Genomic DNA, 57,671 nt, shown 5'->3' on the forward strand with positions numbered 1-57,671 from the left:
TGGCGCCGTCGTCACCACCGACGCGCTGCACGCCGTCCGCGAGCACGCCACATGGCTGGCCGAGGTCAAGAACGCCGATTACATCGTGATCGTCAAGGGGAACCAGAAGTATCTGCACCGCCAGCTCAGGCGTCTTCCCTGGCGCGATGTGCCGCTGGCCGACAAGACCCGAGACCACGCCCATGGCCGCGATGAGATCCGCCGCTTGAAGGTCTGCACCGTCGGCGGCCTGCTGTTCCCGCACGCCGCCCAGGCCGTGCAGGTCGAGCGACGCCGCACCGATGCGGTGACCGGCAAGACCACCATCACCACTGTGTACGCGGTCACCAGCCTGACCGCCGAGCACGCCCGCCCTGCTCACCTCGCCGCGTACATCCGCGGCCGCCCCGACCACGCCCTTCAGCCACTCGGTCTCACGAGTTGAGAACGCGTGAGCCCTGGCCATCACCCAACGACTTTGAAATTGCCCTGCTCTGGGAGTACGCCTCCCCCAACATCGGATGGCCCGAGAAGCGACTGGCGTCGTACTCGCCTTCCTGGGACCAATTCTGGCGACTGCTCCGCGAGAGCCCGCGCCATGCCGCGGTGACCGACCCGCGCCAGGCCCTCCGGGCGCGCGCCAACATCCGCCAGGGCAGCATCTTCGACCTGCCGCAGGAGGAATGGGACGTCGGCACGATGTTCTTCGTCGCCGAGTCGATCTCGTCCCAGGTCGCCGAGTTCCGCGCGGTGACCCGCGGCTTCCTGCGGGCGCTCCGTTCACGGAGCTCGACGTGGAGCGGCGGCTCGCCGGGGTGCCGCTGTCGCACGTGTCGATCGAGCTCGGGCACCTCTACGCCGAGGACTTCGAGCGCGGTCCGGCCTACCTCCGCGACCAGTTCGAGCGGGTCCGGCCGTGGGTCGAGACGCTGCGGTCGCTGTACGAGCGGCGCCACCCCGGCCGCCGCCCCCGGATCAGCACCTGCTTCCTCATCGACGACTACTTCACCCGCTTCGGTGAGCCCGCCGAGGTGATCGGTGACCTGACGGCCGCCGCCGCCGACTGCGACCTGCGCATCGACTATCTGGCGCGCGAGTCCGGGTGCGCGGTCGCCGGAGAGGTGCCGCTGGCCGAGATCGTCGAACGGCGGCTCGTGCCGGCCCCTCCGCCGGGCACCGACGGCTCCCGTCCGCCCCTGCACGAGGTGGGCTGGTTGTGCAACGGCGAGCGCTCGACGGCCGCCTCCGCCGACGAGGCGATGCGCAGGCCCGCGCCCTGGGGGCCGCCGCGTGAGAACACCGCCCGGCAGCACTCGATCTTCGTGGACGTGGAGCTCTGGAGCGAGCCGCCCGGCGGTCGCAGGCTCTGGTCGTGCGCGTTCCTGGCCTCGGTCTGGCAGCTGCTTCGGCTCGGCCTCCTCCGGTACGACGGCGCGGCGGTCGCCACACCGGTGACCTGGGAGGGAGACCTGCCCGCCGACTGGGAGGAGGTGCCGCCGATCCTCCAGCTGAATCCGGCCGCCCGGCCGTTCAGCGCCTACCGGACCATGTCCGTGCTCGACCCCCGCTTCCTGCCGGTCGAGGGGGCGGTCCGCACCATCCTCGATCAGGTGGCCGTCGACGACGAGGTGCTGCGGCAGATCGCCGACCGCGGCTCCGCCGAATCCATCGAGCTGCCCCCGGCCGTGGTGGACAGGATCGCCTATGTCTTCGCCGGTGGGTTCTGACACCCGCGCGGCCGCCGGGGCCCGTCCCGGCGGCCGCCGCACCGCCCCCGGCCAGGGCGGGATCGTGATGGGCGTGGTCCGCACCGGGCTGCTGCTCACCTCCGCCGCGGCGGCCCGCGCCGACGTTCGCGCGGCACTGGCGATCCTCCCCGGTGAGCGGGTCCGCATCTCCGAGCGCCCGATCCCGCACGCGGTCTCGCCGGACGTCCTCGCCGGCGTCGACTGCGAGCTGGCGACCCGGTCCAGGCGCGGGGTGCGGGCCGTCGGCACGGTGCGGGCGCGGGCGTCGATCACCGGCGGCCGAGTGCTCCAGGGATCGGCGTTCACCCAGGCCGCGGCCGGCTCGGGCGAGCACCGGCAGCCGTGGTCGCATCACCTTTCCCGGCCCGGTTCGGTCGAGACGATCGGGAAGGCCGACTGGGCCGACGTGGCCGCGGGCTTCCTCGCCCCGGCCCTGGGCGCCCGGGGCATCGCCCTCGGCCCCCTCTGCGACCAGGTTCTGGACACGGTGCAGCGGTCCGGCCGGTTCGACCGCCGGCCGCCGTTCCGCGCCGCCCGCACGACGCTGCGGTGGGTCCTGGAGCCGGTGGATGCCGACCGCGGCGAACGCGTCGAGTTCGCGGTCGGCGACGGGACGGACCGGCTGGTCCGTCTCGCGCTGAGGTCGCCCGACCCGGCTGCGGTCGCCGGATGGTGCGAGGACCTGGCGCTGCACGACTGGCTGCTGACCACGGTGACAGAGATGATCTCGCGCGGCCGCCTCGGCGAAGGAGCGCACGCCCAGGTGATCGACCGGATACGGCCGGCGGTCGACCACCTCCTGCACCTGTGGATGCCGGGCGTCCGGGTGGACCACTCGCTCATGCCGCTATGGACGGATCTCGACCAGAAGGTCAGATTCCAGCAGCAATGGCAGAACTCGATCGATCGCATTCGCGATCAACTCGCGCTGCACACCCTGACCCTCCTCGGCTCGAAGGCCGACTTGTGAGGGTCCTCCCGCGGTGCGGGATCCGGGACGTCGGGGTGGACTCAGGGGCGAATCAGGGCGGTTCCGGATGTCGCGTCGGCGCCAGGGTGGGCATCATCGAGGCATGGACATGAACAAGGGCACCACCGAACGGCGGCTCCGCCGCACCCGCGACGGGCGCATGCTCGCGGGCGTCTGCTCCGGCGCCGCCGAGTTCCTCGGCGTCGACGCCAACATCGTCCGGCTCGTCCTCGCCGTCTTCACGATCTTCGGCGGCGCGGGCGTGGCCCTCTACGTGATCGCCTGGCTGCTGATCCCCGAGGAGGGCGCCGCGACGTCCATCGCCGAGGACCTGTTCAAGAAGGCCCAGGACAACCCGAACGTCCAGGACGCCGTCCAGCGCACCAAGGACGCCGTCAACAAGAACCGCACGCACGCCTGAGCGGCCCCGGAGCCGAGCGCGGGGCTCAGGGGGCGGGGGCGGAGCGGCGGATGCCGGGGAGGTCCTCGTCGCGGGACGGGGCCACCTCCACGGAGTCGACCGGGTCGGTCATGCCGGAGATGACGCCGCCGCGGATCCGGTTCCAGGACAGCGACAGCATCGCCGCGACCGACAGCCCGAGGACGCCCGCGAGCGCCACCACCGTCTGCGGGCCGAGGACCTGCGTCGCGGCCCCGGCGGCGAGGATGCCGAGGCCCTGTCCGGCGAGGATGCCGGACTGGGCGAGGCCGAACGCCTGGCCGCGCCCGGACGCCGGCACCGCCGCGACGAACGCCGCGTTCGCCGCCAGCTGGTACGCGCTGCCCATCCCGGACAGCGCCCACAGCGCCACCACCCCCCACAGCGGCGGGTGGACGCCCGCGCCGACCAGCGGCAGGCACGCGGCCATCGACATCCATCCCATGACCCGCAGCCGGTTCATCGGGCGGACGAACCGGCTGAACAGGAACGCTCCGAACACCATCCCGGTCGGCATCGCCGACATCAGCAGCCCCACCGTCACCGCGCTGCCGCCGAACGTCGCCGCGTACGGCGCCGCCAGGCCCTCCGGGACGACGTAGAACGCGCACAGCCACGCGAACAGCACCAGCGACCGCAGGACCGGGTCGCCGAACACGAGCCGCGCCCCGTCCCGCGTCCCGCGCCACAGCCCGAGCGACTCCCGCTCGCGCTCCTTCGGCGCGGCGCGCGGCCGCAGCCCGCCCACCAGGATCACCGCGGACAGGCCGAACGTCAGCGCGTCGATGGCGAGCGCCTCGCGGGACCCGACCGCCAGCACGATCGCGCCTCCGGCCAGGGACCCGAGCATCTGCGTGCCCTGATGGGTCATGTTGTTGATCGCCGACCCGGCCACGTACCGGTCGCCCTCCAGCACGTCCGGCAGCACCGCCGCGCGCGCGGCGGTGAACGGGGCGCCCAGCAGCACGGTCGCGAACACCAGCAGGCACAGCCCCGCGAACGGCAGCTCGACCAGCGCCATCACCGCCATCAGGCACGCCCGCAGCACATCGCAGACGATCATCACGGTGCGGCGCGGGAACAGGTCGGCCAACCCCGACAGCACCGGCCCGCCCACGATCGGCGGCAGATACGTCAGCGCGTAGGTGACGGCCGTCAGCAGCGCCGAGTCCGTGCGGTGGAACACCAGCACGGCCAGCGCGACCTGCGCCAGCTGGTCCCCGATGAACGACAGCGCCTGTGCCAGCCAGAGGGCACGGAACTCACCTACCGCGAACACCTCGCGGTAGGTGGCCTGCTCCTCCGCCGGACGCCGATGCCGGCCGGTCTGCCTTCCCGCCACGCACGCTCCAGTTGGCTCGTCCAGGGGTGGACGACCCTCCTATTAACTCACGCTGCGTGGCAGTTATGTGACCTACCGTGCCCAAATATTGAAACCTGTCGCCGCCGGTCGTCAGTACCCCAGGTCGTGGAGCCGGCGGTCATCGATCCCGAAATGGTGCGCGATCTCGTGGATCACCGTGATCCGCACCTCTTCCACCACCTGCTCCTCGGTGTCGCAGATCCGCAGGATCTCCCGGCGGTAGATGGAGATGTGATCGGGCAGGACGGCCCCGTACCAGTCGCCGCGCTCCGTGAGGGGTACGCCTTGGTAAAGGCCCAGCAGGCCGCGCTCGGGTGCGTCATCCTCGACCACGACGACGACGTTGCGCATCTGGGCGGCCAGCTCGGCCGGGACGGTGTCGAGGGCCTCGCCGACCAGGTCCTCGAACGCCTCCCGCGACATCTCGATCACAGTGCCATTCTGCTCGACAGAAGGAGGATCGTTGCCGTTCCGGCCGACCGCCCTCGCCGCCCGGATCACCGCCCTCGCCGCCCGCCTGCCTCGCGCCGCGTCCGCCGCCCGTAAGACGCGCGCCGGCGCGGTCCGCGCGCGCGCCGCCGGCGTCCGCGCCGCCCGCAGCCGCTGGACGCGCGTCGCCCTCACCATCGCCATCGGCCTCGCCGGCGGCTACGTCGGCCTCCTCGTCGGCGGCCGCACCGTCACACCCGTCGGCCCCGCGAACGTCCAGCTCGTCCTGCACCCGTCCCTGCACGGCGGCACCACCCTCGAACTGCCGCCGCTCGGCGCCGTCCACCTCGACACCCACGCCGGCCCCGTCTCCGTCGAGGCCCACCTCACCGACGTCCGGCCCGACCAGGCGCAGAAGCTGATCGAGGACGACTCGCAGCTCGACCGCGTCACCGACCAGATCGCCGACCAGATCCGGCACGGCGTGACCGTCCTGCTGATCCGCGCGGTCGTGCTCGCGCTGGTCTTCGCGTTCCTCGCCGGGCTGATCCTGTTCCGGTCCTGGCGGCGCGCCGTCGCCGCGCTCGGCGCGTCCGCCGCCGGCGTGGTCGCCGTCGCCCTGGTCGCCTGGACGACCTTCAACCCCGACTCCATCGGCGAGCCCCGCTACACCGGCCTGCTCGCCAACGCCCCGCAGGTCGTCGGCGACGCCGAGACCGTGTTCACCCGCTTCTCCACCTACCGCGCCAACCTCGCCCGCCTCGTCGGCAACGCCTCCAAGCTCTACGCCGCGACCTCGGCGCTGCCGACCTACGAGCCGGACCCGTCCACCATCCGCGTGGTGGACGTCTCCGACATCCACCTGAACCCCACCGCGTGGAACGTCATCAAGTCCGTCAGCACCCAGTTCCACGCCACCTTCATCATCGACACCGGCGACCTCATGGACCACGGCAGCAAGCCCGAGGACAAGTTCGCCGACTCGATCTCCGGCCTGAAGATCCCGTACGTCTACATCCGCGGCAACCACGACTCGAAGGGCACCCAGCGGGCCGTCGCCCGGCAGAAGAACGCGATCGTCCTGGACGACCGGACGCGCGAGGTCGGCGGCCTGAGCGTCTACGGCGTCGGCGACCCCCGCTTCACCCCCGACAAGAGCACCCGCGACGACTTCGTCGGCGCCGACCAGGTCCGCGCCGAGGGCCAGGTCCTCGCCGACCGGCTCAGCAAGTCCGGCACCAGGCCCGACGTCGTCCTCACCCACGACCCCGCCGAAGGCCAGGCGTTCTCCGGCCTCACCCCCCTGATCCTCTCCGGCCACCTGCACGCCCGCGAGACGAAGCTCCTCCCCACCGGCACCCGCCTGTTCGTCCAGGGCTCCACCGGCGGCGCCGGCCTGCGCGGCCTCGAACACGAGCAGCCGACTCCCATCGAGCTGTCCGTCCTCTACTTCAACCGCGCCTCGCACCGCCTCCAGGGCTGGGACGACCTGCAGCTCGGCGGCCTCGGCCTCACCTCCGCCAAGATCGAGCGCCACCTCGAGCCCGACCCGGGCCGCGCCATCCGGCCGCAGCCCCCGGCCACCGCCCCGCCCGCGTCCCCGACCTCCCCGTTCCCGTCGAGGTTCCCGTCCGACTGGCCGTCCCGCAGCCCGTCCCCCACCACGTCGCCGACGTCGTCGCCGTCCCCCACCCGCGAACGCGGGTAACCGTTTGCGCGCCGCCCCGCCCCGTCCTCTACACTTGACCGGGTCGAGTGGCAACCATCTCTGCCACCACCGGGCCCCCTTCGTCTAGCGGCCTAGGACGCCGCCCTTTCAAGGCGGTAGCGCCGGTTCGAATCCGGTAGGGGGTACCACGCGCATGGCTGCAAGATCACCATCCGGCCCATCGCCGTCCCCCCTGATCGCCGCATTCGCGGCCCGTAGTTGCGTGTCCGCCGTTTCGGGCGTGATCGTGACCTGAACCTCGACCTGGTTGCCCTGCTTGTCATGCCGCATCTGGACGGCGAACGCGTCCAACAAACGCCGCAGCGTCGGCTCCGGTAGCAGGTCGAGGTCGACTGTCCCGGTCGGGCAGTGGTCCAGCAGCTCGGGACACGGCGCCACCGGCGTCGCGTCCCGTAGTTCGCGCAGCGTGGTCTGTTTGGCCTCCAGGTCCGCGCCGAGGCGTGTGGTGCGTTCGTTGATGGAGTTGACGAAGACGGGCGTGGGGTCGTCGGCGGCCTCCAAAGAGTCGAGGACGCGTTCCTTGCGGCGCTTCAACTCCGCGATCTGTCGCTCGACCGTCACCAGGCGTTCCCGGTGTTCGTGGAGATGGGTGTCATCGATCCGGGCGAGCAGAGTGCGCAGGCGTTCACGGCGGTGGGGTCCGAAGACCTCCCGGTTGAAGAACTCGGTCAGGCCCGCCATGAGCGGCTCCTCCCGAACCCAGATGCTCGCCGGGTGCCCTTCCGGACGGTAGGCACGAGCGGGACGGCAGATGTAGTAGATCCGGCCCCGGCTTTCCTTACCGAACATCCGTCGCCCGCACAGTCCGCAGGTCATGTAGGAGCGGAGCGCGTAGGAGCGACGGGTATCGGTGTGCGCGGTGTTGGGCCCCGGGCGGCTGCGTGAACCCTCCCGGTCACGGGCGACCTTCTGGGCGTCAGTGAAGGTTTCGACGCTCACCAGGTCAGGATGGGTGGGTGCGCTGGACCAGATCCACGCCTCGGGAGGGTTGTTTCGGCCCCCGGCCGAGGTGGTGGCCTTGCGGTTCCACACCATGTAGCCGGTGTACTTGGGATTGGTCAGCACCTCCCGGATCGAGGAATAGGTCCACTTGCCCACACTGCGGTGCTTCGCGGTGGCGACCGGCGGCGGGTACCGATCCAGATCGCAGTTGAGCCGGTCGGCGATGGCCTGATAGCCGAGACGCTCAGTGACGCGGGTCTCGAAAATTGTCTGCACGACCGGGCCGCGCGCCGGGTCGGGAACCAGGACATGCTTGGTGGCTCCCTGCTCACGGCGGGCGGCGACCGGGTGAGGGACCTTGTGCGCCAGATATCCGTACGGAGGCCGTCCGACGTTGAAGCCTTGCTCGGTGTGGACTTCGAACCCGCCCCAGGCCTTCTCCAGCATCTCCAGGACGTACCACTCGGCCACGCCCTGCTTCACCCGTCGCGTGAGCACCTGGGAGGAGCGTTTCCCGTTCAGGGTGATCGGTTCGTCGGACGCCCACAGCGGGATCCCGACCTTCTCCAGGGTGTTCTCGATCTGGGTGCCGACGTAGGTTCGCCGCGCGATCCGGTCGACCGACTCGCAGATCACCGCGTCGAACCGCCGATCGGCCCGGGCCGCTTCCGACAGCAGGTCTTGAATGCCGCCATCGCGCGGAACCGGAATGTCGAACCGCTCGTGCCCGCGTCCGAACCCGCGGGCGGCGAGGTCCTTGCGTCCGGACTCGATGTCGTAGAAGTGCGCGACGATCACGGCGCGTCCCGGAAGGGATGTGTGCAGGGCGGTCTGGCTGTTGGCGAGTTGGCGTGGAAGCGACAGTGTCGGGTCCTGTTTGTCTTCGGTCGAGGTCCGGCCCGCGAACGCGACCTTGAGCGGACCGTCCAGCCGAAATCCTCCGCCAGGTCCGGTCAGTCCTGCGGATCGGCCGCTGTGGATTCCCCGGGTGAAGACGTCGAGCGGGATCGGGCTGTGTGTCTGGTCCGCCATTGCAGTACCTCCTTGATCGCCAGTGCCTGGGCCCGAGTGATTTGCTTCTGGACCGGCGGAGGCGCAATGAGCATCCGCCAGACCAACTCGGGGGCCACACCCGCTTCTCGGGTGCGCCTGCCCGAACCGCTCACCGGTGCCCCCGTCGCCGGGTGGTGGTGACGGTGGGGTAGGCGGTCGGCCGGTTCGGATAGGACGGCACACCTTCACCGTGAAGATCAAGCCCAGCTACCTCGTTCGGTGAAGCCACCGTCCGGGTTCGGGCCTGGAACACCAGCAGGTCCTCATGGGCCGTGGCCAAGGCTGGGATGCCGTTGTCGCGGAGGCGGCGGGCTTCGATCATCTGGAAGAACGAGGCGCGGGTGACGATCCGTCCGTCGCGGAGTCCGCACAGCAGGGCGGCGAACCTGTCGACCAGGATCAGGCCGTTGTCTTCGGCGGTGGTGATGACCTGGCCCGGCAGGTCGACGAGTTCGCCAGCGACGCGGAAGGGGCGGACGGTGACCGCGATGACTCCGCCGGGGCGCAGGAGGGCTGCACATCCGGCGAGGATCTGCCCGAACCCGGTGACGAGTTCGGCGGTCGGACGGTGGGCGAGGTTGCGGCGGTCGGTGGAGTAGCGGTTGTGGGACTTGTCGATCTTTCTGCCGCCGTTGTCTCGACCGGTTCGCACCTGCCCATGGGTGGTCGCTCCGTAGGGAGGCGAGGTCACCACGAGTGCGGCAGTGTCCGTCCGCTCGGCGAGAGCGGTGGCGATGTTGCGAGCGTCGCCGTGCACGACCTGCCCGGTGCCGGTCGCTCCTTGGGTGCGGGCGTGGCGGAGGTTTCCGGCGGCCATCTCCGCGAAGCGCGCCTCGTACTCCATGCCGGCGGCGTCGCGTCCCTGGTGGACGGCTTCGACCAGGGTGGTGCCGATGCCGCACATCGGGTCGACAATCAGGTCGCCGGGCTCGGTGTAGGTGGCGATGACCTGGGCGGCGATCGCGGGAAGCATCTTGGCCGGGTGCGCCATCGACTCGGGCGTGTAACGGCCCTTGCGCTGGAGACGCGAGGGCCGCTGGCCGGTGAGCAGCACGGAGGTGAACACACGGCTATTCACGCCGGTGTTCATGTTCACGCCCGTGTTCATGCCGGTGTTCATGTTCGTGTTCATCGGGCGCCTCCCTGACCGTTGCCGGGCCGAGTCAGCAGGCAGACGTCGGCGTGGACACGTGCGGCCGGTGGCAGGGCACGAGAGCGGATGTCGCGGAGTTGGCCGAGGTCGCCGGGGCCAGCCTGGACGAGAAGGGTGTCTCCTTCAACCGGGACGCGCACGGCGATGACGTGCTGGCTGTAGCGGAACCCGGCGGTGCGCGCCTGCCGGATGATCGCCGGTGCCGGGTCGACGAGGCGTCCCTGGTGGTGGCGGGCGGTGGTGACGACCGCCAGATGTCCGCCCGGCCGGAGCAGGCGGAACGCGGCGGGCAGGAACGAGCGGGCTTGGAAGGCGCTGTCGGTCAGCACGTCGGACAGGCAGGCCGGGCACCCGCGACGGGCTTGACCGGTTCTCGTCCCGGTGTCGGTCGCGGTGGCGCCGGGCGTCGGCGGTGCCGCGATCACCAGGGAGACCTGGCCGAGGTGGTCGGCGATACCGCGGTGCATCTGGTCGGCGCGGCAAGGACGCATCTTCACCCGTTCGAGGTGTTCGAGCGGCAGTACGGCGCGGAGTTGGGTGCCGATGTGGCGGGCGAGAGGGAAGTGCGGGACGCAGGCGATGGCCCGCCGGTCGAGGTGCGCGGCGGCATGGAGGGTGGCGTTGTTGGCGGTGAACGCCTCGGCGACCAGGTCTCCCTCCTGGGTCGTGCTGGTGATGAGGTGGCGGGCCAGCGCGGTGCTGATGCTCGCGCGGTGCCGGTCGCAGGTACGGACCCGTGCGGCGCGGTGCACCGGTCCTTGACGCTGTTGGCCGTCGTGACGGAAGGGCTGGTCGGTGGTGTCGTCGGGGCAGAGCCAGACGGTCAGTGGCAGGAACTGCCGCGCGGGAATCGCCGGTGTCGGCTTGGGCTGGTCGGTGTTGGTCATGCTGGGTGACCCGTGATGGTCGCCCGGTCCCCTGTCACTAAGTAAGAGACCCGTCGCGTGCGGACCTTGGACAACCGGCGCCTCCGGCGAACCACTGGACGGGGTCGCAGCCGACGAGGTGCACCGCCGCCTGGATCGGCCGACGGTCTCCCGTGAACGCGATAGATGGAAAAGGGAAAGCCCCTGAACACTCGCCGGCGTGTGAACAGGCCGCAGAGAGGTCGAGGACCAAAAGGGAGCGATCCGGGCAGTGGAGGGGTACCGCAAGAGGGCGGCGAAGGGTTTTGATCTTCCTTTCCCCGTTCACACGCCGGCCTGGCGTCCATGCAGGTCAGAGGCGTTTCGCGCACTTGTCGATCTTTGACCGGGCGAATCCACCTCTCCTGTACTCACGGTCCGCGCATCGCGTCCATGCAGGTCACAGTGATTTTCAGCGGATCATGAACAGATTGGGTGCCGGTTCGGCTGTGCGTCCACGCCGAGGGACGGCCGAGAAGTGTCCATGATCTGTCCATGGCGTCTGTGGAGATGTCGGTGTCCGATCCGGAACCGATCACTCGGGGGTCTTCATGCACACTGCCAGCCTCTTCACCGCCGCCGCCGCCCGGCCGACCAGCGGCCCGGCCCTTGGCAAGGCGTCGCGTTCACGCGGCCGCGCAGACATCGCCGACCGCCAGTGCGACCGCCGCACCGCGCTGGAGACCGCGCACGCGCTGAACGCCGCGGAGCGCAGCTTCGCCGCGCTGGTGCAGGGGCCGGCGCCGTTGACGGTGGACGGCGCCGCGCTCGGGCACGGGCTGCCCGCCCGCCCGATCGATCTGCTGGAACTGCGGGCGATCCTGCTGCACCCGGCGACGCCCTGCGACACCCGCGACCATGTGTGGAGGGACCTGGTCACGCGGGCCCGCCGCCACGGCGCCGACTGGATCATCGGATGCGTGGGCGTCGCACTGCCGGGGTTGAAGGCGGTCGTACGTGACCGGCTCGTCTACCTGGACAGCGACTCCGAGGTCGGTACCGCGCGGATCGCCGGGGACCTGGTGACCGCGTTCTTCCACGCGCTGCTGCGCGCGGATCTGAACCGGCCGAAGGTCGCGCAGCGGCTGGTGTCGCAGTCAGCCCAGAACGTGGTGCGCACCTACCGGCCCAAGGTGCGGACGGTGCCGGTCGACCCGTACACCATGGCCGAACTGGACCCGTCGGCCGCCTCGGCCGGCGGGCACCCGGAGATGCTGCTGGACTCGGCGGTGCGCCAGGGCGTCATCACGGCGCCCGACGCCGAGATCATCGCCGTGACCCGGCTGGAGAAGGTGCCCCCAGCGGAGCTGGCCGAACGCCTGGGCACCTCCTACGAGGCACTGATGAAGCGCCGTCGCCGCGCCGAGATGCGGCTGGTCGAGGCGGTGAAGGACAACGGGCTGCGCGACGACATCGAGTACCTGATGTCCACAACCGGGGTCTGAGGGGTCCCTTCCTTGTTGAGAGGAACCGCAGGGGCGAGGACGGGTCGCGGGCCGGATGTTCACCCGGTCCCCACGTCCGACCATCCGCCGAGTGCCCTTGAAGGAGGACACCCGCACGGCCCGACCCCGTCTTCGCCCCGCGGTTTCCCTCACCACCCGCAGCGCGCCGTTCCCGCGCCTGCTGCGTCCCGCATCGTGCTCGCGCTTGGAGGGCTCTGGTGAGCATCCGCCCCTTGTCCGATCTCGTTCCGTCCCGCTTGCCGCGTTGTCGGCTCCGTGTGAGCCGGGCGCGTCTGGTCGTCGCCGTCCTGACCGGTTGCGCCGGTTTGCTGCTGTCGTGCTCGGTGGTCGTGGTCACGGTCACCGCGGTCGCGCAGGCCAGTGCCGAACCGGCCGTGCTGGCCGGCAACGCGCGGCTCGATCAGGTGATCGGCAATCTCCGTAATGTCATCGTCGGGTTGCTGGTCGCGCTGGCCACGCTGTTCGCCACGATCGGCGGTGTCCGCTACCTGCTGGCCGGGGGTGATCCCAGCGAGGCCGAGGCGGGGAAACGGACCCTGCGCAACGCGGCGATCGGATACGGGATCGCGGCTCTCGCTCCGGTCTTGGTGCAGATCCTCCAGTACATCGTCGGGTCCTGAGCGTGCGCGCCTTCCCAGTGAAGGGCTCGCGCTGGCTGGTCCTGCTCGGTGTCATGGCACTCGCCGGGGTCTGCGTGCTGAGCGTGGCGTCACGCGCCGACGCGGCGGAGCCTCCGCCGAGCCCGTCGCCCGCACCGGCGCCCAGCACCACCCCGCCTGCGACGCCGTCCGTAGTCCCGAGCGAGACGCCGTCCATCTCGCCGAGTGGCACCGACACCGGCGACGGCGACGGGACTTCGACCGGAGGGGACGGCAAGGACGAGTGCGGCTGGATCGATGTCGGTTGCAAGACCAAGCAGGCCATCACCGGCTGGTTTCAGGCCCTGGCCAGCGGGGCTCTGAAGCCGGTGATGGGCACGCTGGCGGCGACGCAGTTCTCCACGCCCGAGATCGGGTCGGGGCCGATGAAGCGGGCCGAGCAGATCTGGGGCACGTCGCTGGCGATCGCCGACACCTGCTTCGTGCTGCTGGTGACGCTCGCCGGCGTGCTGCTGATGGCCGGTCAGAGCGTCGCGGGCGAGACCTCGCCCGGCCCGGTCATCAGGCGCCTGGTACTGGCGTTCCTCGCGATGAACACCAGCCTGATCTGGATCGGCTACGGCATCCAGTTCGCCAACGGCCTCGCCTCGGCGATCCTGATGAACGGCACCGACAAGATCGACCCGGACCAGGCCGGACGAGTGCTGGCCGAGGGCATCGAGGCGTCCATCAACACCGGCGGCGCCTTCTACACGATCGTCTCCCTGATCATCGTGGTCCTGGCGACGATCCTGCTGTTCGGCTACGTGATGCGCCTGGCGATCACCATGGTCCTGGTCGGCCTGGCACCGGTCGCGCTGATGTTCCACGCCCTCGCGCTGACCGAGGGCCTTGCGCGGCTCTGGTGGCGCGGGATCTCCGGCACGTTGGCGATCCAGGTCTGCCAATCGTTCGTGTTCATCACCGCTGTGCAGTTGCTGTTGTCGCAGCACGGTGACAACAACCACTTCTTCATCGGTGTCCCGACCGAGCGGGCCGAACTGATCGACCTGCTGCTGGTCATCGCACTCCTGTACATGCTGATCCGCATCCCGCGGTGGGTCGCCCGGACGGTGTGGCAGCCCGCGCAGCCGCGCATGCTCCGCCAACTCGTCCGGACGCTGCTGGTCTACAAGGTGTTCGGCGCCGTCAACAAAGCCGCCGGCCAAGTCCTTCGGAGCGGGAAGTCCACGCGGACCGCGGCGGGGAGCACGAGTGGTGGCCGCCGTCCGGGGCCCGGCGGTGGAGAACATCGGCGCCCCGGCCCGCACGGTGGACCCCATGGCGGTCCGAACGGCCCGCGCGGGGGTCCCGGTCCCCAACCGGATCGCGGTAGCGCCCAGGGCGGCCGTCCCGACGAACGGCCCGGCCCCGACCGCCCGCACCGGCGCCGCCCCGGCGCCAACCCGGCGCCCCGCACCGCCCCGCACACGGCAGGACGTACGGGCACCGGCACGCCGCATAGGCCCGGCCATGACACGGCGCCAGGGACGAACCCCCCGCGCCGCCCGTCCGGGATACCCGGCCCCGCCCGGACACCCGGCGGCGGCCCCGCCCGGCCACGACCGCCCGTCCCGCCGCAGCCACCCGCACGCCCCTACCGACGCACCGACCGTCCCCGCCGCCCGGCGCCGCGCGCGTTCGTGCGTCTTGATCCGCCACGCCAACGCCGTCACGGCAGGAGAAACCGTTGAACGACGACTACGAGCCGCTGTCGGCCCGCATCCCCGCCGACATCGAGCAACCCGACAAGATCATGTACGGGCTCACCGGCCGCCAGCTCGCCATCCTCGGCACCACCGCCCTGGTGACGGTCACGGTCTTCACGGCCGCCGCGCCCGTCCTGCCCGTCCCGATCGTCGCGGGACTCTGCTTTCCGCTGGTGGCGGCCGGATGCTCGATGGCGCTCGGCCGCCGCGACGGCATGGGCCTGGACCGGTTCGCGCTCGCCGCCCTCGACCACCTGCGCCGCCGCCGAACCCTGGTCGCCGCACCCGAAGGCGTGGCGCCACCTCCGGCGTGGTGCCGGGTACGCGGCACGCTGCCCGGGCCGCTGCGGTTCCCGGTCCGCGCCATCCGCCAAGACGGCGTCATGGACCTGGACGGCGGCGCAACCGCCGCACTCGTCCGGGCGGGAACCATCTCGCTGGGGCTGCGCACCGCCGCCGAACAGACCGCCCTGGTCGGGTTCTTCGGACGGTGGCTCAACTCCCTGGAATCCCCAGTGCAAATCGTCGTCCAGGCCCGCCCCGTCGACCTCTCCGAACTCACCGACCGGGTAAGCGAGGCAGCCGCCGACCTTCCGCATCCGGCGTTGCGGCGAGCCGCCGAAGGCCACGCCGCCTACCTCGACGAGCTGGGCGCCTCCCGGAACCTGCTGACGCGCGAAGTGCTCATCGTCCTGCGCGACCAGCCCATGCACGCCACACCAGGCGCCGGACGAAGGGGCCGGGGGCGGGCACGCGAGGCCGGCGCCGCGATCGTCGCACGCCGCGCCATCGACACCGTCCGCACCCTGACCGGCTTCGGGCTCAGCGCCCAGGCCATGGACGCAGACGAATGCGTCCGCGTGCTTTCCGAAGCGCTCTCGCCCAGCGAGACACGCCCCGTCCCGTCCGCCGACCTCGACCAGCCCATCACCGTCCACGACACGACCGAGGAGCCTCAGCCATGACGCGATTCCACCGCCGCCCCCACCACAATTCGACCGACCCGACCGACCTGGTCGCCGGGCTCCGCATGGGCGCCCAAGGATTCTGCGGCGAAATCGCCGCGGTCGATCTGCTGATCGCCCACCGCTTCTGGCTCACCCGCGACGACTTCCTCGAACGCTTCATCCACACCGGGCCCGTTCCGTTGGACAGCGTCGAGCCCGCCTTGGCGTGGGTGAGGTGGACCGCCGCCGCCACCGCCTTCGATTCGGGACGGCTGGCGTGCTCGTCCGGGGAGGCCGCCGTCCTGGATATCGCCATCGCCCTGGCGACCGGCCGCCGGTTCCCCACCTCCGCACTGAGCAGTCTCGACCGCGACAACTTCGCCAAGGTCCTCACCGCGATCGTCCGCGCGGGCGGCCACAAGAACGTCCAAGTGGAGATCCGATGACCACAACGCATCGTTCACCACTTCGCGCGGTCTTCTCGCTGATGGCCGGCGCCGCGCCGACTTCCGCCCAAGACGGCGACGCCCAGGAAGCCACCACCGATCTGGGTAACCTGCTCGCGCCGTCCGCGCTGCGCATCAACGCCTCGTCCTTGGAACTACCCGAGGGCAATTGCGCCTCGTTCGCGATCGCCGGATACCCGCGCGAGGTCGGTGCCGGCTGGCTGGAGCCGCTGCTCACCTATCCCGGCCGCCTCGACGTCTCGCTTCACATCGAGCCGATCCCGCCGATCGTGGCCGCGCAACGCCTGCGTCGACAGCTCGCGCGGCTAGAGTCCAGCGCACGCGCGAACGCCGAGGCCGGCCGGCTGGCCGACTTCAACGTCGAGGCCGCCGCCGACGACGCCGCCGAGTTGGCCGCCTCACTCGCCAGAGGGCACGGCCGCCTCTTCCGCGTCGGGCTCTACCTCACCGTCCACGCCCTCGACGCCGAGGAACTGGACGCCGAGGTTCAGCAGGTGCGGGCGCTGGCCGGGTCGCTGCTGCTCGATGCCCAGCCCACGACGTTCCGCGCCTTGCAGGGCTGGACGACCACACTTCCGCTCGGCGTCGATGCAATCCGGCAGCGCCGGACCTTCGACACCCAGGCGTTGGCCGCCTCGTTCCCGTTCGCCTCACCCGACCTCAACGCCCCCGCCGGATCCACCGGCGTGCTCTACGGGGTGAACGTCGCCAGCTCCGGCGTGGTCGTCTGGGACCGGTTCGCCCAGGACAACCACAACTCCGTCGTCCTAGCCCGATCAGGGGCCGGCAAGAGCTACTTCACCAAGCTCGAGGCCCTGCGCCTGCTCTATCACGGGGTCGAGGTGTCGGTAATCGACCCCGAAGACGAGTACCGAGCCCTGGCCGAGACCACCGGCGGCACCCACCTCGCCCTCGGCGCGAAAGGGGTCGCGTTCAACCCATTCGACCTGCCCACCGACCAGGGCGACGACACACTGATCCGCCGCGCGCTGTTCACCCAGACCCTCGTCGCCGCCATGCTCGGCGAACCGCTGAAGCCGTCCGCGCGGCCCGTCCTGGACCGCGCGGTACTGGCCGCCTACGCAGCCAAGGACATCAACAGCGACCCGACCACCTGGACACGCCCCGCGCCGCTGCTGGCCGACCTCGTCGAACAACTCGCCATCAGCTCCCACCCGGACGGCGTGGAGATCGCCGACCGCCTCGCTCCCTACGTCGCGGGGTCCTACAAGGAACTGTTCGCGCAGGCGACGACGACCCGGCCCGACGGGCATCTGGTGGTGTTCTCACTGCGCGACCTGCCCGAAGAGGTCAAGTCGGTCGGGGTGCTGCTGGCGCTGGACGCGATCTGGCGCAAGGTCGCCAACCCCGCCGACCGCAAGCCCCGTCTCGTCATCGTCGACGAGGCATGGATGCTGATGAACCAAGCCGAAGGCGCCCGCTTCCTCTACCGGCTCGCCAAGTCCGCACGCAAGCACTGGGCCGGGCTGACCGTCGTCACCCAGGACGCCGCCGACCTCCTCGCATCCGACCTTGGCCGCGCCGTCGTCGCCAACTCCGCGACCCAGATCCTGCTCCGCCAGGCACCCCAGGCCATCACCGCCGTCGGCGACGCGTTCGGCCTGTCCGACGGCGAGCGCGCATATCTCCTGTCCGCGGAACGCGGCGAGGGCCTCCTCTGCGGGGGAAACGCCGGCGACCGGGCAGCCTTCGCCGCCATCTCCTCACCCGAAGAACACCAGGTCATCACGACGAACCCCGCCGAACTGCTCGACCACCACGACGGAGAGGACGACCCGCTGTGACCATGCTCCAGGACGTCCCGCACTGGACCCGCATCTTCGACCAAGCCGGACAGATCCCCGCGCTCGTCGCACACTACGGCCCGGCCACCGCTTTTGCCGCAGGATCGGCCACCGTCGCTGTTCAGGCAATGTCGGCGCTGGTGCGGCGCTGGCAGAACCGGCGGTTCGGCCACGACGCACGCCTGATCACGGTATCGGTGCCGCCGCAGGTCGACCCGGCCAGCGCGCCTGCCTGGTGGGCCCACCAGGCAGGCTTGCTCGCCCCCGCGTGGAAACGCTGGCTCTTCGGCCAGCCGCACCTTGCGTTCGAATACGTCGCCGACGCCTCCGGAGTCCACTTCCAGATCTGGGTGCCCGGGACGGTACCGCCCGGCATGGTCGAGGAGACGATCCGAGCCGCCTGGCCGGGCGGCACCACCACAACCCAACCGGCCGCACCTCCCATCCCCTTGGGCGCGGCAACAGCCGGGGGCCGTCTCGCGCTGTCTCGAGTGGACTCACACCCGCTCAAGACCGACCACCACACCGACCCGATCCGCTCTCTCCTCGGCGCGATGTCGGGGCTCTGTGCAGACCAGTACGCCGCCGTCCAGATCCTTGCCCGCCCGGTCACCGGCCGTCGTCTCGCCCGTGCCCACCGCGTCGCCTCCCAACTCAAGGGCGGGAACCCGGCCTCGTCACGGGGGTTCTTCTTCGACCTGCTCACGCCCGGTCTACGCACCGGCGGCCCGCAATCTGGCACCGTCCAGGCCAGTTCGCACCCCGAGCGCGCCGAGCAGGTCCGCGCGATCCTGGCCAAGGCGACGCAACCGCGCTTCGAGGTCGACATCCGGTACGCCGTGGGATCGTCCAACACCGAACACGCGAGAAAATGGCTGCGCGGACGCGCTCACGCCATCGCCTCAATCGCCGCGCTCTACGCCTCCGGCCACCAGCACCTCCGCCGCCGCAGACTCCACCACCCCGCCGCAGCCTTGGACGATCGGCAGCTCGGACGCGGCTACCTGCTCGGCGCCGCCGAGTTGGCCGTGCTCGCGCACCTGCCACTGGACGCCGACGCCCCCGCCATCACCCGCGCAGGCGCCCGACCGGTGCCGCCCTCACCCGACGTCCCCACCGGCCCCGACGCCGTCAACGGCCCCGCACGGCTGCTGGGTGACGCCGACGCCGGTCACCGGCGCCCGGTCGCGGTCCCGGTCGTCGGCGGGCGCCAGCACCTGCATGTCCTGGGCCAGACCGGCGTCGGGAAATCAACCCTGCTCGCCTCGCTGGTGCTGGCCGACGCCCGCGACGGTCGAGGCGCCCTGGTCATCGATCCCAAAGGTGATCTCATCGCCGACGTCTTGGACCGGCTCCCGGCTCGGATGGCGGGCCGGACGGTGGTGTTCGACCCCTCCGACCCAGCGCCGCCGCCCTCGGTCGGCATCTTGTCCGGCCCCGACCCGGCGTTCGCCGTCGACTCGGTCGTCTCCATCTTCCATCGCTGTTTCCGCTCCTCCTGGGGCCCGCGGCTGGACGACCTGCTGCGTTCGGCCTGCCTGAGCCTCATGCACGCCCACGGCCCCCGCGCCACCCTCGCCCAAATTCCGCAACTGCTCACCGACACAGCCTTCCGCGCCCGCGTCGTCAGCCGTCTGAAAGACGACCTGTTGCAAGGGTTCTGGGCCGGCTACGACGAGCTGTCACCCGCGGGCAGGGCGGCCGCGATCGGGCCCGTGATGAACAAGCTCCGCGCCGTCCTGCTCCGCCCGTTCGTCCACCAAGCACTCTCCGCCACCGGTTCCACCGTCGACCTGGCCCGCCACCTCGACCACGGCGGCCTCGTCCTTGCACGCCTACCCAAAGGCGTCCTCGGCGAGGACGCCGCCCGCCTCCTGGGATCCCTCCTGCTCGCCCACACCTGGCAAGGGATCACCCGCCGCGCCGATCTACCCGAGCACGAACGTCCGGACTCGGCCGCCTACATCGACGAATGCCACAACTTCCTCAACTTGCCCGGCTCGGTCTCCGACATCCTCGCCGAGGCCCGCGGCTACCGGCTCTCACTCGTCCTGGCCCACCAACACCTCTCGCAGTTGCCCAAGGACCTGCGCGACGCCGTCTCCGCCGACGCCCGCAACAAGATCTACTTCGCCACCTCACCCGAAGACGCCGCAGACCTCGCCCGACACGCCGGCCCCGTCCTGTCCGCACACGACCTCGCCCACCTCGGCGCCTACCAAGCCGCCGCACGCCTCGTCACCGCCGGCCAGCCAACCGGGGCTTTCACCTTCCGCACCCGCCCACTCCGCGACCCGATCCCCGGCCGCGCCGACCACATCCGCGCCGCATCACGCCGACGCTTCACACCACGCACCCTCGCCACCAAACCCGCCACCGCAACGGCGGAGGCTCTCGACCCGCGCGCCCAACACCTCACCACCCAGGAGGACCAGCCGCAGTGAAGCAGGCCATCCGCCACCGCCGAGCACCCGCCACACCCCGACGCGCCGCACCCGACTTGTTCCTCGAACTGCGCGGCCGCCTCACCGACCGCGACCGCGCCATCCTGAATCTCGTCTGGGAACACCGCGTCCTGACCACGCACCAGATAGCCGCGATCTTCTTCACCACACCCGGCAAGGCCCGCGACCGCCTCCTGCAACTGTTCCGTCTCCAAGCCCTCGAACGCTTCCAGCCCTGGGTCCCCGTCGGCGCCGCGCCCTACCACTGGGTCCTCGGCCCGCTCGGCGCGCAATGCCTCGCCGCCTTCAACGACACCACCGTCGCCGCGCTCGGCTACCGCCGCGCCACCGCCCTGCAGATCAGCCACTCCCGCCATCTGGCCCACCAGGTCGGCGTCAACGAATTCTTCACCCAACTCCACACCCACGCCCGCCGCGCTTCCGGCGCCCACCTCGACACGTGGTGGCCCGAACGCCGCTGCACCCAACTGTGGGGCGACCTCGTCCGCCCCGACGCCTACGGCCGCTGGACCGAGACCGGCCCCCCACACCAGGAGCTGACGACGGTCGACTTCTTCCTCGAACACGACACCGGCAGCGTCACCCTCGCCAAGGTCGCCGCCAAAATCAACGGCTACAACGCCCTCGCCGAGGCAACCGGCATCACCACACCCGTCCTGTTCTGGCTCCCCAGCACCCGCCGCGAAACCAACCTCCGCGCACTACTGGGAACACCACCGGTCCCCGTCGCCACCGCCGTCCACACACCCGCCAACGGCCCCGCCGGGACCGTGTGGCTACCGGCCGGACAGGACGGTCCCCGCCGCCGCTTGGCCGACCTGGCGACCACACCAGCGCCCGCATCCGAGGCCCGTACCGACAGCACGGAGGACGCCGGTTGCCGATAGTCGCGTTCCTGGTCGCCCTCGGCGTCCTGGTGGTCGTCCTCATCGGCGCCGTCACCGGCTCGACGCCCCAACCCGATGCCTGCGAGTCACAGGTCGCCGGCCCGCCGGTCGCCGGCATTCCCGCCACCTACCTCGCCCTCTACCGCAAGGCCGGAGCCGACTACGGCATCCCGTGGGAGATCCTCGCCGCCGTCGGAGCCGTCGAGTCCGACCATGGCCGCTCCCACGGGGCCGGCATCCACTCCGGCGAGAACAGCGCGGGCGCCGGAGGTCCCATGCAGTTCCTATCCGGCACATGGAAAACGTACGGCGTCGACGGCAACCACGACCGCAGAAAGAACCGCTACGACCCCGCAGACGCCATCCCCGCCACCGCCAACTACCTCCGCCACAACGGCGCACCACCCAAGATGCGCGCCGCCCTGTTCACCTACAACCACAGCAACGCCTACGTCGACGACGTCCTCAACCGCGCCCACGCCTACAAGCTCGCATCCACCACCAGCGCATCACCCGCGCCGATCCCGGCCGCCCAGTGCGCCGAGTCAGCCGCGATCATCGCCCCCAACGCCACCATCGCAAAGATCATCGCCTTCGCCATGGCTCAACGCGGCAAGCCCTACGTCTTCGGCGCCGCCGGGCCCAACGCATGGGACTGCTCCAGCCTCGTCCAAGCCGCCTACGCAGCCGCCGGGCTCACCATCCCACGCACCACCTTCGCCCAGTGGCCCTTCGGCGTCCAGATCCCCAACGACAATGCCCAGCCCGGTGACCTGGTCTTCTTCAACTCCGGCCCCGGCACCTCCACCACCACACCAGGCCATGTCGGCCTCGTCATCGGACACGGCCAAATGATCGCCGCCCGCTGCTCCACCTGCCACCCGGCCATCGGCGTCGAGACCTACCACCGCCCCGACTGGATCGGCACCACCCGGCCCCTCCTCCGCGTGACAAGCACCTCCAACCGAGACCAGCCCCTCCCTGGCAATGGCCACCAGCCCTGAAGCAGCCACGTCATCGGGCGCCCGGCTCGAGAGAGCCCGAGTCCGGGCGGGACGGCCGCCACCTTCCCAGCCGGCCTTCTCGTGGGCCCGGCCGTCGCCCCAGACGATCTTGCCGCCGCGCCGAAAAGGTTCCACTGCCGGGGGAACACAGCGGCGAGGTCACGGCGACCTTGCCCTTGACGCACGAGGGGGCGGTCAATGACGCCCCGGTTCCGTCCAGGACCGGACCACCCGCACGCAGGGACATCCCGTCCCCGCACCGCCTAGCCGAAGGAGCACAATCCCATGGCGCACACCGACCGCCTTCACGACACCCAGAAGACACCAACCGCGCCCGACCACCTCGCCCGGGAGGTCGCACGGCTGGTTGCTCCGCTGGCCCAGGCCAGTCTGATCAGCCCGGAGGACGCCGAGGTCACCCTCGACCTGCACCTCGAACAGATCGGCATCCTGCCCTTCCGCCCAGGCCTGACGCCCGACTACCGGGCCTGGGCCGGAAGCCTCACCTGGGCCGCACTCATCCTCTACCCCCGCACGCCGTACCCCGTGCACTTCCCGGTTGCTGAGGAGAACCTCGCCCGCGACGCCGCCAACGCCAAGGCGTACGTCTTCCACGCGTCGCTCTTCACCATCCAGGCATGGCACGACCGCGGCACCTTCCAACTCGTCGACCACAACGGCCCAGACGACCCAGGCGTCTTCTGGATCAACCTCGCTGGCACGTCCGTACGCGAAGACCTCGAGCCCTACCGCATCGCTCTCACCGACATGACCAGCTGAACAGGAAGAGAAGGCACCCGGAACACCGGGCGGGGAACCACCAAGTCCCCACCCCGGAACTCTTCGCGTCACCTGAACGCGCACGGGGCCGCGCCGCGCACGGGGCCGCGCCGCGCACGGGGCCGCGCCGCGCACGGGGCCGGGTGGCGTTCCGCCTACCCGGCCCCTATCGCGTGTGACGCGCTGTGCGCTGTCCTGCCGGGTCTACCAGCGGCGTTCGATGCCGCCGCCCATGAGACGGCACGCGCGCTCGTCGTCGGCGCTCAGAATGACGACCGGCAGTTCGGCGACGCCGGTCTGTTTGGCCTTGTGGATCCGGTGCCATCCGTCGATCACGATCGGCGTCCCCACGTCAGGAAGCGGGACGGCCAGCAGCGGACGGGACAGATCCACTGTCCGCGCGTAATCCGGGTCGATGCGTATCAGCGGGCCGAGCGCGCCGATCTGGTGGACGTTCGCACGCGTGACCGGGTGGCGGGCGGCCGCCCGTGCGGCGCGCGCGACGTCCCATGCCCATCCGAGTAGGACGAACACCTGGTCGTAGGGGTCGTGTTCCGTGTCGTGCGAGGTCGTGCCGGTCGCCTCACCGGACATGTAACGTCTCCTTCGTCATGACTGCCTGATCGCGTTGGGTGGGGTCGTGAGACCCCGTGTCATGACGGGGCGGACGGGCTGCTTCCCGTCCGCCCCGCCCCTACGTCACGCGTCCGCGTGCCCCGTGTCGCCGGTGTCCGTGCCGGTCGGGGTGGCCGCCTGGAAGCGACGCGGACGCTCACACGTCAGGACCGCCTCACCCCGCGCGACGAGGGTGTCGAGGGCATTGGCCACAGCGCCGGACGACCGGTCGAGCACCTTCGCGATCTCACCGGGCGTGAATTCCAGGTCGGGAAACGCGTTCAGGTGCCCGGCGACCAGGGGCCGCAGCGGCGTCGGTGCGCCCCGGTCAACGGTCGCGCGCGGCGCCCGCGTCCCCGTGCCCGTCCGACCGGTGGTGCGGGTGGTCCGGCGGACGCTACCGGCGTAGCGCGCGATGTCCTCCATGCCGCGCGTGACCTGCTGGTCGTCGTCCGCCGCGATCGCGGCCAGGGTGGTGGTGACCGTGCTCAGCAGGTCGGTCAGGATCACCCGCGCGGTTTCGCGCTGCTCGGCCTTGCGCAGCTCGGCGTCGACCCGCGCGCGCCGTTCGGCCTCCTCTTCCTGAGCCTTGCGCAGGGACTCGGCCGCCGCCGCCCGCCGGTCCGCCTCCTCCGCCAGGACCTGCATCGCGGTGGCCAGGGTGTCCGGTGAGATGACGCCCGCCCCCGTGCCGGTGTCCGTGCCGGTGGTGGCTTCCGGCGCGGTCGGGGCGCCGGTGGCCGTGTCGTCCGCCGGGGCGGCCGGGGTGGCGTCGTCGGTCCCGGTGTCGGCCGTGGGCGCCGTGGGGGCGACCGGCGCCCACACGTCCGGCGTGCGGCCCCGCCCAGTGCCCTCACCGGGCGCCCGGACGGCGCGCCCGGCCTCCTCAAACGCCGTCAGCGCTTTGGTCACGGTCGCGCGGCTGGTCCCGGACGCCTCGGCCAGCGCCGACACCGTCGCCCCGCCCGGCGCGGCGTTCAGCGCGTCCCACACCGCCCCGGCCGCCCCAGCCGGACGCCCGTCCGCCGTGCCGTCCGCCGTCGCGATGGTGGCCGTGTCAGCGGTCGCGGTGGTGACCGTGTCAGCGGTCGCGGTGGTGTTGGTGTTCGCCATTGTTTCTGCCTCCTGAATGGCGGCCGGTACGGCGGGACTTTCCCGCCCGGCATCGTCCGCCATGACGACCATTTCTCGATGCGACGGCGAATGCAACACGGAGCGCCGACGAATTGTGTCGCCCGAACGGCTGGAGAGGCTTACCTCAGTAAATCAAAATTTAATGACCGGGCCGACGTCCGGGAGACGCAATAGGAGGTCGGCGCGAACCTTCATGAGCCATGCCATCGAACTCGCGCGTTCCGGCCTCGCTTTGAGACGCAGGGAAGGTGCGGCCCGCTCGTCACATCACCTTCATCACATCAGCCAGCAAGCATCCCGGCCCTGCACATATGCCGGTATGGCAGGTGACACGGTTTGCATATTCAGATCCTTTCCGGAGGCGAGCACGAATGCATTCCTCGCGAGCAGCCGCACTCCTTACCTCTTCCTCTTGAGGAGGAATCCGGGTGCGCCGCCACCCCACCCGAAGACGCGCTGACCTGCGTCAACACCTCCCGAAGGCGGGGGCGTTCATAGGTGACCCCCCGCTTACTCCCCCGATCGCGCCCCCGGCCGCCCCGGCTACAACAGCTCCCGAACGCGGCAAGGCCCCGTCCGCACCTGGTGAAGCTGCGGACGAGGCCTGCGCCTGCCCCTACCCTGAGGTTGGGACCAGCCTGCTACGGACAGGCTGGTCCCGCCCTACGCGACTGACGTGGCCAGCGGCGGGTCCTCGTACGGCTTGACGATGCAGATCAGGTCAGCCCAGACGGTGTGTCCCTCGAGCGGGCTTCCGTGGACGCCGAGCATCGCGGCCATCTGCGAGACCGCCCGCAGGCCGCGCCCGCCCTCGCTCTCGACGGGTCCGTTGAGCGGGTCGTGCCGTACTGTCGGGTAGCCGCCACCGCCGAGGTCGCTGACACCGACGTAGGCCAGGCCGCCGAGCACCAGCTCGACGGTGAACCGGCCGCCGTGCTGTCCCGAGCGTGTGTGCCGCACCGCGTTGGTGGCCAGCTCAGTCACCACGAAGCCAACCTCCGCGGCGATCGAGGTCTCGGCGAACAGGAACATGGCGAACTGACGCGCCAGCGGGATCTGGTCGGCCCGTCCCGGGAAGACACGCCGCCACGACATGGACGCGCCCATCACCGAGGCCGCGGGTTCGAGATTGAATCTAACCATTCCTTGAATCCTCCCGACCGGCCGCCCCGTCGCCGCATTCCCATTAGCGCCGAATCAGCGTGGCGAACCGGCCACCATCAAGGAACACCTCGCACCCCATTGTCAAGTCCCGAAACTGACACATCAGATGCAGACGCACTTCTAGGCGAAATATGCACCCTCTCGAATCGGGCTTGGTTAAGCCAGATAGAGACCCCTGGTTCAGGAGACGAGAATACTCACCAACAACGCTTCTTCCTTATGGTGACGGCATTCCCTCCACTGACCGGCAGGCGCAGCTGGTCTCCCCGGTAACTGTCACGGCGCGGTCCACATCTCATGGGCCTGATGCGCCGGCGTGCCCCGATGCCAGCCGTGGCGGTAGCCGTGGCGCCCGAGGTATGGGCTGGTGAGGATGTGGTGAACTTCCGTCCACTGCATCAACTTCTGCCACGTGACGGCAGACAGTGGGGTCGGTGAAGCGGCGAGGGCGTGGTTGTAGACCGTGAGGGCGGCGGCGATCGTCGCTGGCAGGAGAGGGCCGTGGGTCATGGCGAGGCTGACGACAAGCTTGGCAAGGTCGTATCCGAACGGTGCGAGGGTGAGGCAGTCGTAGTCGACCATGGTGATCTGGCGGCCCATGACCATGAGGTTGCGGAGGTTGGCGTCGGTGTAGATGGCGGCGGGGGCGCCGGCGGCCGATTCGATGGCCTGGATGGCTTGTTTGGCTGTCAGAGCGGGCGCGGGAACGCTGCCGTTCTCAAGTAGGGTGCGGACGCGGTCTCGCCGTGGGGTGATGAAGTCCGGAATGGAGAGGCCGGCGCTGGCGATGAAGGGTTTATCGAGGCTGGCTTGATGCAGTGTGTTGTGGTGCACTGCCTGGTGGAAGTGGCCCATGGCTTCGGCGATGAGGGGGAGCTCGCGCGGGTGAGCGTCGCGACCCTCGACATAGTCAAACGACAGTTCGAAGGGCGCACTCCGGCGAAGTTTGGGGAGCCGCAGAGGTGTGCTGAGGGAGGCCATCTGCTCGGTGAGCCAGCGGTGGTGTGCGGCGGCCATTTGGCAGGTTCGAGGGTCGGTGTAGGTCTTGGTCCATGTGCTGGTCATGAGGGCCGCCGTTGGGCGAGGACGTAGGTGATGGTGGATGTGGTGGTCGTGGGTCCGTCGCCGTACTGGCGCTTGAGTGCGGCTGCTAGTGCGGCGCCGTCGAGGTGTCCGAGTTGGTACTTGGGGACGGTGGTGAGGTAGTCGGCCAGGTGATCGGCGTCGCGGAAGCGGAAGGCGTGGAGGTCGTGGCGGACCTTGATCACGTTCATCGAGGCAGCGGCGAGCGCGGGAAGGTCTGCGCCGCTGGCAGACGCGTACAAGCTCGGGCGGCGGGTGGCGCCGGGATCCAGGCCGGAGCGGGCGAGGAGTTGGTCGAGTTCGCGGTAGCTGTCGGCGGACTTGGTGATCAGCAGTGCGATGCCGGCTGGTTTGAGAGTGCGGGCGATCTCGGCGATGGCATGGGCGGGCTGGACGGAGTGGTAGAGGCAGAAGATCGCTGTGGCGGCGTCCAGCGTGCGGTCGGCGATGGGGAGGCGGTGAAAGTCGCCCTGGAGGAACAGCGGCCTGTTGGCGTGCGGTCGGGTGGTGGTGAGGTGGCTGCGGGCTTCGGCGAGCATCGCGGCTGAGGCGTCGATGGCCAGGACCCGCAGGTGCGGGAAGCGGTCGAGGAGTGTGCGGGTGGGGCGTCCGTTGCCGCAGCCGATGTCACCCAGCACGGGCGTGAGGTCACCGCGGCCCGTGGCGAAGGCGGGCGCGGCGGAGAGGAGCAGATCCGCGGCTGTGTGAGCGACATGTGACCCGTGGATCTTGGCGCTCAATAATGCGTTGCTGCGCCTGTCGACGCGATTACGGTCGGCGTACAGGGACGGGACTACGGCCGGGTCGGTGAACGGTCGTTCGGAGTGTCCGCGCGGCCGGGGCATCAGGCCACCGTCCGTCGGCCGGTCAGCGGGCGGCGCGTTCCAGTTCGTCGGCGATCCGGTTGGCTTGGCGGCGTGACTTGGCGATGAGGATCCGGGCGTCGGCGCTGTGCTCGGCGAGTAGCGCCCTGACTCGGGGTGCCATGCTCTTGCGGTAGCCCCAGACGTACTTGATGAAGCCCCAGTTGATGGTGTCGTAGACCCCGTCGGTGTGCTGTCCACCGCGGTAGCGCCATCTGCGCTGAAGGATGCCCCACAGGCACGTGGTGGCGGGCAGGTCGAGGAAGACGACGTGCGTGGCACGGTGCAGCCGGATGGGCAGGGTGCCGGCGTAGTTGCCGTCGATCACCCAACGGTCTGCGGCGACCAGCTCGTGTTGGAGCTGGGCGAACTTGTCCTGGGGCAGCTTGTTCCACTCGTCGTCGTAGTACACCGCGTCCAGGTGCGTGATGGAGGTGCCGAGGGCGTCGGCGATGCGGCGGCCGACGGTGGTCTTGCCGCTGCCGCCGCAGCCGATGATCGCTACGCGCTCGACGGGTTCGTTGAGGGTCACGTGCATCGAAGGTAGCGACTGTCGAGGGATGCGGCGGCCATATGCGCCTCTCGTTGCGGACACGTCCGGGGCGAGGCGATGCCGTGATGCGGGCACTGCGGGATGGGGTGGTCATAGTCGGCACCGCCGCGTCCGTGTAGGCACGGTTGCCTGGTCGAGAAGCCGGTCCAGCGTGCGGAGTTGCTTTGAGAGGCGGAACGGGTCAAGGCGGGTGATGCAGCGGTCGATGAGGTCGATGTGCCGGCCCTTGCCGGTATCCGCGAGCAGGGCAGAGAGCACGTCGGCGGCGTGCTCGGCGTTGTCGATGATCAGTTCGCCGGGGACGGTCTGGTTCACGGAAAGCAGGTATGAGGGCGCGAGGGGCAGGCAGCCGGCGAGGACGGCTTCGGGAAGCCTCTGGGTGAACTGTCCGCGGGCGGCGAGCCGGTCCGGGGCCAGCAGCACCGTGGTGAGCGATCGGCGATAGAGGGGCTGCACGGCGATGAAGGGGATGCGGCCGGTGAAGTTCACCTTCGGCCAGCGTTCGGTGGCCGTCCATTTCCCTGCGACTTGATGGTCGAAGGACGTAGCGAGTGGCGCGAAGTACTGGTCGAAGGCTTCGTCACGGTCGTATTGGTTGCCGATGTAGACCAGCGGTAGGTCTCGTTGTTCAGCGGCGAGCTCGAGTGGGTCGGCGGTGTCGATGGCCTGGTCGGCGACTGGGAAGAGCAGGCTTTCGGCGCTGCGGCGGGGGTGCAGGGCGGCTTCGCACACGGTGACGTGGGGAACGGCGCGGAGCGGATGCGCGGCGGGCAGCTGCAGGTCCTTGTCCCACAGCAGCGTGGGCGTGTGCCGCCGGTAGGTGTAGTGGTTCAGTAGTTCGTGTTGGCGGTGCAGGTCGCAGGTGTGGCCTGGGGTGTTGCAGCTCGTGGTGTTCCGACCGGGAAGCGGCCACCGCCACTCACAGAACAGCACGTCGATGCCGGGGAAGCCGGAGTTCCAGGAGTAGCGACCGTCGAGGTCGTCGTCGGCCTCGTCCAGGTCGCGGTTGGCCTGCAGGAACACGACGTGGTGGCCTGCGTCGAGCAGGCCGTCGATGAGGGCGGCGCGGTGGCTACGTCCCCCGTCGGGGGTGTCGGTGATGCCCGCGCCGAGGAAGCCCCAGAAGCTGTAACCGATCTTCATGGCGTCGGCTCCGCCTTGGCGGTCGAACGCGCCACGGAGTTCTTGGTGATCCACCAGTCCTCGATCAGCAGAGCGTCCAGGCCGGACTCGGTGAGGCAGTCCAGGGCGGCGTCCGGGGTGCCGCAGATCGGCTTTCCCTTGATGTTGAGGCTGGTGTTGATCAGCACGGGGTGCCCAGTGATCGCGGCGAACGCGGCCAGGACTTCGGCCAGGAACGGGTTCTGCTCGGCAGTCACAGTCTGGACTCGTGCGGTGCCATTGGCGTGGACCACCGAGCCGAGCGCCCGAATCGTGCGGGCGGTGATACCCGAGGTGATCGACATGAACGGCGAACTCTGCCCGAGGGTGAAGTACTCGGCGGCGTGATCGGCGAGCACGACCGGTGCGAAAGGCCGGAACGGTTCGCGGTACTTCACCGTCATGTTCAGCCGGTCCACCACTGCCGGGTTCAGCGGGGACGCCAGGATGGAGCGGTTGCCCAGTGCGCGAGGCCCGACCTCAAGGCGCCCCTGGAACACCCCGATGATCTGGCCCTCGGCCAGCCGCAGGGCGATCATCGCGGCAGGTGAGGCGATCTGGACGGCGGTCAGCCCGGGGCGGGGCTGGAAGGACATCTCGGATCTGGAGTACTCGGGGCCCAGGTAGCAGGCCCCGGCCCCAGAAGGGAGACGGCCGGTCAGCCGATACGCGACGGTGAGGGCCGCCCCGGCCGAAGTGCCGGCGTCACCGGGAGAGGGCGGGACCGTGACCTGTGCGAATCCGGCCTGCTGGCAGATGCGTCCGATCGCCACGCAGTTCATCGCGACGCCTCCTCCGAGCGCCAGATGCTTCGCTCCGGTCATCTCCCGTGCACGGTGCGCCAGGTGCACCATCACCTGCTCGACGCGTTCTTGCAGCGCCGCTGCGAGGTCCTTGTGAACCTGCTCGATCGGGGCGCCAGCCGGCCGGGGCGGGCACGTCGCGGCGATGAACGCGTCCGATACGCGCGGCCAGCGATGCGACAGCACCCGCAGCGGGAAGAGGCGGGTGTCGGTGCCGAACCCGTCGGCGTCGATCGGGATCGCACGGGCGAACAGGGTCCTGAACCGCGCGGGATCTCCGAGGGCGGCCAGCGCCATAACGGTGCCTTCCTCGTCGCCGCGCCGCCAGCCCAGATGCTCGGTGACCGCACCGTAGACGTAGCCGAGCGAGGCCGGGTCGGCGATGTTATGCACCCGTCTCAGCTCGACGCCGGTGGGGCTGCGGCGGGCGTGCGAGATGCTGGTGGTCACTCGCTCGCCGAGGCTGTCGACCACCAGGACCGCGGTGTCGCCGGGGTTCTCGTCCTGGTCGTCGATTCCGGCGGCCAACGCGTATACGGCGTGGGCGAGGTGGTGTTCGACGTCGACCACCCGCGACATGGGGAATCGCTCGCGGAACTGCCGGAACCGAGCGCGGCCGTTACGGTGGACGCGAGCGAACGAGTACGCCCGGGGCAGCGCCCGCCGGGCCGCGGACGGACGCAGCAGGTAGGGAAGCGCCTGAGCGGCGCCCGCCAGGTAGCGGCGCGGGTCGAAGTTGTAGGCCACGTGGGTCACCGCATCGGGCGCGAGCCCGGCCCGCTGCAGAAGCCAGTCGACGGACTGCTCGGGATAGACGTTGGTGTGCTTGACGCCGTTGAGCCGCTCCTCCTCGACCATCCCGACGAGCTGGCCGTCGACGACGAGGGCGGCGGAGGAATCGTGGGTGCCCGAGCACAGCCCCAGCACCACCGGCGAGGAGGTTCCGGTCCGGATCATCAGGGAGTTCCTCTCGTGCGTCCCGTCGTGTGCAGCAGGCCGGCGGCACGGTCCAGGTGGGCGTACCAGGCCGTCAGAGCACGACCGAGCGGCCCGTCGATGCCCTGCGCGTGCGCGCGACCGTCGCTGGTGTCGCCGGACTTGTAGATGCGGTAGCTGCGCATCACCTCGGCCATCTCCGTCCAGCCCGGGTGCCCGCATTCGCGGCCGTGGATCACCGCCTGCAGAAGCTGGTCGAAGTCCTCCCAGGGCACGGCGAGCGGCGCCATGTCGGTGTGCGCGTCAGCCTGGGGAGGTGCCGCGGTGGCCAGGTCGCGGGCGTAGGGAAGGTGCTCGTCGTAGAGGTGAAGCGAGCCGATGTGGTGGTGGTAGACGCCGAGTTCCGCGCCGACCCAGCCGGCCACCAGCTCGTGCACGACCGTGTTGACGTAGAGGTCGTAGCAGAACCCCAGCCACAGGTCCTGGCTGCGCATCGTGGTGTGCATGTCGAGCCGGCCGTCGCAGAGGCTGAACCAGTACCCGAGCGTGCAGGGCACGTCTCGATGGCCCTGGTGGTCGCGGGCCGGGTCCCACAACTGCACGGCCGCGCGCCGCGTGGACGGGTCGGCGAGGAGTTCGCGCCGGACCAGGTCCAGCTGGTCCACCCCGCTCGCCCAGGACCGCAGTCGGGGACCGTAGGCGCCGCGCAGGACATGATCGTCGGCGAACTGCTGGAGCCGCTGGTTGTAGGTGTAGATCCAGTCGTCGTCGACTCCCGCCAGGATCCACACCGTCTCTGCCGCCGCGAACGCCGCGTTGATCACCCGCGTCGGAGGCGCGCACACCAGGCGCCGCCGGGGCCGGGTCAGCGACAGATGCGCATCGACGATCTCCCGGGTGCGCAGCCCGCGCGGTGCGTGCGGCGTACCACTGCGGACCACGGCGTCGACGGCGGCCAGCCACAGCGTGGTGGCCGAATCGGCACTCACATTGATCATTGGTCTCCGCCTTTCTTCGGGCCGTCGCTCAGACCACCGATGTCGACGCGCTGGTGCCAGAGCTCGGGCTGGGGTCGCTGGACATGTGCTGCCACATCCGCACCAGGCCCTCCCGCAGCCGGACCTGGGGGACGAAGCCGAGCACTCGGCCCGCGCGGGTCAGGTCTGCGCGGGTGCCTGCGGCGTCGCCGGCGCGTTCGCCGTAGGGCTCTAGCGCGACCCGTCGTCCGGTGATCTCTCCGACCAGGTCGGCGACCTGGATCAGCGACGCCTGGTCGGCGCCAGCGACGTTGACCACCTCGGTCGAGCCCGCACGCATGGGGACCTCGGCCGCGCGGATCACGGCGTCCACCAGGTCGCTGACGTAGGTCCAGGTGTGCAGCGCGTTGCCGTCGCCGAACAGCGGCATTGCCTGGCCGGTGCACGCCGCGTTGAACAACCGCGGGACCACCATGGCCGGATTGCAGCCCGGCCCGAACGCGGTGAAGAAGCGCAGCGCCACCGCGTTGAGCGTCGAGCCGGGACGGCGGGCGTAGGCCAGCGCGAGGCGCTCGGCGGCGAGCTTCGACACCCCGTAGGGGGACGTCGGCTCCACCGGCTGGTCTTCGCGTGCGATTCCGCCGCAGGCGGGGCCGTACACGTGCGAGGACGACGCCACCACGACCCGCGGCACCTGCTGGCTCGCGCAGCCGTCCAGAAGCCGCTGCGTCTCCAGGACCGAGGTGGCGTGAGCCGAGAAGCCCGCTCCCCACGAGGCGGCCACGTCGGTGGCGGCGGCCAGGTGGACGACCGTGTCAACGCCGTACAAGGCGTTGGCGACCTCCGGGTCCGCCACCTTCGCCGTGAGGAGACGGAAACCGGAGTAGTCGTAGAGCCGGCGCAGCTGCCCGGAGGTGAGGGGGCAGGCGTTGACGGGCCTGGCGTCCACACCGACCACCGCGACACCTCGCTTCAGCAGCGCCAGCGCCAGATGCGATCCGATGAAGCCGCATACGCCCGTCACCAGCACCGTCCCGGGGAGCGGCGTGGTCAGGGGCTCGTCGACCCGCCGCCACGAACTGGTGAGCGCGGCGCCGTTCGAGGGGCTCGAAGAGGAGGCTGGTTGCGCAGGCATCGTGTTCGCTCTCTCTCGATGGGAGGTCCAGCGCGTCTGTGCGGTGGACCAGGGGCACGAACTCAGCGAACTACTCCGGCGTGTTCTTGACAGCAGTGCGAACAGTGCGGTGAAGAGCCGATGGTGCGGCCGGTAGCGGACCGGTGCGTATGTAGTCGGAGGGCAGCCGGTGGCCCTACTGTTCTTGACAGGCGGGATCCAGGAGGTGTCATGACCGCCGCATCCCCGCTAGGCGAGCTGCTGGCAGTGCTCGGGCTGCGCACCGACCAGCTCGCGCGGCGCCTGAACGACATGGCCGAAGCCCTCGGCCGACCCGAACGGGTGCACACCAAGACGCCCTACAAGTGGCTACGCGGCGAAGTACCCCGCTCGCCTTGGCGCTCCTTGACGGCGCTGCTCCTCGAACAGGAACTCGGCCGCCCGATCAGCGTCGCCGACCTCGGATGGCCTCCGGACGACCTGGAGTGTGCTCCGGCGACCACGGGCCTGCAAACCGCATGGACGGCCGTCGGGACCTTGCGCGCGGTGCGCGCGGTCGCTGACGCTGGCTACATGGATCGCCGTAGCTTCCTCCTGCTGCTGGGGGCCTCACTCACCTCCCCAGCCCACGAGTGGCTCGTCGCTCACCCCACGTCGCAACTTGCCCGGGCCGGAGGGACAGCCGTCCCCGTCCATGTCGTCGACGACCTGGACGCCATCACGGCCCGCCTGCGCCACATGGACGACCAGCTCGGCGGAGGCCCCCTGCTCCGGCTGATCCACGAACACCTGCGCTACGTCACCACCCTGCTCTCCCAGGGCCGCTACGACGACACCACCGGCAGGCGACTCCACGCCACCGCCGCCGAACTCCTCCGCCTCGCCGGATTCACCGCCTTCGACAGCGGCCAACACGGACTCGCACAGCGCTACTGGGTGGCCGGCCTACACGCCGCCCACACTGCAGGCGACCGGGCCCTCGGCGCCAACATCATCGGATTCATGTCCTGCCAGGCCAAAGACCTCGACGGCGGACGCGAAGCCGTACTGCTCGCCCAAACCGCCCGCACCGGCTACCCCGGAGCCAGCGGCCGCGTCACCGCCATCCTGGAGCTGCGCGCCGCCGAAGCCCACGCCAACGACCAAACCGCCACCACCACCCGACGCGCGACCGACATCAACCGCGCGATCGACACCGCCTTCGAGGCGCTCCAGGCCACCAACCCCACATCGGGCGACCCCAGCTGGAGCTACTGGATGACCACCACTCACGCCCACGGCCAGGCCGGCTACTGCTACCTGCGCAGCGGCGACCACCAACGCGCCCGCCACCACCTACGCCGCGCCGTCCAGGACGACCCCGCATCACGCGAAGGCGCACTACGGCAGATCTTCCTCGCCACCACCTACATCCAGCAGCGACAGCCGGAACTCGAACCCGCCCTCTCCTACGCGCACCAGGCACTCGACACCCTCGCCGACCAGGTCGACTCCGCCCGCTGCCGCAACCACCTATCCCGCTTCGCCGAACAACTGGCCCCCTACCAGCGCAACAACAACGTCCGGACCTTCCTCAGCCAAGTCAAGGAAACCAAGGCGCCCAACAGCCGTCAGCACGCCTGAGCCCTCTGTGTGAGGCTTTGGTGAGACAGCAGGGGATGATCTTCCTGTCGGCCATCCACCCACCGAGATCAATTTCGCGCTAGGAGAGATACCGCGCCCTCAGCTCCGTTTCAATGACCGCATCAGGGAACGCACGAGCTGAGAGGTTTCCTCTTCGGGTTCTGCGTCGATCTCCACGAGGCGAGACTCCAGAAGCCCGTACGTGCGTCGGACGGCGTCTGGACGGCCGAGGCGGGCTTGCAGCCGCATGACGTGGCGGTACAGGGGTTCGCTGAAGGCGTCGTGCTCGATGGCCCGTTCCAGCACTGCCAGCGCTCGTTCCGGATCGTCCTCTTCGATGATCCGGGTGAGGTTCGCAAGGGCCTCGCCGACGGTACGGCGGAGGTGTTCGCGCTGGGTTTGGGCCCATACGGCGTCCAAAGCACTGGCAAACTCACCGGTGTAGAGGTCACCGACTCGGAAGAGCGCCTCGGCTCGGGCATCGTCGTCAGTACCCGGCCCGACGGCCGCGAGCGCAGCCATCAACTCCCAAAGGTCGACGTCGAGGACGTCGGAGTCGATGCGGTAGCGGCCCGCGCTGTGGAGGATGTACTTGGGGCCTTCGAGACCGGTGGCGTTCCGAAGGACGGCCCGGACGTTGTTGACCGCCGTGTTGAACCGCGCGACGACCCCGCCGGGGCTCTCGTCCGGCCACAGGTCGGCGATGGCCTGGTCGCGGGTGACGCCGTCCGGATGCAGGCTGAGATAGGCGAGCAGGTCACGGGCGCGCCGACGGAGCCCGGTGTTGATCGGACCGTCGATGGTGTGCAGGCTGATGTGTCCGAGCACGTTGAGGCGGGCTGGGCGGCACCGCTCCTCTCCGGAGGGACGCGGAGGCGGCACCATGGCCGGGACGGGTTGCGCTTCGGGTTCCGGCGCGTCGTCCATACTCGCGGGCGGAGTGGCAAGGTCGGGCTCGTTGCCGGTGGCGGTGCGAAGCGTCCGCAACATGTCCGTGGCGTCATCGGTAGTCAGGTGGAACATGCGGGCCCCGGTGAACCGTGCGGCGTCGGGGCCGGCAGTGTCGGTGACGGTCGCGTCCGCGGAAAGTTCCACGGTGGTGCCGGACGGCCAGCCGCCGAGTACCAGGACGCCGATGCAGTAGCGGCGGCCGAGCGCGGCGATGGCGGGCAGGACCTCGCTGTCCGGCGGTGCCGACGCGACCAGGAGCATGGTCTCCAGAGGTTCGCACTCGTCATAGGCGCGAAAGGCGGGTACGTCAGAGACTTCACTCGTGACTATCAGCCGGCCGCGTCGGAAGAATTCGGCTTCCACGCGGTCGGTGGCCTCCCGCAGCGACGGCGTGACGATCAGGCCTTCGAGCTCCGTGCCCAAGCCGATGATGTCGTCGCCGGGGAAGAGTGTCTGCGCGTCGGTGCGCGGGATGATGACCTCGGCGCGGTAGCGACGGGCCTGGGCCAGAAGTTCGGTGGTGATGGCGCGTGCGACGGCGTGGCTACCGTCACCGGTCAGGCCGAGGTTCAGCCCGGCGAACGACACCGGAATGGCGTTGCCATCGCGGGTCCCAAGGACGATCTGGTCCGGGTGCGCGGCCAACATGTCCTTGTACGCGATGTCGGCGTCGGACGGGACGGGGACGTCCTGGTCGGCGTAGGTCTTCAGGTTGGCTTGATGGGCCTTGAGGACCGGGGCGGGAATCGAGGGCTCCTCAGCGGGGCTCGGCGGCGAGCCGGGCTCGAGGGTCAGCGGGCGTCGACGACGCCTGTGCAGGCGAGTCGCGGCCACGGCGACGCTGACCACCGCAGCGAGGCCGATGCCGATGCGGGACCCGGACGGCAGGGAGATCTCCAGCGACGAATGATGGTCGCTCTGGTGGTGGTGCGGTGCCGCGGGTGTGGCGCTGTCGGAAGGCTCGGCGGGCGGCGCCACGACCGGAGCCTTCACTAGGGGCGGCTTCGACGCGCTGGCCGGTGAGCCTGTCCCGGACGGCGGCCGGGCGCCGCTTGAACGCCCGGCCTTGTGCACTGAGTGTGCTCCCGCCTTCGATGACGGGGTCTCATGCGTGCCAGGTCGCGGAAGCAGGACGCGCTGGCCCGGGCGGACCAGGTCCGGGTCGGTGAGGGCGGGTAGCCCGTGGGGCTGGTGAAAGTCGTGGCTGGTCTTGAAGATCTTCGGATAGAGGGTCCCGGAACCGTAGGTGCGTCGGGCGAGATCCCAGAGGGTTTCACCTCGCTTGACGATGTGCGTCCGCCAAGGGTGAGGGTCTGGCTCTGGCTCGCTGGGGGGCTCGTCGGCCAGCAGGGGCGTCCACTCGGACGCGCCCGTCGTCGGTGCCGACGTGCTCATCCCGGGTGTCGAGTGCCCCTGCTTGCTCGGTTCGGAATCGGCGGTGGCATGGACACCGGTCGCCGCGTGCATGTGCGTCGCGGCGGAGGCGGAAGAAGCCAGGGACGCTGCGGCGCTGAAGGTGAGTGTCGCCGTAGCGACCAGGTCACGGATCAGCTTCTGCATCGGCCACGCCGAACGCGGCAGGGCGGGCTTGGAGCGTCCGGACAGGTAGTGGACCAGCTCGACGCAGACGGTGACGATGAAAAGGCACCAGGCGCCCCAGCCGACGAGCCGGATCGTGGCGATGAACACGGTCTGGTCGGTGTCCGGCCGCATCAGCGTCGTGCTGATTTCCGCCCAGGTCGGGAGCTTATCCGGGAGGGGTGAGCCGAACATCTTGTACATCGCGACCGGGAATCCGACCAGGAGGAAGGCGAAGACCGCCAGGGCGCCGAGTCCGCGTACGAAGTCGGCGAGGCGGCTGCGTCCGGTGTAGGTCATGGTTGGCGGGGTCCTTCCACTCCAGAGGTCAGGTTCGCGGTTGCTTCACCGTCCGCATGCAGGGTCGAGACGCCGATCAGCGATAGGAACCGCGCGGGTCGCGTGACGGAGACATGGACACGGATGGAACGCCTCCCGGCGCTGGCAACGGTGCCGGTGTAACCGCTGGTCCGCAGGTAGTAGCGGGCCGCCTGGATCGCGGACTCGCGATCAACGAGGAACTGGCCACGGTCATAGGCTCGGTCCCGGTCAACTCGTCCAGCGCCGGCGCGGGCGGCCTCTTGCGCGGCGGTGTTGGCGTCCTGTCGGGCCTCGAGTATCTGCTCGAAGTCGACGACGGCGCCGAAGAACACCACGACGACCAGCGCGATGATGACGGCGAAGACGCTCACGCTCCCGCGTTCAGGCTGTGCCCTATGAAGGCGTCCCCGTGTCCTTCTCATTGAGCCGTCCGGTAAGGGTCGATCGGCGATCGATGGGTCTTGGTGACAGTTCGGACGCCCGGCATTCCCGGTAGCCCGACGTCACTGAGCCGAACCGTGCAGGTCACTCGCGCGAAGACCGTGGCGGGTTGTCCGACGGGACGGTTGAAGCCGGACAGGTCGAGCCGGACGGACGGCGTGCAATGCAGTCCCCGGTCGTGCAAGGTGCGCATGGCGCTGGTGCTCGCGGCGGCTTGGGCTTGTCGGGCGGTCCGGGCGATGGAGGCTTGCCGTGCGGCGTCAGCGGCGGCTTGCGCGACCACGGCGCTTCCGTGCACGACCCGCATCACCACCAGCAGCCCGGCCAGGAACGTGATGAACACCGGCGCCAGAATCGCGGTCTCCACCACCGCATTTCCCGCGTCCCGCGTCCGGTTCTTTCCTGCGTTCACGACGGCCCCGGCGTGGTGAACCGCTCACGGGCGCCGCGTACGGTCCTGGACACGGTGATGTCGACGCCCGGCAACAGCGACGGGGCCCGCCCGGTGACCCGGACGACGATGGTGTTCGTGCCGGACACGGTGACGGCGGGCGTTTGCAGGACGGGCTCTCGGCGGGCGAAGGAAGCGGCGACGGCGCGTCCTTGGCTGAAGGTGCCCTGGCGGGCGCGGGCGGCACGGAGCCCTTCTTCGGCGGCTGACTGCGCCACGTCGCGGGCGACCGACACCATCACCGCCTGTGTGAGCGCCAAGAACAGCAACCCCACAGCCGGGAAGGTGATGGCGGTTGCGACCGTCGCCGATCCCGCGTCCCTGCGCCGCCGTACTCGTCGAGGTGACTTCACGGGCCGGAGGCGCCGGGGATCTTGCCGATCCAGCCGTGGACCTTGCTGGACACGGCCATGTAGACGACGAACGCGAGCCCGGCGAAGCCGGCAACAATGATGATCGTCTCCACCACCCCCGAGCCCCGGTCGTCTCGATCACGTAGGGCGGTGGCGAGGCGGCGGCCTCGGTCGTGGACGGCGATGACCGCGCGGAGCATGGCGGCGTTGAGTGTGTTCATGGTCCCCCGATGAGCTGGTGCGTGAACGCTCCTGCGTGTCAGCCGGACGCCAGGAGCTTGGAGAAGAACGGGAAGCCGACCAGGATCACGAAGCCGAGCATGAGCAGGCTGGTCGGTACCCACATGGCGGTGGTGCGGGAGTTGGCCTCGGCGCGCGCGGCGGCGGAAGCCTCATGCCGCATAGAAGTGATCTTGGCGACCAGGACGTCATGCATTTTCGCGCCCTCGCTCCCCGCGATCTCGGCGGTGTGGGCCAGGTCGATCAGGTCCCGGACGCCGATCTCCTCACCGAGCCGGGACATGGCCCGCCAGGGCTGCTCCTGGCCGTGCCGGGCCAGGGTGAGCGCCTGGTGGACGCGCTGGAACGGCCACCCGTCGGTGATCTTCGCCGGGTTCTCAAGCGCCGCGTTGAGCGCGGCGCCGGCTTCGCGTTCCAGGACGACGAGCTGAAGGTAGGAGGTGAAGGCGTACCGGAAGTCGCGGCGACGCTGACGCGCCTGGGACCGCACGTTCCAGTCCGGTACCAGCCACAGGACCACGGCCAGGACGACCCCGGCGACGATGGGGAACGTCCAGGGCAGCGAGCCGCCCGTCAACGCAACCAGGCCGCCGAAGACCGGAGGCACGACGAGCCCGGTGACGAACAGGACCAGCTTGTCCAGCATGAAACGCTCGACCGGACGGCCGAGCAATGCCAGGTCGGCTCGGGGTACGGCGAGCGTCCCGGCCGGACGTGCGACACGATCGGCCAGCCACCGGCCGAGGCGCTCGCCGGTCTTCAGGTCGTCGGCCGGTGGCGCGGGGAGCAGTGTGGGCTGGATCCGGGCCATAGCGGCGTCCAAGCGCGGAGGGGCGGGCCACACCCCACGGATGAATATGAGGATGCCGACAGCACCCAAGACCCCGTTAAGGGCGGCAACAACGATCACAGCTCGGCTCCTGGGACGGCGGACGTCGGGCGGCCGGTTTCCATGAATCTCGCTCCGGTCGAAAGGACGGCGAGCCGCCGCATCCACCACAGGCCAGCCCCGTAGATGGCTGCGACGACGGCCAGGACCGTCTGCCCGAGCGCGGTGCCGTAGGGGGCGGCGAGTGTCTGCGATGAGGCGAACAGCACGCTCAGGGCCATGACCGAGCCAACGATGACGATCAGCGTCGTGCGCAACCCGGCTCGTTCGGCCTCGACGTCCCGGCGGACGAGGACTTCCTGTTCGACGGCGTCGGCCAGCAGCCGCAACGCCTCGCGCGTCCCCGGGCCTCGACGCCGGGCGGCCAGCACCAGCGCGCAGGCGATCAGATCGGCGATCGGGTCGTCCAACTCGTCGGCGAACGCCCGCAGCGACTGCTCGGGGTTGGCGTGGTTGTTCAGCCTTCCGGCCAGCACGGTGACCGGTCCGCGGATCGCCTCAGGCGCGATACGGGCGCTGTCGGCCAGCGCCTGCTCCAGGCCCCGGCTGGCGCCGATCATCTCTGCCAGTCGCCGCGACCACTGCGCCAACGCGTCGAGCCGCGCGATCCGGCGCTGCGGTGCGCGTGCCGACAGCATCGGCGGAACCGCGTACACCCCGGCCCCAGCAGCAACGGCCGCGACCGGCCATCCCGACAGCAGAAACACCACGAGCGCCACCGCGAGACCAGCGACCAACCGGTTTCGGCGCCCGGGCCAAGTCGACGAACGCACGAGCGTCCGCAGGCGCGAAGGAGGACGCCCCTGCCGCGTCGCGGGTTCGGCTTCCCGCAGCCCTGCCACGAGGGTGATGACCGCACCTGCGGCGCACAGGCCGGCCAGCGCGGCGAGTACCACCATCACAGCCATGCCTCCGACCCGGACTTGAGCAGCTCGGGATCAAAACCCTGGACCACCAGGTCATCGAGGAGTGCGGAGCTGATGTGCCCACCCGCAGGGGTCGCCCGACCGTCCGGGCCGGGCCGGAAGACGAGGTTGCGGGTCGGTTCCACCGAGTCCGCCGGTGGCCCGATCTCCATCACCTGTGACACGAACCGCTCGTTGCTCGCCTGGTCGCGCTCCAGGTAGACGACCAGCGGCTCGGCCAGCCCGAACATCAGATGCACGTCATCGGACCCCAGTCCCAGATCCGCGCGGCGGCCGAGCTGGACGACACGGCTGAACACATGCTCGGGCCGGTGGACGTGAAGGGTGCACATCGAGCCGCGCGCCCCGGAGTACATCACCTCCAGCATCGGTGCCAGCTCTCCCTGCCGCGCCTCACCCACGATCACCCGATCCGGGTTCAGCCGCAGGCACGCCGGCACCAGATCCTGCAGCCGAACCTCGCCCGCGCCCTCGGCGTTCGCCTGCCGCGCCTCCAACGCCACGACATCGTGGTGCCGGTGCGCCAGGCGCGGATCGTCCAGGAACAACTCGAAGTCGCTCTCCAACGTGATGATGCGCTCGTCGGGCGTGACCTCGTTGGCCAGCGCACGCACCAGCGTGGTCTTGCCGGTGTTGACCTCCCCGCACACGATCACGTTCCGACGCGCCCGGATCGCCGCCTGCAGGAACGCCTCCAGCGGCTCGGTCAGGGTCCCGAGCTCGGTGAGCTGCCGCAGGGTCACGTCAACCAAGCGGTGAACGCGGATCGCCAGATGCGGGCGCCTCGACACCCAGCCCACCACGGCCAACCGGACGCCGTCGGAGAGCGCGACGTCCAGCAGCGGCGACGCGTGGGAGAACTCCCGCCCGGTGTTCCCGCGCCGCGCCAGCAGCTGCACCCATTCGACGAGGTCCTCGTCGGTGTCCGCCACCGGCGGCCCCGGCCGCTTGGTGCCGTCGGTATAGCTGATCCAGGTCTGCCGGCACCCGTTGACGACGATGTTCTCCACGTCGGAGCGTTCCAGGTACGGCTGCAACGGCCCGAGACCGAAACGGCGGTCGAACACCGACCGCGCGACCCTCTGCAACGTCTCGGCCGACGTCACGCGCCCGGCCGCCATCTGGTCGTCACCCCACGCCCGCACCTGGGCATCGATCAACTGCAGCGCCCGTACGCGGTCGACACCGTCCCGCAGAACGTCCGCGAGCTGGACGGACACCTCGCGGACCGCCGCCCACAGATCCGCGTCGTCCGCACCATCGTGCGATGACGTGAGTTCTGCGGGACGTGCCCTGTCCGGCCCAGCGAAGGTCCATCCCGGCGCGCTCACCGCTTACCCCCAACGACGGCACCCGCGCCCGACAGAACCGCCCCGTCCGCGTCCCCGCCGACTTCGGACGCGGTGGGGACGGTCGCGCGGAGTCGCCGCCCCATGCATCTCAACGACCGCAGGAGCAGCGACGTCTTGAACGTCCTCCGAGGCGAAGCCCCATCCGAGAACACGGACGCATCGTCAGGCGAGTACGGCAGCTCGGCCAATATCGGTGTTCCGAGGACCCGCTCGACCTCCGCCGCGCGATGCGGGCCGTCCGAGATCAGGCACAGGCGGATGGTCCCGCGGCCGCCTCTGAGGTCCTTCAAAGCGTCGATCCGCGGCCGAGCGGCATCAACCTGCCTCAACGTCGGCTTCAGGACCATGACCACGGTCTCCGCCGCCCCCAGCAGATCAATGGGGGTATCGCGTCCACCGATGCGGCCCAGGTCGGCGACCACGTCGCCCTCTCGCGATGCCAGGGCCTCGGCCAGGCGACCCCACAACGTCCCAAGCCGCACCCCGTGCCGAGGATCGCGAACCCCGTGCAGCAGTTCCACGGTGCCCTCGCCGGGGACAGGAATCACGTAGTCGTCCAGCGGAAGCCCCACGCGCGTCCCGGTCTCGGCGGCCATCGCCAGCCCGAGCAGCCCCGGCCCGGCGGAATCGCTGAGCCGATCCGCCATGAAGCCAGGCACAACACCGCGCCCCATGGGATCGCACTCAGCCAGCAGCACCTTCGTCGGCCACGTGACCGCGAGCCCCAACGCGGTGGCGGTGACGCCCGGCGAACCGCCCGCCGAGACCACGCAGTACAGCGTCACGTTCCGTCCTGCCTTTCCGTGGCCACCAGGACGACCATCCCGACCGCCGCCTGCCGCGCAACCGTGCCGCTGTCGGCATCGGGCACCATCAACGACACCGTCGTCGCCCCCTCGGCGTCCGGCCCGTCCACCCCGTCGACCACCCCGGCGACGTCCCGAGGAACGGCGGACTCGGCGCGGCTCTGCTGCACGCCGGCCGCGGGCTCCTGGCTCTGGCTGCCGGCGGTGAACACCACGCGGACCTTCCACCCCGGAGCCAACCCGGGCGGCATCGCACCGGGCTTCAACGACATGCCCACCAGCGCCTGTCCCGCCGGGGGACTCTGCTGCGTCGACAGCTGCGACACCGCGAGAAGCGTCCCTTTCCGCAGCGGCACCGCAGCCCGCCGCCCGACCACCTGGTCCAGTTGATGGGCAGGGATCACCGCCACACCGGGCTCCACCGCGACCCTGGCCCGCTCAAGATCAGCCTGCGTGATCTCGTGGTCCGCCGCGACGTCACGCGCCACCTTCACGACCGACACCCGCTCACCCGAGGAAAGGAACAGGTAGACATTGGTCGCCACGGCGAACAGCACCAACATGGCCGCCCCGATGAGGAACCCGGGACGCCGCTGCCGCGGCAAAGGCTTGAACGCCCTGGAATCGACCCCACGCGCAGCCTTCGGCCCTGGCAGCACACTGTTACTCGACCTCATACCAACCCTCATCCGTAGAGCGCCTGCGCCTCGGCCACCCGCAACCGGAAACTCGTCGACCGGCTCAGCGGCGGAAGCGCACCACCAGAACCATCCGAACCACGCCACGTGCCGCCCCACACCACCGTCACTCGCACCCGATACGCATGGCCGGGCTGATGAAACGAAGACCGCCCGAACGTGTACGAGCAATCGGTGCGCTGTGCCGCAGCCGGCCGAGACTTGTCATAGGCGGTACCAGGACCCGCGCATCGAACGACCGGCTCACCAGGCCCCGGTGCGATCGTCATGCTCTGCGGCCGCGCGGTCACCTCGATCCACACGCTGCGAGCCGTGACACGATCGCTCAGCGGACGCCAGTCGGCCACCCAGAACCACTCCGGCAACCCCACCAGCCCATCGCTCCGGCGAGGCGGCGCCGTCCGCACCACCGGCACCGGTATCGGCATGTGCGCCCACCTGGTCAATGCCAACTTGGCTGGGGAGACTTTCGGCGCCTTGCCGCGCTCATGCACCGGCGAGCAGACCACCTGCACGTACTCGCTCAACTCCTGACAATTACGCGGCCCCGCCTCCTGCAACACGCTCGCACGGCCGCCCCTCGGCGCAGCGGCAGGAGCTCGCCCGCCACCCGCCGGCGCCCCACCATCGTGAGCGCCATAGTCGTAGCCGAGCGAGTTCGTATTCGGCGGCATCGGGTCCAGCGGAGGCGGCGCAGCAACGGATGAGGCGGCCGAGAGCAGTCCGGCGACGAGTGCGGGTCCAACAGTTGCCACCCCGTCAGCACCCTTCACCGATCGCAATGGATTTACTGACCCGCCACTGCCCATCAGCACCCTTAACCAGCAGAGCCTTCTTACTCCCCTGCCGAACCCCACGGATAAGCTTCTTATGCGTAACAGAGTTCAGCAGCCCGGAGCCGCGCGAATCCTGACAGTCATAAACAGTCGCGCCACTAGCGGCAAGCTGAACACTCTTCACATGGACGACGACGTGGCCGTAGGTAGCAATGTGATGCTTCTTCATCGTGTCGATACGTTGGAGCACCCGCGAAAGCTGAGGATCGGCCATAACGGTCGCGAGTTCCTGCTTGCGCGATTCCGCTGGGAGGGAATCCGCACGGTCTAACATCGCGACGAACTTCGTATAAGCCGCAGCCGCGGCCTTCTCCTCCGTCGCCGTGGACACCGAAGGGGAAGCCACACTGCCAGGCACCGAAGGCAAGGCGACCGCCTTCGGTGTGCCGCTACACGCGGAGAGAGCCAAGGCGGTACCCGCGAGGCTTAGCCAGTGGATCCCAACAGCTACCCGCCGACCAATACTCGCCAAGTCTCCACCCTCACATGTTTGATCAATGCTTCGCTGCCGCAGGCACCGCGATTAGGACGTTGAGTGATCGTAGAGCAGGCGAAGCGACTCGTCTTCCCAACACAAGACCAAGGAAGGTAGATCTATCCACAAGCGAAGGGCGGGTAATTCTGCTCATGCAAGCGATCGAGTCACACAACGGACCATCCGGGATGCAAGACTCAAATCGGAGAACCCGGCCAGAGAAGCACTTCGGGTCGCACATCGAACCTTTTGGACGCCCATCACACCGCCGGAACTGAAGGTGCCAGAGGCCAAACCATGACCACGGACGGCGAGTCACACGGCGACCAATCAGCCGCTCCTGGTAGCCACAAGGCATGCCGTCCCCAGCCCCTGAAGCACACCCACCTCTCGAACCGCACGAGCCTTGGCGCGTTGCCCCTCGCCAGCGACGTCACCAGCGCCAACACCGCCGCAGATGGCTGGTCTCCGCAGTCACCGGCGTACTGGCCTCCTCCGCGGCAGCCCTCGCCTTGACTCTCGCCGGGCACTCTCACACGACGCCGTCACCCACCAGCGACGACATCTCGACCGGCGCGTTCCAGCGCCCGCAGCCGAGTTCATCGGCAGCCCCCGCACGCCGCGCGCCCTCCCCGTCACGGCACCAAGAACCGAGCCGCGAGGCCCAACGGCACCAGCGGCTCGATGCGTCCCCGAGCGCATCGACGGCACAGATCCCAACGCTGGCCCGCCGCAACGCCGTAAACCGGCGGCGGGAAACGGGGAAACCCCGGGACGCAGCCCACGCCCGACCCCGGCCCCGGCCCCGGCATCACAAGGCGGCCCACAGCCGTAAGCCGCCAGCATGGATCGGTCACGAGTGCCGCCGCCGCTTCCCACACGACCGCACCCGCCAGGCCGCCTGCATCGCAGCCCTCCACAGCTACTTCAGCAAGTAGCCCGCGGCGGTCACACGAACCACCCCCACACGTGTAGGGAGCACGCGCGGAGCACCTCGAACGCGAGGGCCTGCCGCGGACCACCCCCACGGGCGTGGGGAGCACGACGGGTTAGTGATGCTCGCGGCGTTGCCGGACGGACCACCCCCAGCGGGCGTGGGGAGCACTCCCGCTGGTACTCAAACAGGTACCGGAGCTCCGGACCACCCCCACGGCCGTGGGGAGCACCGGCCGGCGCGCTCGTTGAGCGTGCCTGTCTCCGGACCACCCCCACCGGCGTGGGGAGCACGTTCATCGTCCTCGTCATCGCAATCGCGGTGATCGGACCACCCCCACGGGCGTGGGGAGCACAGGATGGCGGCCCCGAACGGGTCCTTTCCCCACGGACCACCCCCACGGGCGTGGGGAGCACGACATCTACCACAAGAACCTCCCCCCGGCCCGCGGACCACCCCCACGGGCGTGGGGAGCACGTCGGCCTCGCCATCGAGACCGGTCCGCCCGACGGACCACCCCCACGGGCGTGGGGAGCACCGGCTGCTGGCGAGGCAGATCGTGCACAGCCACGGACCACCCCCACGGGCGTGGGGAGCACAACATCGCGTCCGTCTCGGTCTGCCGCCGCGACGGACCACCCCCACGGGCGTGGGGAGCACGGCGTGATCACCGGGACGACGTTCGGGCAGGTCGGACCACCCCCACGGGCGTGGGGAGCACCGGTCCCGTCCCCACCACACGATCGGCTCGGACGGACCACCCCCACGGGCGTGGGGAGCACCCGGAGAGCTGGTCGAGGCTGGCCTTCAGATCCGGACCACCCCCACGGGCGTGGAGAGCACCAGTTTCACCATCGGGCGGCCGGGCGGGTTCGCGGACCACCCCCACGGGCGTGGGGAGCACGTCGCTCTCCTGCCCGCGCGGAGTGTCGGGGCCGGACCACCCCCACGGGCGTGGGGAGCACCACCCTTCGTGGATCGCGACGACGCGCGTGATCGGACCACCCCCACGGGCGTGGGGAGCACGGACCAAGGACGCGACGATCGCGACGTGGAACTGGACCACCCCCACGGGCGTGGGGAGCACTCCTGGATCAGGCTCCAGGGGGCGTCCTCCGCCGGACCACCCCCACGGGCGTGGGGAGCACATGTCGCCGCCTGGACGTCCAGACGTCCCGACGTCGGACCACCCCCACGGGCGTGGGGGGCACGTCGGGTCGGCGACGGTGGTCTCGTGCTCCGGCGGACCACCCCCACGGGCGTGGGGAGCACACGGCAACTAGGCGGGCCGTCACCCTGGTAGACGGACCACCCCCACGGGCGTGGGGAGCACGGCAGCGGCTCGGCGCGCTCTCCCTCGGCGTTCGGACCACCCCCACTGGCGTGGGGAGCACGTCCGCTTCGACCGACACCGGGAGGGTCTTGCCGGACCACCCCCACGGGCGTGGGGAGCACATGGCGGCGCGGACGGCTTCGGACTCGGGGTCCGGACCACCCCCACGGGCGTGGGGAGCACCGCCGAGTTCATCCAACTGGCCGACCAGCACACGGACCACCCCCACGGGCGTGGGGAGCACGGTTGGTGGCTGGGGGAATCGCTGCCGCGGAGCGGACCACCCCCACGGGCGTGGGGAGCACACCCGGCACTACGGCCTGTTCCGCGAGCACGGCGGACCACCCCCACGGGCGTGGGGAGCACCCACCGGATGTGATCCCCGTCAGATGGGTTCTCGGACCACCCCCACGGGCGTGGGGAGCACCCCTTTGCGACCTGCTAGTTCACAAGGGCACATGGCGTTTCTCGCTCGTCGCTGCGGGTTCTGGCCGCGCATGCGGCCGAGCATAGTGTTCGCGGTGGCGTTGGATTGTCAGACCCGCTGGCTACGTTCGTGCGGCAAGCGACGAGACGAGTGCTGGAGGGATCGTGGCCGGCTCCGGATCCGATCTGCCGTGCGTGGACTTGGACCTGTGGGGCAAGAAGCACGGGCTGCCTGCTCCTTACCCGGTCGTGTGCCATCTGCTCGATGCTGCCGCTGCGATCGGCGTCCTGTGGGACCTTTATGCCAGTCCTGCGACGCGTCGGCGTATCGCCACGAATCTGCAGGTGGACGAGGAGCACGCTCGATGTCTCTTGATGTTCTGGGCGTCGTTGCATGACATCGGCAAGGTCATCCCGTCGTTTCAGGCGCAGCAGGAGGACGCTTTCGCCGCTTTGTCCGGCTACGAGGACGTCCGGGGCGAGAGGCTCGGGCACGCTCAGGCGACCCATCTGTGGCTCGGTCTCGCACTGCGGGATATCGGGTATCGGGGAAGAAACCTGCGCGATGCGGCGTTCAAAATCGCTCAGCTCTTGGGCGGGCATCATGGCCGGTTCTTCGAGGCCAAGCAGGAAATGGAGAAACCGCTGGCCTGTGTCCCCTCGTTGGGGGGTGGAAGGTGGGAAGAGCAGCGGCGGGTCCTGTTCAGCTCGCTCCATAAGGTCCTCGGTGCGCCCGAACCGCCGAAGGGGCGCCTGGCCGCCGACGTCGCCGGGGTCGTGTGCGGGCTGGTCGTCCTGGCGGACTGGCTGGTCAGTCAGGACTTCTTTATCAAGGGCCGCCTCAAGGCCCGGCCGACCGGTGGTGACCTGTCGTCGCTGAAGGCCCATCTCTCCGGCAGTACCCGTGAGATCCCCGATCTGGTCGCCAAGGCGGGGCTGAGCCGGCTCAGGCTTCAGCCCGGGCGCTTCGAGGACGAATTCTCGTTCGACGCCAACTATTTGCAGCGCTCGGTCGCCGAGGAGTTGCCGGGGGCGCTCGGGCAGGGGGCGGGTCTGCTTCTGATCACCGCGCCGATGGGCGACGGCAAGACCGAGATCGCTTTGCATGGCGCTCGTTTGATGGGCGAAGCGGCCGGCGTCCCCGGGATCTTCGTCGGGCTTCCGACGATGGCGACGGCCGACCAGATCTACCTGCGGGTGATGGAGTACGGGATGCGCCGTGCCATCGATCCGGCCCCGCTGACGTTGCTGCACAGCATGGCGTGGCTCAATCCGACCTACTCCGGCTCCGCACCGAAGGGCGACGAGCCCGAACCTGAGATCCTGACGGGTGAAGGGGACGCGAGCGCGTGGACGGCGGCCACCGAGTGGCTCCAGGCGCGAAATCGCGGTCTGCTGGCCCCGCTGTCGGTGGGCACGATCGACCAGGCGTTGCTGGCCGCGTTGTGCGGCAAGCACAACATGCTGCGCTTGATGGGGCTGTCGGGCAAGGTTCTCATCATCGATGAGGTTCACGCCTACGACGCTTACATGCAGGGGCTGCTTCGTCGTCTTCTCAGCTGGCTGGGCTGTTTGGGCGTGCCGGTCGTCCTGCTGTCGGCGACACTGCCGCAGCAGATCGGCCGCAGGCTGATCGAGGACTACCTACTCGGGGCCGGGCACGTTCCGAGCAAGGTCCCGGTAGCGGGCTACCCGGGCTGGCTGTATGCGGACGCGGCATCCGGGGAGATCACCACACCCAGGGAGCCGCTTGGCTGCGTATCGCGGCCGCTGGTCACCGAGCTGTGTGAGGTCTCGCTCGGGCCGGGGCGGCGAGTCGTCCGGCGGCCGGTCCTGGAACAGCTCTTGGCCCCACTGGTCGAGAGCGGCCAGGGGTGTGTCGGCATCATCTGCAACACCGTCGCCGAAGCCCAGCAGACCTTCGAGGAACTCCGGCAGTGGCTCGGCGAGCTCGACCTGGCGGGGAAGCCGGCGCCCGCGCTGCAGATCCTGCACTCGCGGTTTCCCGCCGGGGACCGCGCCGCCATCGCGCGAACGATCGTCGACATGTACGGCAAGGACGGCCAGAAGAACGGCACGCGTCCCACAACGGGGGCCATTCTGGTGGCCACCCAGGTGGTGGAGCAGTCGATCGACCTGGACTTCGACTTCCTCATCAGTGACCTGGCGCCGATCGCGCTGCTGTTGCAGCGGGCGGGCCGGTGCTGGCGGCACCCGCACAACATCCGGCCGAGCTGGGCGGCGAGCGCCCGGTTGGCGGTGCTGTCTCCGGTCGGGGCGGACGGGACGCCCGACGTTCCCGACGGCTGGCCGTTCGTCTACCCGGCCGCCCTGCTACGGCGTACGCGGGAAGTGCTGGCCGAACGTGAGGACCCCACGATCAAGATCCCCGAGGACGTGCAGGGTCTGGTCGACGTCGTCTACGACGAGAATTTCTTGGATCCGGCTCGTCCGATGGCAGACGACGACATCGAGCGCCTTGCCGACGAGCAGGTCAAGTCGAGTCTTTCGCAGATGGCCGCCATCCCCGGGCCGGGGGACGTCATGAGTCTGCACGAGCTGACGAAATCTGAGCTGGACGAACAAATGGTCCGGACGCGCCTGGGAGCCGACTCGGCCCGGGTGATCTGCTGCTACCGGTTCCCCGACGGGCGCCGCTTCCTGGACCCCGCTGGCGTCACCGAGCTGCCGGAGAAAGGGAGTGGCTCCAAGGGCCGGTTCACCAAGGACGAGGTGCGGGCCCTGCTGGGTCGCGTCATCCCCGTCCCCTCGGCCTGGGTGCGTGATCCCGGCGAGGAGAACATCCCGCCGGCCCGCTGGCGGAACAACGGCCATCTACGCGACATTCTCCCGCTCACGCACCCGGTCGATGCCGACGGCCATATTCGGCCAGCCGAACTGGGGAGTAATGAGTTCCGATTGTCCGCCGCGCTCGGGCTCGAGCGGCTAACGTAATCAGCGTTCAAAGAATTACGAGCGAAAAAGAATTACGAGTTCCACTGCCACCTTTGTAGTCTTCGCCGACGCCCCCATGCGCGCCGTCGGCGCCCAAGGACGTGGGGAGCTTGGTCACCGGCCGGTTCGGATCGCGAGATCCACGGCCACCGGATCACCCCCACACCGTGGGGATCTTGTTCGCCCCTCATTGTGCCGCAGAGAGGACGCCATGCCCCCCACCGGGTCTGACCTGGCCGACGACGGACTGATCCCGGTCCACCCCGCGGTGGACGGCGGTCGTGTCGGGCTCCGCGAACTTATGGTCCGCGCACACGAGCTCACCGATGTCGACGTGCCCATACCGCCTGCTGCGGCGGGGCTCTGGCGGGTGCTCACCGTGCTCGCCGCGCGCGTCACCGGGTTGGACCGGCAGGAGGACGGCGCAGACGAGTGGTTCGACCGGCGGGACGACATCCTGGACCGGGGTACCTTCGACGCGGACGCTGTCCATGAATACTTCAACCGTTTCCCAGGACGCTTCGACCTTTTCGATTCTGAACGTCCGTGGCTGCAGGACCCCCGTCTGGCGACCGAATGCGACTCCGAATCGGGGATCAACAAGCTGGCGATGGAACGCCCGGCCGGGCAGAACCAGGTGTGGCTCGACCACCACCATGACGGCCAGGCAGGCCCTTTGGACCTGACCACCGCGCTGTTCCACCTCCTCGCCCAGCTCTACTACGGCCCCTCGGGACGTTGTACGGCACGGAGGGTCAACGGCCGCAAGGAGGCCAACATGACCGCTGGGCCGCTGCGCCGCGTCGTGTCTTTCCATCCGCTGGGCCGCAACCTGTTCGAGTCCCTGGTCATCAGCATCCCGTTCCTCGGGCGCCGGGAAGGCGATGACCTGGCCCCTTGGGAGTACGACGAGCTGCCGGATCCACTCGGTGTTCCGCCGATGCCGGGCGGCGTCGCCGGTGTGCTCACCGGTCGCTTTCGCCACGCGCTGCTGCTCGTGCCCAGCGCCGACCGCACGGAGGTCGTCAACGCCTACCTCACCTGGGCATGGCGCAACCCCCACCCCGAGGTCCGCGATCCCTACCTGATCTACCAGGCCAACAAGGAGGGCGACTTCTACACGCGCCGAGCCGATGCGTCGCGGGCGCTGTGGCGCGACGTTGACGCGCTGCTGCTCGAGGATGTCGGTGTCCGCGGCGGCAGAAGCGCTCGGCCCGACGCGTTCGGCGCGGGCATCGAGATGCTGCCGTTCGACGTCCGCGCCGCGCTGCGCGTCCGCGCCTACGGGTTCCACCAGGACGGTCAGACCCGCGACCAGCAGTGGTTCGCGGCCACCACGCCCGCCGTGCTCGGCACGCTGTTCGGCGACGCGGAGACCGCGGGAGCGCTGAGCCGGGCACGTGATGCCGCCGAACGGACCGAGTGGCACCTGCAGCGGGCGCTGCGCAACGCCTGGATCGCCGTCAACGACCCGTCCAACGGCAGCGGCCGTCTGGTCCGCCGCGAGGCCGACATCGCCCCCGGCCCATGGCCGGACGCCGCGGCCGGCGCCTACTGGCCGCGTGCGGAGGCGATCTTCTGGCGCAGGGTCCGGCGCCGCGATTTCGACCATGCCGCACGCGAGTTCGTCCGCCTGGCCGCCGACGTGTTCGACGAGGTGACCGGACACGCGGGGCATCGCCCACGCGTCAAACGCGCCCTCGAGCGCGCTCGCGGCTTCATCTTCCGCGCACTCAACGAGACCACTCCCAGGGACGGGTCATGAAAGTCGACGATAAGAACCTCCTCTCCGCGGCGGCGAGCAGACTCGTCAAAGACGTCGAGGACAGGATCGAGACAAGCCCCGGCGACCGGGCCGCGCTTCGCCGCTCTCTCGGCCGGTCCCCGCAGGACGTGCTGTCCCATCCCGCCATCGCGATCGTCGCGCGCCACGTACCGGAGCCGCTGGTCCCGACGGACAAGGTGAGGGGCACACGCGGCATCTCCCTCGTCGAGGCCGAGTCGGTGGAGCGGGCGTTCTACGCCGTCGCGGCACTGATCGCCGCCCAACCTCGCCAGTCCCCGCAGGACGAGGCGGAACAAGACGACACCGAGCACGACGGCTCGAACGAGCAAGAAGGAGAGTCCGACGTCTCCGGCGCAGCGGACGACGCCGAAGAACGCCCGGAGGCGCCCGCCCAGCCGAGTCTGGGCACGACCCTCGCGCTCGCCGTCGCCGCACCGCGGTCCCCGCTGCGGCACGACACGATCGAAGCGCGCCTGCACCTGCTGTGCCGTCAGCGGCTCGACGGCCTGCATCGGCAGCTCCCCCGGCTGATCGCCCAGCTTCGCGTCACCCGGGTACCCGTCGACTGGCCGCGGCTCGTCGTCGACCTGGCTCGATGGGGAACTGAGTCCGACCTCGTCGCCAAGCGATGGCTCCAGGACTACTACCGCACTTACTTCCGCCTCACGGCGACCGCCGACAAGTCCGAACCGACCGATCCGAGCGAGGACCAGTGACGATCCCGAAGATCATCGACGTTCATCTCCTGCAGACCCTCCCCTACAGCAACGTCAACCGCGACGACCTGGGCTCACCGAAGACGCTGGTGTACGGGGGAACCCCGCGCACGCGGGTGTCGAGCCAGGCGTGGAAGCGCCCGGTGCGGCTGGAGATCGAGCAACAGCTCGGCGAGCCTGCCGCCCGGACCCGGCGCGTGCCCGGCGAAGTCAGCAGGCGCCTTCAGGACCGCGACTGGCCGAAGGATCTGGCCGACACCGCTGGTGCCCAGATCCTCCGCTCGGCCGGTGACAAGGAAGCCGGCCTCAAGACCGAGAAGGACGGCGGCAGCGCCGCCCTGTTCTACCTGCCGGTCAGCGCGCTGGACAAGCTGGCCGACCTGGCCGCCGAGCACCGCGACGCGATCGCCGTCCAGGTGGGCAAGAAGAAGCCCGAGGCCATCCTGCCCAAGGAAGTCCTCCACAAGATCATCACCGAGAAGAACGCGAGCATCGCCCTGTTCGGCCGCATGCTCGCCGAGATCCCCGGCGCCGGCGTCGACGGCAACGTCCAGGTCGCGCACGCCTTCACCACCCACGCCACCGATCCCGAGATCGACTTCTTCACCGCCGTCGACGACCTCAACCGCGCCGGCCAGCACGGCAGCGGCCACATGAACAGCGCCGAGTTCAGCGCGGGCGTCTTCTACCGCTACGCCTGCCTCGACGTGGCAGGACTGACCCGCGGGCTCGGCGGTGACAAGGACCTGGCGTCCCGGCTCACTCGCGCCTTCCTCGACGCCTTCCTGTCCGCCCTGCCGAGCGGCAAGCAGAACTCGACCGCCCCCAACACGGTGCCCGACCTGGCCTACGTCTCCGTCCGGTCCGACCGGCCGATCTCGCTGGCCGGCGCGTTCGAGAACCCGGTCCGCGCCGAGGCCGAGGGCTGGGCGGCTCCCTCGTTCCGCCGGCTCGCCGACCACAGCGCCAAGATCCGCCGGCTGTGGGGCACCGGCGGGATCGTCTGGGACGGCTACGCCGGAATCGACGACAAGCCCCTGACCGGGCTCGGCGACGCCGTCGGCTCCTACCCGGAGATGGTGCAGTCGGCGGTACGAGCCGCCTTCCCCGAAACGCAGGCATGATGGGACTGCTCATCCGACTGGCGGGGCCGCTGCAGTCATGGGGTGAGCACAGCGTCTTCACCCACCGCGACACCCTCCGCTACCCCACCCGCTCGGGCATCATCGGCATCTTCGCCGCCGCCGAGGGCAGGCCGCGCGGGGAACCGCTCAGCGACTACGACGCCCTGCGGCTGACCGTCCGGATCGACCGTCCGGGCATCGTCGTCCGGGACTTCCACACCGTCGGCGGCGGATATCCGCGGGAGGCGACCGTGCCCACCGCCGAGGGCAAACGCCGCACCCCCGAGACCGCGACGATCGTGACACACCGCCACTACCTGACCGACGCGGTCTTCACCGTGGCCGTCGAGGGCCCCGAGGACCGCACGCGCGCGATCGCCGAGGCGCTCGACTCCCCGCACTGGCCCGTCTTCCTCGGCCGCCGCTCCTGCCCGCCCGACCAGCCGCTCCTGCTGCGCAGCGACGTCGACGACCCGGTCGACCACCTCAACCGGCGGGTCCCCATCGCCTACCGGCCCCGCAGGAAAGACGAGCCCAGCGAACTCGACTTCGTCACCGAAGGCGCCCTCGACAACGCCGAATCGGTCGCCGAACTCACCGACGTCCCCCAGACCTTCGCGCGCCTGGACCGCCGGTTCAGAACCCGGACGGTGTCGGTCACCTCACGTTCCGTGCCCGAGTCGCTCTGGTCCACCGGAACGGCCGCCTACTACGACGCGCTCATCGACTACATCAAGGAGGCCAGGTGACCGGCTGGCTGACACAGATCGCACTCGACCTTCGCAACCCCGACGCGCGGCGCGACCTCGGCGATGCCGTGAGAGCCCACCGGCGAGTGATGTCGCTCGTCCCGGACGGTCTCGGAGACCAGGCCCGCCGCAAGGCCGGCGTTCTCTACCGCATCGAGCAGGCACGCTCAGGGCCGCGGCTGCTGATCCAGACGCAATATCAGCCCGAGGGGCACAAGCTGCCCGACGGATACGGGACCCTCAGCGTGACCAGCCTCGACCCGCTCCTGGCCGTCCTCGACAAGGGGCTGGCCGTGCGCTACCGGCTCGTCGCCAACCCCACCAAACGGTACGGACGGACATCGCCCCACGCCGGAAAGCTCGCCGCCCTCACCGGCGCCGCCGCCGACCAGTGGTGGACCGAACGCGCCGAACGATCCGGACTGGCATTGCAGACCGCCACCACCAGCTCCCTGCCCGACCTAGCGGGCCGCCGCACCGGCAGAGACGACCGGGTCGTCCACGCGGCCCGCCGCTTCGACGGCACCGCCGTCGTCACCGACCCGGCCGCGCTGCGCACCGCCATCCTTACCGGCATCGGACGCGGGAAGTCGCACGGCTGCGGACTGCTGAGCGTCGTCCCTCAGCTCCCTCGGTGAGTACCCGCGCCCGCCGCGACCTCGGCACACCGACACTGGCGATGCTCCCGCGCATCGCCGACTCCCTGTCGTTCCTCTACCTGGAGACGGTCCGGATCGTCCAAGACGATCTAGGCATCTGCGCCCAGGTCGAATCGCCTCGCGGAACCGAACGCGTCTACCTGCCCGCAGCAGCACTCAGCTGCGTACTGCTCGGTCCCGGGACCTCCATTACCCAGCCCGCCCTGGCGAGCTTCGCCCGCAACGGCACCAGCCTCGTCGCCGTCGGCGCCGGCGGGGTCCGCAGCTACGCCGGCATCATGCCGGCCTCCCTCACCACCACCTGGCTGGAACGCCAAGCACGCGCATGGGCCGACGACGAAGAACGCCTCGCCGTGGCGACCCGGATGTACACCCACCGCTACGGCGCACCCGAAGGCGGGATGAACCTCGCCCAACTCCGCGGCATGGAAGGCCAACGCGTCAAAGCCCTCTACCGCATCCTCGCCCAGAAGTACGGAGTCAAAAGGTTCCGCCGCAACTACGACCCCTCGGCGTGGGACTCCCAAGACCCCGTCAACCTCGCCCTCTCAGCCGCGAACTCCTGCATGTACGGCGTCGTCCACGCGGCGGTCCTCGCGCTCGGCTGCTCGCCCGCGCTCGGATTCGTCCACAGCGGCACACAGATGGCGTTCGTCTACGACATCGCCGACCTCTTCAAAATGCAGGTCACCGTCCCGCTCGCGTTCTCACTGCACGCCTCCGCCAACCCCGAACGCGAAGCCCGCCAAGCACTCCGGGAACAGTTCCGGCTGCTGAAGCTCATGCCGGGCATCGTCACGGCCATCCAGCAGATGCTCGACCCCTCAGCGAAGGGCGAGAGCGTCGACCGCACGAGCGACATCACCCACCTGTGGGACCCACAAGCCGGCCTACTGCCGTCGGGCGTGAACTACGCCGACACCATCGCTCCGGGGGACGACCCGTGGGCACCATGATCGTGCTCTCGACCACAGCCGTCCCCGACTACGTGCGCGGCTCCCTCACCCGCTGGCTCACCGAACCGGCACCCGGCTTGTACGTCGGCACTGTCTCCGCCCGTGTCCGCGACGAACTCTGGAAGGCCGTCACCGAGGCGGTCGGCGACGGCGCCGCCGTTCTCGTCCACCCGGCGACAACCGAACAAGGCTTCACCATCAAGACGGCAGGCGAACGCCGCCGCCGCATCGCCGACTTCGATGGACTGCAACTCGTCCGCTTCCTTCCCCAAGACCTCGACGAGGCACAAGACACACAACCCTCAGCCGAGGGGGCGCCGGATGCCAGGAAGTAAACGGCGAAGGACCGGCGCCGAATCTCGTTACCGGCCCGTCATCTGCTACTCCACTACAGCGACCTCGTCCGGATCCAACGAACACCATGTTCCCTTGTGAAACCGCAGGTCGCGAAGGGTGCTCCCCACGCCCGTGGGGGTGGTCCAGCGTGGGTGGGGGACGACGACGTCATCTCCTATGTGCTCCCCACGCCCGTGGGGGTGGTCCGGCTCCGGAGTCCACGGCGTAGTGGCGGTAGTCGTGCTCCCCACGCCCGTGGGGGTGGTCCGACCGTGCTGTCGGTCATCGCCGGGTCGAACGCGTGCTCCCCACGCCCGTGGGGGTGGTCCGTCGACGACGAGGTCGTGGTGCTCGCGGCAGTCGTGCTCCCCACGCCCGTGGGGGTGGTCCGCCGAGGACGCGGCCTGATGAGTGCCGACGTCGTGCTCCCCACGCCCGTGGGGGTGGTCCGGAATGGGACCTGACGACCGGCGGCG

General features: G+C 69.9%; 50 protein-coding genes, 1 tRNA gene and 2 CRISPR repeat arrays (2 of these 53 running past the window's edge). Of the genes, 25 read left to right on the forward strand and 26 right to left on the reverse strand.

Going from position 1 to position 57,671, the window contains the following annotated elements; all coding sequences use genetic code 11:
• The 4 genes from amrb99_RS22600 to amrb99_RS22615 form a co-directional block, all read left to right on the forward strand.
• A protein-coding gene (locus amrb99_RS22600; RefSeq protein WP_241755820.1) for an ISAs1 family transposase crosses the window boundary here: on the forward strand, nucleotides 1-424 show its 3' portion. Its footprint begins 110 nt before the window's first position; only the last 424 of its 534 coding nucleotides appear in the window; its start codon lies off the left edge, out of view; it ends in the stop codon at nucleotides 422-424.
• Between the two features lie 238 nt (nucleotides 425-662).
• Complete coding sequence (locus amrb99_RS22605) at nucleotides 663-1,706, forward strand: SCO2522 family protein (RefSeq protein ID WP_241755806.1); 1,044 nt, start codon at nucleotides 663-665, stop codon at nucleotides 1,704-1,706.
• On the forward strand, nucleotides 1,696-2,697 hold the full coding sequence (locus amrb99_RS22610; protein WP_190859231.1) for an SCO2521 family protein: 1,002 nt from the start codon (nucleotides 1,696-1,698) through the stop codon (nucleotides 2,695-2,697). Before amrb99_RS22605 ends, amrb99_RS22610 begins: the two co-directional genes overlap by 11 nt.
• A 103-nt stretch (nucleotides 2,698-2,800) precedes the next feature.
• Nucleotides 2,801-3,118 (forward strand): PspC domain-containing protein, encoded by a 318-nt coding sequence (locus amrb99_RS22615; protein ID WP_241755807.1) that lies wholly within the window; start codon nucleotides 2,801-2,803, stop codon nucleotides 3,116-3,118.
• 25 nt (nucleotides 3,119-3,143) lie between these two features.
• On the opposite strand, the gene amrb99_RS22620 is transcribed toward amrb99_RS22615, so the two are convergent.
• The gene (locus amrb99_RS22620; RefSeq protein WP_190859233.1) at nucleotides 3,144-4,478 is read right to left on the reverse strand and encodes an MFS transporter; all 1,335 of its coding nucleotides are present in this window, start codon (nucleotides 4,476-4,478) and stop codon (nucleotides 3,144-3,146) included.
• Between the two features lie 111 nt (nucleotides 4,479-4,589).
• Nucleotides 4,590-4,931 (reverse strand): metallopeptidase family protein, encoded by a 342-nt coding sequence (locus amrb99_RS22625; protein WP_190859235.1) that lies wholly within the window; start codon nucleotides 4,929-4,931, stop codon nucleotides 4,590-4,592.
• A gap of 31 nt (nucleotides 4,932-4,962) precedes the next feature.
• Here amrb99_RS22625 and amrb99_RS22630 point away from each other — a divergent pair, with 31 nt between their 5' ends.
• Nucleotides 4,963-6,636 (forward strand): metallophosphoesterase, encoded by a 1,674-nt coding sequence (locus tag amrb99_RS22630; RefSeq protein ID WP_241755808.1) that lies wholly within the window; start codon nucleotides 4,963-4,965, stop codon nucleotides 6,634-6,636.
• 73 nt (nucleotides 6,637-6,709) lie between these two features.
• Nucleotides 6,710-6,785, forward strand: a tRNA-Glu gene (locus amrb99_RS22635).
• Nucleotides 6,786-8,761: 1,976 nt separating this feature from the next.
• On the opposite strand, the gene amrb99_RS22650 is transcribed toward amrb99_RS22635, so the two are convergent.
• Nucleotides 8,762-9,784: a DNA methyltransferase gene (locus amrb99_RS22650; RefSeq protein WP_190859237.1), complete on the reverse strand. Its 1,023-nt coding sequence runs from the start codon at nucleotides 9,782-9,784 to the stop codon at nucleotides 8,762-8,764.
• On the reverse strand, nucleotides 9,781-10,692 hold the full coding sequence (locus amrb99_RS22655; protein ID WP_190859239.1) for a DNA methyltransferase: 912 nt from the start codon (nucleotides 10,690-10,692) through the stop codon (nucleotides 9,781-9,783). Before amrb99_RS22655 ends, amrb99_RS22650 begins: the two co-directional genes overlap by 4 nt.
• A gap of 569 nt (nucleotides 10,693-11,261) precedes the next feature.
• On the opposite strand from amrb99_RS22655, the gene amrb99_RS22660 reads away from it, so the two are divergent.
• The 10 genes from amrb99_RS22660 (at nucleotide 11,262) to amrb99_RS22705 (ending at nucleotide 22,878) form a co-directional block, all read left to right on the forward strand.
• Nucleotides 11,262-12,155, forward strand: coding sequence for a hypothetical protein (locus amrb99_RS22660; protein WP_190859241.1), 894 nt, complete (start codon nucleotides 11,262-11,264; stop codon nucleotides 12,153-12,155).
• A gap of 218 nt (nucleotides 12,156-12,373) precedes the next feature.
• On the forward strand, nucleotides 12,374-12,796 hold the full coding sequence (locus amrb99_RS22665) for a pilin (protein WP_206700065.1): 423 nt from the start codon (nucleotides 12,374-12,376) through the stop codon (nucleotides 12,794-12,796).
• A gap of 2 nt (nucleotides 12,797-12,798) precedes the next feature.
• Nucleotides 12,799-14,508 carry a hypothetical protein gene (locus amrb99_RS22670; RefSeq protein WP_190859243.1) on the forward strand — a complete coding sequence of 570 codons (1,710 nt, stop codon included), beginning with the start codon at nucleotides 12,799-12,801 and terminating at the stop codon, nucleotides 14,506-14,508.
• Entirely contained in the window at nucleotides 14,505-15,488 is a 984-nt protein-coding gene (locus tag amrb99_RS22675; RefSeq protein ID WP_190859245.1) for a PrgI family protein, read from the forward strand. Before amrb99_RS22670 ends, amrb99_RS22675 begins: the two co-directional genes overlap by 4 nt.
• Complete coding sequence (locus amrb99_RS22680) at nucleotides 15,485-15,916, forward strand: hypothetical protein (RefSeq protein WP_190859247.1); 432 nt, start codon at nucleotides 15,485-15,487, stop codon at nucleotides 15,914-15,916. Before amrb99_RS22675 ends, amrb99_RS22680 begins: the two co-directional genes overlap by 4 nt.
• On the forward strand, nucleotides 15,913-17,742 hold the full coding sequence (locus tag amrb99_RS22685; RefSeq protein ID WP_241755809.1) for an ATP-binding protein: 1,830 nt from the start codon (nucleotides 15,913-15,915) through the stop codon (nucleotides 17,740-17,742). The genes amrb99_RS22680 and amrb99_RS22685 overlap by 4 nt, the downstream gene beginning before the upstream one ends.
• A gap of 2 nt (nucleotides 17,743-17,744) precedes the next feature.
• Entirely contained in the window at nucleotides 17,745-20,186 is a 2,442-nt protein-coding gene (locus tag amrb99_RS22690; RefSeq protein WP_241755824.1) for a type IV secretion system DNA-binding domain-containing protein, read from the forward strand.
• The gene (locus amrb99_RS22695) at nucleotides 20,183-21,094 is read left to right on the forward strand and encodes a replication-relaxation family protein (protein WP_190859251.1); all 912 of its coding nucleotides are present in this window, start codon (nucleotides 20,183-20,185) and stop codon (nucleotides 21,092-21,094) included. The genes amrb99_RS22690 and amrb99_RS22695 overlap by 4 nt, the downstream gene beginning before the upstream one ends.
• A complete protein-coding gene (locus amrb99_RS22700; protein WP_194737070.1) occupies nucleotides 21,085-22,098 on the forward strand; it encodes a bifunctional lytic transglycosylase/C40 family peptidase in 1,014 nt (337 codons plus the stop codon). Before amrb99_RS22695 ends, amrb99_RS22700 begins: the two co-directional genes overlap by 10 nt.
• Before the next feature lie 285 nt (nucleotides 22,099-22,383).
• Nucleotides 22,384-22,878 carry a hypothetical protein gene (locus amrb99_RS22705; RefSeq protein ID WP_190859253.1) on the forward strand — a complete coding sequence of 165 codons (495 nt, stop codon included), beginning with the start codon at nucleotides 22,384-22,386 and terminating at the stop codon, nucleotides 22,876-22,878.
• A 204-nt stretch (nucleotides 22,879-23,082) separates the two neighbouring features.
• Here amrb99_RS22705 and amrb99_RS22710 read toward each other — a convergent pair whose 3' ends face one another.
• From amrb99_RS22710 to amrb99_RS22755, 10 genes are all read right to left on the reverse strand, one after another.
• Entirely contained in the window at nucleotides 23,083-23,472 is a 390-nt protein-coding gene (locus tag amrb99_RS22710) for a hypothetical protein (protein ID WP_190859255.1), read from the reverse strand.
• A gap of 105 nt (nucleotides 23,473-23,577) precedes the next feature.
• Nucleotides 23,578-24,606: a helix-turn-helix domain-containing protein gene (locus amrb99_RS22715; protein WP_190859257.1), complete on the reverse strand. Its 1,029-nt coding sequence runs from the start codon at nucleotides 24,604-24,606 to the stop codon at nucleotides 23,578-23,580.
• 684 nt (nucleotides 24,607-25,290) lie between these two features.
• Nucleotides 25,291-25,770 carry an ATP-binding protein gene (locus amrb99_RS22720; protein ID WP_190859259.1) on the reverse strand — a complete coding sequence of 160 codons (480 nt, stop codon included), beginning with the start codon at nucleotides 25,768-25,770 and terminating at the stop codon, nucleotides 25,291-25,293.
• 297 nt (nucleotides 25,771-26,067) lie between these two features.
• A complete protein-coding gene (locus amrb99_RS22725) occupies nucleotides 26,068-26,856 on the reverse strand; it encodes a phosphotransferase (protein WP_190859261.1) in 789 nt (262 codons plus the stop codon).
• Complete coding sequence (locus amrb99_RS22730; protein WP_190859263.1) at nucleotides 26,853-27,614, reverse strand: class I SAM-dependent methyltransferase; 762 nt, start codon at nucleotides 27,612-27,614, stop codon at nucleotides 26,853-26,855. Before amrb99_RS22730 ends, amrb99_RS22725 begins: the two co-directional genes overlap by 4 nt.
• Nucleotides 27,615-27,741: 127 nt before the next feature.
• The gene (locus amrb99_RS22735; protein ID WP_241755810.1) at nucleotides 27,742-28,269 is read right to left on the reverse strand and encodes a topology modulation protein; all 528 of its coding nucleotides are present in this window, start codon (nucleotides 28,267-28,269) and stop codon (nucleotides 27,742-27,744) included.
• Between the two features lie 111 nt (nucleotides 28,270-28,380).
• Complete coding sequence (locus amrb99_RS22740) at nucleotides 28,381-29,433, reverse strand: hypothetical protein (RefSeq protein WP_190859267.1); 1,053 nt, start codon at nucleotides 29,431-29,433, stop codon at nucleotides 28,381-28,383.
• Nucleotides 29,430-31,184, reverse strand: coding sequence for a carbamoyltransferase C-terminal domain-containing protein (locus amrb99_RS22745; protein ID WP_347256800.1), 1,755 nt, complete (start codon nucleotides 31,182-31,184; stop codon nucleotides 29,430-29,432). The genes amrb99_RS22740 and amrb99_RS22745 overlap by 4 nt, the downstream gene beginning before the upstream one ends.
• A gap of 26 nt (nucleotides 31,185-31,210) precedes the next feature.
• The gene (locus tag amrb99_RS22750) at nucleotides 31,211-32,188 is read right to left on the reverse strand and encodes a thymidylate synthase (protein WP_190859269.1); all 978 of its coding nucleotides are present in this window, start codon (nucleotides 32,186-32,188) and stop codon (nucleotides 31,211-31,213) included.
• A 28-nt stretch (nucleotides 32,189-32,216) separates the two neighbouring features.
• The gene (locus tag amrb99_RS22755) at nucleotides 32,217-33,302 is read right to left on the reverse strand and encodes an NAD-dependent epimerase/dehydratase family protein (RefSeq protein ID WP_190859272.1); all 1,086 of its coding nucleotides are present in this window, start codon (nucleotides 33,300-33,302) and stop codon (nucleotides 32,217-32,219) included.
• Between the two features lie 210 nt (nucleotides 33,303-33,512).
• Here amrb99_RS22755 and amrb99_RS22760 point away from each other — a divergent pair, with 210 nt between their 5' ends.
• A complete protein-coding gene (locus amrb99_RS22760; protein ID WP_190859274.1) occupies nucleotides 33,513-34,904 on the forward strand; it encodes a hypothetical protein in 1,392 nt (463 codons plus the stop codon).
• Nucleotides 34,905-35,003: 99 nt separating this feature from the next.
• Here the strand turns inward: amrb99_RS22760 and amrb99_RS22765 are convergent, their stop codons facing one another.
• From amrb99_RS22765 to amrb99_RS22820, 12 genes are all read right to left on the reverse strand, one after another.
• Nucleotides 35,004-37,733, reverse strand: coding sequence for a BTAD domain-containing putative transcriptional regulator (locus tag amrb99_RS22765; RefSeq protein WP_190859276.1), 2,730 nt, complete (start codon nucleotides 37,731-37,733; stop codon nucleotides 35,004-35,006).
• Nucleotides 37,730-38,125: a pilus assembly protein TadG-related protein gene (locus amrb99_RS22770; protein WP_190859278.1), complete on the reverse strand. Its 396-nt coding sequence runs from the start codon at nucleotides 38,123-38,125 to the stop codon at nucleotides 37,730-37,732. Before amrb99_RS22770 ends, amrb99_RS22765 begins: the two co-directional genes overlap by 4 nt.
• A gap of 47 nt (nucleotides 38,126-38,172) precedes the next feature.
• The gene (locus amrb99_RS22775; RefSeq protein ID WP_190859280.1) at nucleotides 38,173-38,565 is read right to left on the reverse strand and encodes a TadE/TadG family type IV pilus assembly protein; all 393 of its coding nucleotides are present in this window, start codon (nucleotides 38,563-38,565) and stop codon (nucleotides 38,173-38,175) included.
• Between the two features lie 38 nt (nucleotides 38,566-38,603).
• Nucleotides 38,604-38,921, reverse strand: a complete 318-nt coding sequence (locus amrb99_RS22780; protein WP_190859282.1) for a pilus assembly protein — start codon at nucleotides 38,919-38,921, stop codon at nucleotides 38,604-38,606.
• Nucleotides 38,922-38,995: 74 nt separating this feature from the next.
• A complete protein-coding gene (locus tag amrb99_RS22785) occupies nucleotides 38,996-39,220 on the reverse strand; it encodes a hypothetical protein (protein ID WP_190859284.1) in 225 nt (74 codons plus the stop codon).
• Between the two features lie 38 nt (nucleotides 39,221-39,258).
• Nucleotides 39,259-40,050 (reverse strand): type II secretion system F family protein, encoded by a 792-nt coding sequence (locus tag amrb99_RS22790; RefSeq protein WP_190859293.1) that lies wholly within the window; start codon nucleotides 40,048-40,050, stop codon nucleotides 39,259-39,261.
• A 95-nt stretch (nucleotides 40,051-40,145) separates the two neighbouring features.
• The gene (locus amrb99_RS22795) at nucleotides 40,146-41,036 is read right to left on the reverse strand and encodes a type II secretion system F family protein (protein WP_190859301.1); all 891 of its coding nucleotides are present in this window, start codon (nucleotides 41,034-41,036) and stop codon (nucleotides 40,146-40,148) included.
• Nucleotides 41,027-42,274, reverse strand: coding sequence for an ATPase, T2SS/T4P/T4SS family (locus amrb99_RS22800; RefSeq protein WP_190859303.1), 1,248 nt, complete (start codon nucleotides 42,272-42,274; stop codon nucleotides 41,027-41,029). The genes amrb99_RS22795 and amrb99_RS22800 overlap by 10 nt, the downstream gene beginning before the upstream one ends.
• A gap of 107 nt (nucleotides 42,275-42,381) precedes the next feature.
• Nucleotides 42,382-43,191, reverse strand: a complete 810-nt coding sequence (locus amrb99_RS22805; protein WP_190859305.1) for a hypothetical protein — start codon at nucleotides 43,189-43,191, stop codon at nucleotides 42,382-42,384.
• Nucleotides 43,188-43,775: an SAF domain-containing protein gene (locus amrb99_RS22810; RefSeq protein WP_190859307.1), complete on the reverse strand. Its 588-nt coding sequence runs from the start codon at nucleotides 43,773-43,775 to the stop codon at nucleotides 43,188-43,190. Before amrb99_RS22810 ends, amrb99_RS22805 begins: the two co-directional genes overlap by 4 nt.
• 122 nt (nucleotides 43,776-43,897) lie before the next feature.
• A complete protein-coding gene (locus tag amrb99_RS22815; protein WP_190859309.1) occupies nucleotides 43,898-44,437 on the reverse strand; it encodes a hypothetical protein in 540 nt (179 codons plus the stop codon).
• Between the two features lie 232 nt (nucleotides 44,438-44,669).
• Nucleotides 44,670-45,077 (reverse strand): hypothetical protein, encoded by a 408-nt coding sequence (locus amrb99_RS22820; protein ID WP_190859311.1) that lies wholly within the window; start codon nucleotides 45,075-45,077, stop codon nucleotides 44,670-44,672.
• A gap of 1,097 nt (nucleotides 45,078-46,174) precedes the next feature.
• Nucleotides 46,175-47,915: direct repeats of the CRISPR family, unit length 29 nt; unit sequence CGGACCACCCCCACGGGCGTGGGGAGCAC.
• A 164-nt stretch (nucleotides 47,916-48,079) separates the two neighbouring features.
• Between amrb99_RS22820 and cas3 the strand changes: the two genes are divergently transcribed.
• From cas3 to cas2e, 8 genes are all read left to right on the forward strand, one after another.
• Complete coding sequence (cas3, locus tag amrb99_RS22825; protein WP_190859319.1) at nucleotides 48,080-50,869, forward strand: CRISPR-associated helicase Cas3'; 2,790 nt, start codon at nucleotides 48,080-48,082, stop codon at nucleotides 50,867-50,869.
• A 211-nt stretch (nucleotides 50,870-51,080) separates the two neighbouring features.
• Entirely contained in the window at nucleotides 51,081-52,634 is a 1,554-nt protein-coding gene (casA, locus tag amrb99_RS22830) for a type I-E CRISPR-associated protein Cse1/CasA (RefSeq protein ID WP_190859320.1), read from the forward strand.
• Nucleotides 52,631-53,371, forward strand: a complete 741-nt coding sequence (gene casB / locus amrb99_RS22835) for a type I-E CRISPR-associated protein Cse2/CasB (RefSeq protein ID WP_190859323.1) — start codon at nucleotides 52,631-52,633, stop codon at nucleotides 53,369-53,371. The genes casA and casB overlap by 4 nt, the downstream gene beginning before the upstream one ends.
• Nucleotides 53,368-54,495, forward strand: coding sequence for a type I-E CRISPR-associated protein Cas7/Cse4/CasC (gene cas7e, locus amrb99_RS22840; RefSeq protein ID WP_347256801.1), 1,128 nt, complete (start codon nucleotides 53,368-53,370; stop codon nucleotides 54,493-54,495). The genes casB and cas7e overlap by 4 nt, the downstream gene beginning before the upstream one ends.
• Nucleotides 54,495-55,244: a type I-E CRISPR-associated protein Cas5/CasD gene (gene cas5e, locus amrb99_RS22845; RefSeq protein ID WP_206700066.1), complete on the forward strand. Its 750-nt coding sequence runs from the start codon at nucleotides 54,495-54,497 to the stop codon at nucleotides 55,242-55,244. Before cas7e ends, cas5e begins: the two co-directional genes overlap by 1 nt.
• A complete protein-coding gene (gene cas6e / locus amrb99_RS22850; protein ID WP_190859328.1) occupies nucleotides 55,241-55,882 on the forward strand; it encodes a type I-E CRISPR-associated protein Cas6/Cse3/CasE in 642 nt (213 codons plus the stop codon). The genes cas5e and cas6e overlap by 4 nt, the downstream gene beginning before the upstream one ends.
• The gene (cas1e, locus tag amrb99_RS22855) at nucleotides 55,879-56,859 is read left to right on the forward strand and encodes a type I-E CRISPR-associated endonuclease Cas1e (protein ID WP_190859331.1); all 981 of its coding nucleotides are present in this window, start codon (nucleotides 55,879-55,881) and stop codon (nucleotides 56,857-56,859) included. Before cas6e ends, cas1e begins: the two co-directional genes overlap by 4 nt.
• Complete coding sequence (gene cas2e / locus amrb99_RS22860; protein ID WP_194737082.1) at nucleotides 56,856-57,194, forward strand: type I-E CRISPR-associated endoribonuclease Cas2e; 339 nt, start codon at nucleotides 56,856-56,858, stop codon at nucleotides 57,192-57,194. Before cas1e ends, cas2e begins: the two co-directional genes overlap by 4 nt.
• A 118-nt stretch (nucleotides 57,195-57,312) precedes the next feature.
• Nucleotides 57,313-57,671: direct repeats of the CRISPR family, unit length 28 nt; unit sequence GTGCTCCCCACGCCCGTGGGGGTGGTCC; it runs 1,556 nt beyond the window's last position.

The sequence above is a fragment of the Actinomadura sp. RB99 genome (assembly GCF_014706005.1).
Lineage (GTDB): Bacteria > Actinomycetota > Actinomycetes > Streptosporangiales > Streptosporangiaceae > Spirillospora.

Excerpts from the sequence above, each read along its gene's own strand:
- amrb99_RS22605 (WP_241755806.1), top strand. The coding sequence starts at position 663 with ATGGGACGTCGGCACGATGTTCTTCGTCGCCGAGTCGATCTCGTCCCA.
- amrb99_RS22615 (WP_241755807.1), top strand. The coding sequence starts at position 2,801 with ATGGACATGAACAAGGGCACCACCGAACGGCGGCTCCGCCGCACCCGC.
- amrb99_RS22650 (WP_190859237.1), bottom strand. The coding sequence starts at position 9,784 with ATGAACACGAACATGAACACCGGCATGAACACGGGCGTGAACATGAAC.
- amrb99_RS22655 (WP_190859239.1), bottom strand. The coding sequence starts at position 10,692 with ATGACCAACACCGACCAGCCCAAGCCGACACCGGCGATTCCCGCGCGG.
- amrb99_RS22660 (WP_190859241.1), top strand. The coding sequence starts at position 11,262 with ATGCACACTGCCAGCCTCTTCACCGCCGCCGCCGCCCGGCCGACCAGC.
- amrb99_RS22680 (WP_190859247.1), top strand. The coding sequence starts at position 15,485 with ATGACGCGATTCCACCGCCGCCCCCACCACAATTCGACCGACCCGACC.
- amrb99_RS22685 (WP_241755809.1), top strand. The coding sequence starts at position 15,913 with ATGACCACAACGCATCGTTCACCACTTCGCGCGGTCTTCTCGCTGATG.
- amrb99_RS22690 (WP_241755824.1), top strand. The coding sequence starts at position 17,745 with ATGCTCCAGGACGTCCCGCACTGGACCCGCATCTTCGACCAAGCCGGA.
- amrb99_RS22705 (WP_190859253.1), top strand. The coding sequence starts at position 22,384 with ATGGCGCACACCGACCGCCTTCACGACACCCAGAAGACACCAACCGCG.
- amrb99_RS22710 (WP_190859255.1), bottom strand. The coding sequence starts at position 23,472 with ATGTCCGGTGAGGCGACCGGCACGACCTCGCACGACACGGAACACGAC.
- amrb99_RS22715 (WP_190859257.1), bottom strand. The coding sequence starts at position 24,606 with ATGGCGAACACCAACACCACCGCGACCGCTGACACGGTCACCACCGCG.
- amrb99_RS22720 (WP_190859259.1), bottom strand. The coding sequence starts at position 25,770 with ATGGTTAGATTCAATCTCGAACCCGCGGCCTCGGTGATGGGCGCGTCC.
- amrb99_RS22725 (WP_190859261.1), bottom strand. The coding sequence starts at position 26,856 with ATGACCAGCACATGGACCAAGACCTACACCGACCCTCGAACCTGCCAA.
- amrb99_RS22740 (WP_190859267.1), bottom strand. The coding sequence starts at position 29,433 with ATGAAGATCGGTTACAGCTTCTGGGGCTTCCTCGGCGCGGGCATCACC.
- amrb99_RS22750 (WP_190859269.1), bottom strand. The coding sequence starts at position 32,188 with ATGATCAATGTGAGTGCCGATTCGGCCACCACGCTGTGGCTGGCCGCC.
- amrb99_RS22755 (WP_190859272.1), bottom strand. The coding sequence starts at position 33,302 with ATGCCTGCGCAACCAGCCTCCTCTTCGAGCCCCTCGAACGGCGCCGCG.
- amrb99_RS22760 (WP_190859274.1), top strand. The coding sequence starts at position 33,513 with ATGACCGCCGCATCCCCGCTAGGCGAGCTGCTGGCAGTGCTCGGGCTG.
- amrb99_RS22765 (WP_190859276.1), bottom strand. The coding sequence starts at position 37,733 with ATGACCTACACCGGACGCAGCCGCCTCGCCGACTTCGTACGCGGACTC.
- amrb99_RS22785 (WP_190859284.1), bottom strand. The coding sequence starts at position 39,220 with ATGAACACACTCAACGCCGCCATGCTCCGCGCGGTCATCGCCGTCCAC.
- amrb99_RS22790 (WP_190859293.1), bottom strand. The coding sequence starts at position 40,050 with ATGGCCCGGATCCAGCCCACACTGCTCCCCGCGCCACCGGCCGACGAC.
- amrb99_RS22795 (WP_190859301.1), bottom strand. The coding sequence starts at position 41,036 with ATGGCTGTGATGGTGGTACTCGCCGCGCTGGCCGGCCTGTGCGCCGCA.
- amrb99_RS22810 (WP_190859307.1), bottom strand. The coding sequence starts at position 43,775 with ATGTTGGTGCTGTTCGCCGTGGCGACCAATGTCTACCTGTTCCTTTCC.
- casA (WP_190859320.1), top strand. The coding sequence starts at position 51,081 with ATGCCCCCCACCGGGTCTGACCTGGCCGACGACGGACTGATCCCGGTC.
- casB (WP_190859323.1), top strand. The coding sequence starts at position 52,631 with ATGAAAGTCGACGATAAGAACCTCCTCTCCGCGGCGGCGAGCAGACTC.
- cas5e (WP_206700066.1), top strand. The coding sequence starts at position 54,495 with ATGGGACTGCTCATCCGACTGGCGGGGCCGCTGCAGTCATGGGGTGAG.
- cas2e (WP_194737082.1), top strand. The coding sequence starts at position 56,856 with ATGATCGTGCTCTCGACCACAGCCGTCCCCGACTACGTGCGCGGCTCC.